Consider the following 57671-nt stretch of genomic DNA (forward strand, 5'->3'; position numbering starts at 1 on the left):
GCCAGCGCGCGGGAAATCCCGAGAAAATGATGCAATACGTTTTCAGCTGCAATGGGGACTCTTTGGCTCATGTGCTGCAATCCGTCAGAGGCACACCCGCTGGCGGCCCGATACCCGAGTATGACCCAAAGCAGCGTCCGGTCAGGGGCAATAACCCTGCACATTTACGCGTTTCTTTTGCGGGTTCCCGCAGGTTATTTGCGCGCAAAGGGTATCAAGTGTGCATCAACGCCCCAGACAGAGGCCCGTGGCCCGATCAGACTGAGGGTGTCAATTAGCCCACAAAAATAACAAGGGTCATGTCATGGAACGTCACACGCTGCGTTGCGCCTTATTGTCCACTGCCTTGCTGATTACCCCCTTCATGCACGCCCAGGCCGACACGGCCGACAAAACCATCGCGCTGTCCAATAACTATGCCGGTAACTCCTGGCGCCAGAGCATGCTCAACAGCTGGCAGCAGACTACTGATCAGGCGGTCAAGGCCGGGATCATTGCCGGTGCGGACTCCTTCACCACGGGTGAAAACCAGGCCACCGAGCAGGCGGCGCAGATCCAGAATCTGATCCTGCAGGGCTACAACGCCATCGTGATCAATGCGGCTTCGCCCACGGCACTCAACGGTGCGGTCAAACAGGCCTGCGATGCGGGAATTGTTGTGGTGTCTTTCGACGGCATCGTCACTGAACCCTGCGCCTACAGAATTTCCATGGATTTCAAAAAAAGCGGCATGGATGGCATGGACTACCTGGCCAAGCGCTTCCCCGACGGCGCCAATGTGCTTGAAGTGCGCGGCCTGGCCGGGGTCTCGGTTGACGAGATGATTCACTCCGGGGTCGTTGCCGGCGCGAGCAAGCACCCGCAGTTGAAGGTCGTGGGCTCGGTCAACGGCAACTGGTCGCAGACCGCGGCCCAAAAAGCGGTGGCAGGTATCCTGCCCAGCTTGCCGAAAATCGACGCGGTGGTGACCCAGGGGGATGACGGCTTCGGTGTGGCCCAGGCCTTCACTGCAGCGGGCCGGCCACTGCCTGTGATCATTTTCGGTAACCGCGAAGAAGAACTGGCGTGGTGGAAAAAGCAGACAGACGCCAACGGCTACGAGTCGTTCTCGATCTCCAGCGCGCCGAGCATCTCCAGCCTGTCGTTCTGGGTCGCCCAGCAATTGCTCGACGGCAAACAGTTGCCCCATGACCTGCTGTCGCCCGCGATCAGCGTCACCCAGGACACCCTCGAAAGCTCGCTCAAAGGCCTGGAGAAGGGTGGGATCGTCAGTCACGTCTACAGCGTCGACGACGTTGCGCAACTGAAGAGCCCTGCACCTCAATAAGCGTGGCCGGTCGAGGAGAGTGCAATGACTGTTACTCAAGCAGCGCTGGTTGACCTCAAGGGGGTCGGCAAGCGTTTTGGCGCCGTGCGCGCATTAAATGACGTAGATCTGATGTTTCACTCCGGCGAGTGTCTGGGGCTGATCGGCCACAACGGCGCGGGCAAGTCGACCCTGATGCATATTCTGGCGGGGACGCTGGGAGCCGATAGCGGCGCGGTGCTGATGGGCGGTGCGGATGTGCGCAGTGGCTACTCGGTACAGGTGGCCCGGCAACACGGGATTCGCTGCGTGTTTCAGGAACTGTCGCTGTGCCCCAACCTGACCGTGGCCGAAAATACCCGGTTGATGTGCCCCGGCCTGCGCGGCTTTGGCTGGCGGCGCAAGGCGGGGGCATTGATTGTGGCCACTCTGGACAGCATTTTTCCGGGCCACGGGATCAGCCCGGGCGATGTGGTGGCGGATTTGCCCATCGGTCAGCGGCAAATGGTCGAAATCGCCCGTGCTTTTACCTGTGTGGATGAGCATCTGGCGCTGGTGATTCTCGATGAACCCACCTCGTCGCTGGATGCGCGAGTCGCCGAACAATTGCTGCGCCACGTGCGGTGCTACGTCGAGAGTGGCGGCTGTGTGGTGCTGATCAGCCACATTCTGGGCGAGATGCTCGCCACCTGTGACCGCATTGCGGTTATGAGCGATGGCTGTGTGGTCGAGGTGCGGGCTGCCAGTGCTTTCACCCACGCCTCACTGGTGGAGTGCATGGGCACGGTGAGCAAACCCCAGGATCAGGCTCAGGCGTTTATTTCCAGGCGCAACGGGCAGGCACCGGTGGTCGAGCAGTTGCCGGCACGCCAGCAGAACGGGCAGACGGTGGCCGCCTGGCCCGGTGAGATCGTCGGTCTGGCCGGGCTTGCCGGCCAGGGCCAGAGCCAATTGCTGGTGCAGTTGCTGCGCGAGCGGGTTGCCAGCGGGCAGCGGGTGGCCATGGTGGCAGGCGACCGGCAGACCGACGGGGTGTTCAGTTTGTGGTCGATTGCCGAGAACATCACCATCAGCTCTCTGGCGGCGCTCAGGCGCGGGGTGTTGATCGACCCGCAGGCAGAACAGGCGATGGCGGCCAAGTGGCAGCAGCGGATGAACATCCGCACCCCGGACATGAACAATCCGATTCTGTCGCTCTCCGGCGGCAATCAGCAAAAGGCCCTGTTTGCCCGGGCACTGGCCAGTGACAGCGAGCTGATTCTGATGGACGACCCCATGCGCGGGGTCGATGTGGGCACCAAGCGCGAGGTCTACGCCATCATCAAGGAAGAGGCGGCCCGCGGGCGCACCTTCATCTGGTACTCCACCGAACTTGAAGAGCTCAACCACTGTGATCACATCTACGTGTTTCGCAACGGTCAGGCTGTGGCAGACATGCCGCGCAATGAACTGAGCGAAGCGCAAATCCTGCGCAGTTCCTTTCAGGAGGAGGTGGCATGAACGCGCCTCAACCCATGACGTTAAAAAAACCAGCTGCGCCCAATGTTTCGGGATCGGCAACCGGGGCGGTGAATCGCGCCCGCTGGTTGCGCAACGCCTTGCCCGCCATTTCTCTGGTGGTGCTGCTGGTGACGATTTTCATCATGCAGCCACGGGCCATGAGTTACATGGGCATGAACCTGATGCTCAACCTGGCAGTGCCGATTGCCCTGGCCACCATCGCGCAGATGTTGATCATCACGGTCAACGACCTTGATCTGTCGCTGGGCAGTTTCATCAGCTTTGTGGCCTGCGTGGCAGCTACCTTGCTCAACGATCACCCGCTGCTGGGATGCCTGGTGCTGCTGGGCTGCATCGGGGTTTACGCGTTGCTCGGGGCGCTGATTCACACTCGCCGGTTACCGGCCATTGTGGTGACCCTGGGCATGTCGTTCATCTGGGTCGGCGGCGCCGTGCTATTGCTGCCCGCACCCGGCGGCAGTGCGCCGCAATGGTTGCAGGCACTGGTCAAAATCAAGACCCCGGTACTGCCGTTCGCCATTGTGGTGTGCGTGGTACTGGCCGTGGCGGTACACCTGTTTTTGATGCGTTCCAGGTTTGGCGTGGTCTTGCGTGGCGCCGGCGGTAACCCGCTGGCGATGGCCAAGGCCGGCTGGTCGCTGTTGCGGATCAAGGTCACGCTGTATGCCCTGGCAGGAGGCTTCGGTGTGCTTTCCGGGTTGTTCCTGGTGGGCCTGACCACCTCGGCCGACGCCAACATGGCGTTGCGTTACACCTTGCTGTCGATCGCCGGAGTGATTCTGGGCGGTGGCGAATTTACCGGCGGCCGGGTATCCCCCGTCGGTGCCGTGCTGGGGGCGTTGACGCTGGTGCTGGCCGGGTCACTGCTGTCGTTTATACGCATATCCCCCGACTGGCAGATCGGTGCCCAGGGCGCGATTTTGATCCTGGTGCTGGCCCTGCGCACTGCCGTCAACCGTCTGGAGGTACGTCCGGTATGAACCTGCCCATTGCTTTGAACCGTATTCGCAGCAAACCCTGGTTGTGGTCGTTTCTGGCGGCCTTGCTGGTATGGCTGGCCACCCTGGCGTTTACCGCCGGTGAGGGCGCGGGTGCGCTGACCTCCAGTGCGCTGTCGTTCTCGGCATTTTTTGTCATCGTCGGCGTGGGGCAGATGTTTGTCATCACCACCGGCCCCGGCAATATCGACCTGTCGATTCCGGCCAATATCGCCCTCAGTGGTGCGGTCGGCATGAAGTTGATGGACAGCCAGAACGGCCTGATTGCCTTGGGTGTGGCCGGGGTGCTGGGGGTTGGCGTGCTGGTGGGGTGCGCCAACTACGCGCTGATTCGCCTGCTGCGTATCCCGCCGATCATCGCCACCCTGTCGGCAAGCTTTCTGTTGCAGTCCATGGCCATTGCCTACGGGCGCAGCGTGCGGATCGCGCCGCCGGAGCTGTTCTACCAGTTCTCTACCGGCAAGTGGCTGGGCATTCCTTATCTGGCGCTGGCCGTCGCCTTGCTTACGGTACTCGCCGGTTACCTGTTGACGCGCACCCGCTATGGACGCTGGACCCTGGCCATCGGCCAGAACATGCGTGCTGCCGAACTGGCCGGCGTACGAGTCGAACGGGTGCGCTGGGCCACCTATGTGCTGAGTGCGGTGTTTGCCAGTGTCTGCGGGGTGCTGCTGGCCGGGTTTTCCGGAGGCGCGTCCCTGAGCATGGGCGAGGAATACCTGCTGGCATCGATTGCGGTGGTGGTGATTGGCGGCACGTCGGTAGCGGGCGGGTTTTCCAACGTGCCGGGCCTGTGGGGCGCGGCACTGTTTCTTTACTTGCTGGTGAGCATGCTCAACACCTTTGGCGCCAGCGCCGGTGTGCGGCTGATCCTCACCGGCGTCATCATAATCGCGGTAATTGCCGCCGTCAGCGGGCGCAAGACGCTGCGCAGCCTTTGAGGACAGAACCATGAATGATGATATCTACGAGTTTCACGACAAGCGTTTTCGCAGCCTGACCCTGCCCAACACCCAGCTTGAGCGCCTCTACGATAAGTGCCGCTGGGCAGAAGGCCCGGTGTGGTTCAACGACGGCGGCTACCTGTTGTGGAGTGACATCCCCAACCAGCGCATCCTGCGCTGGACCCCGGAGCAGGGAGTTTCGGTGTTTCGTCCGGCGTCCAATTTCGCCAATGGCAACACCCGCGACCTGCAGGGGCGGCTGGTGACCTGCCAGCACGGTACGCGCAGCGTCACCCGCACCGAACCGGATGGCAGTATCACCACCCTGGCCGATCAATATGAAGGCAAACGCCTGAACTCGCCCAACGACGTGGTAGTCCATCGCGATGGCAGTATCTGGTTCACCGACCCCACCTACGGCATCCTCAGCGATTATGAGGGCTATCAGGCCGAGCCCGAGCAGAGCGGGCGCAACGTGTTTCGCATCGACCCCGATACGTTGCACATCACCTGCGTTGCCGACGACTTCGAACAACCCAATGGCCTGGCCTTTTCGCCGGACGGCAAAACCCTGTACATCGCCGACTCAGCCCGTTCCCACGACCCGGATGCAGCCCACCACATCCGCGCCATGAACGTTATCGACAACTGCCGGCTGGGGGAGTCGAGGGTGTTTACCCATATCGAACCGGGGATTCCTGACGGGCTTCGGGTTGATGTGCAGGGCAACATCTGGACCAGCGCGGGGGATGGCATTCAATGTTTTGATGCCAACGGGGTGATGTTGGGCAAGATCAAACTGCCGGAAACAGTGGCCAATCTGACCTTCGGAGGGCCACGGCGTAACCGGCTGTTCATTACGGCCAATACCTCGCTCTACATGATTCATGTGGCAGTGGCGGGGGCGCAGTTTCCCTGACGGAGTCAGCATCCTGGTGTTGGTGGTCAGGTGCAGTGCCTGTGTTGCAGGCGCTGCGGTTGTTGATGCCCCTGCGGGGTGTATTGCACCTCCAGTCTTGCCTCAGCACGGGTTCATAGCGATAGCTGTTTAGCCCTGCGGCCAGTTTGAGCGGGTCGGGGCTCAGGTAGCGCCCTGTGCTTGGGTTGTAGTAGCGATGGCGGTGGTAATGCAGCCCGCTTTCGTCGTCGTAATACTGGCCCTGAAAACGCAGGGGATTGCTGATGTCGGCGATGTCGAATGTGTGTACGTTGCCGTAAGCGCGGTAGCAGGCCGACCAGACGATTATTGCGCACGGGTCGGTCAGCTCCAGGGGCGTGCCGAAAGGGTCGAGCTGATAGTGGAAAATTGAGCCGCCCGGGCCTTCGCCCTGGAGCAGGGCCAGAGGTTTACAGGTGCCTGGTTCATAGAGATAACTGCGGTAACAGGTACTTGCTGGTAAATCTTTTTGGCTGCTGCTTTCGCTGAGCAGGCACTCGCCCAGCCAGACAAACCGGGTGCTCCGGTCATCGACCTGTTTGGCGATGCGCCGGCCCAAAGCGTCATAGAGGTACTGGATTTCGCTGCCTTCAGGCAGGGTGATAGCCGTCAGCTGGTGCTGGCAGTCATAGCGGTAATGGCGTACCAGACGCTGACCTGCGCCGCGTCGCTCCTGGATCAGGTTGCCGTAGGCGTCGTACACGAAATGGCAGTCGCCCTGTATGAGCAGACGGTTGCCTTTGACATTGGCCGGGCTGCTGCGCCCCCTGCCGCTGGCGCTCTGGCGCAACAGGTTACCGGCCGGGTCATGCTCGAAACACTCTTCAGCCTTGCCCCTGACTGCGATCAGCCGCCCCTGGGGGTCGTAGCTGTAACTTTGCTGGCCATGACGGCTATCGCCAAGCAAGCGCAGATTGCCGCTGGCGTCGTATTGGTAATGGCGGCTGTAGAGCGGCCGGGTACCGAAGCCATGGTCGGGGCTGCGGGAGGTGATGGCATGCTCTTGCAATCGTCCTTGCTGGTCGTAGCGGTACTGGCTGTGCAGGTTGCCTTGCTGGCGGGAAATTTCGCGGCCGGCTTCGAATTGGTGTTCGCTGAGGCGTTCGCCATTGAGGTCAATGGCGCACAGGCCAGCGCCTTTTTGATAGTGATAGACCAGTTGGTTGCCGTCTGGCAGGTGGCAGGCGCTTAGCTGGCCAAGAACATCATATTGATAGCGCAGGATGGCCGGGCCCTGATGCTCGGTGATCAGCCGGTCCTGCAGGTCGTATTCGTAAACCAGCGGCCATTTGCCGTCGGTAACCCGGGTCAGACGGCCCAGGTTGTCGTAGGTGCAGGCGATCGTGCTGGCGTCGGGCAGGGTTTTGAGGAGCAGGCGCCCGGCGCTGTCACGCTGATAAAGGGTGATCAGTGGTTGTTGGTCAGGGTAATCCGCATCCGGGTATTCGATTTGCTCCAGCAGGCGGCCGTTGAGGTCGTAGCTGTAGCCAGTTTTGGTTCCATCAAAGCCGACTTCCTGACGGACAAGGCCGCCGGGATGGTAGTCGAGCAGGTAGTGTTCGTTACGTTCGTTTTCGATGCTGGTGAGCAACAGCAGACAATTGTCATAGCGGTAATTGAGCTGGCTGCCATCGGGGTTGATGCGGCTGCTGAGCATGGGCAGGTTGTCGGCATATTCGTAGCGGGTAATCTGCCCGCGCTCGTCCCGTTGGGCGACCACCTTGCCATAGGCGTTGTAGCTCCAGGCGCGGGTTTTGCCGCCGGGCAGGATCATTTGGCTCAGGCGTCCAAGGGCGTCCCACTGGTAGCGGGTGATGGCGCCGTACTGATCCTGAGCGGTTGTTTTTCGACCCCGCAGGTCATAGCTGTAACGCTGTTGCGTGGCGTCGGGCAGGGTCTCGTCCAGTAGCTGGCCAAGGCGGTTCCAGGTGAGCCGGTGATAGCCACCGTCGGGTAGCACCCTGGCACTGATTTGCCCCCTGCAGGTGTAGCTCCAGGTCGTGACATTTCCGTCGGGGTCGATTTGCCGGGTGATGTCGCCCCGGGCGTTGTGCTCGTATATCCAGCAGGCCAGGCCGCGTTGCACCTTGTGCAGGTGACCGTTCAAGTAGCTGTAAAACGTGGGTTCGTCGAGGGCCGGGATGACCGCCGAGAGTTGCCCGGCTTCGTTGTAGCGGTATCGGGTGAGGGTGCCCGCAGGGTCCTTTTCAGCAATCAGCCGGCCTTCCTCATCATGGGAGTAATGGTGTTCGGCACCGCCCGGTCCTGTGTGGCTGACGAGGCGGGCGTTGGCGTCATGGACCCAGGTGTGCTGGCTGCCATCCTGATGCCTGACCGTGACGGCGCCCCGGTCATCCCATTGATAGTCCACATGCATCTGCCCGAAGTTGGTCGTGTGGTGGATGCAGCGCGAGTGTTTGCCTGCGTGTTGCCAGGTCCAGAAAGACACTGCTCCGCCGGCCAGTTGCCGCTCCTGAATCACGTGCCAGGCGTCGTAGCGATACTGCTCGGTTTCTTGCAGTGCATTGCTGGCGCCGGTCAGTTGCCCGGCGTCGTTGTAGCGGTAAGTGACGAGCGTGTGCAGGGTGCTCCAGCGATCGGCCCGGGGCTGACCCCGGGCATCGCCGGATTCATGATTGTCGTCATAGTGCTGATAGTCCACTGCGCACAGCAAACCTTGCTGGTAGCGCAGCAACAGGGCGCGCCCGGCGCCGTTGTCGATGCGCTGCAGGCGTCCGAGGTGCCAGTCAATGTTCAGGCGATTGCCGTAGGCATCGCTGATGGCGGACAGTTTGAGGTCCTGAAAGTGAAAGAAACGGCAGTGCTTTCCCGCCTGGGCGATGATCAGTTCACCATCGGTGTCGCCCAGGTAGATGGTAGCGTTGACCTGCGCGCAGGTGATTGCCGGACGTTGCGCGCCGGGCCACACGAAGCGGGTCTGGCGATTCTCGCTATCGATCCACAGCAGACCGTCGTCATCCCGTTGCAGGTGGTGGCACAGGCTGTGGCTCCAGCCAAAGCCCAGATCACTGGCCGTGTCTACGAAACGGGTGCAATACAGGCGCGTCCATTCAAACGGCAGGGGCCCGTCGAGTGTGCCATCGCTCAGCCTGAGCCGTACTTCGCCGGTCACCATTGATACCGAAGGCCAGTTGCTCGGCTCCTGCTCGATAGCACCGGGGGGGCGGTCAAAAGAAGGGGGTTGAGGAGCCATGCCAAAACCTTCAGGGCTCAGGTTGTAGCGAGGCTGGGGCAGTGAACGGTACATCCGCTTTTCCTTGCGCTGCGGTCGTCCTGACGCAATTGAGCATCAGGATTTTTCGGTTACGCAAGTGTGCAAGGCTGCGTTGAGTCTGGCTGCAGGCCGTGTCTCTGAGATTCTAGGAATTGAGCGAAAGTTATGTAGGTAATTGGTTCTTCAAGTGTGGGATGCCCAGCCCAGGGCCACTGCTGTCAGCACCAGATAACGGGCGCCTTTGGCCACTGTGACAATTAGCACGAAGCGCCATAGCGGTTCGCGCATGACGCCGGCGATCATGGTCAGTGGATCGCCAATGATCGGCACCCAGCTCAACAGCAATGACCAGCGGCCGTAGCGAAGATAGAACTGTTGGGCCCTGGCGAGCTTTTGTTCACTTACCGGGAACCAGCGTTTGTGCCGAAAGTGTTCAACCGAGCGCCCCAGCAGCCAGTTCAGTATCGAGCCCAGAACATTGCCCAGGGTGGCCACGATCAGCAGGGTGGTTACCGCGTACTTACCGGAAAGCAGCATGGCGACCAGTACCGCTTCAGATTGCATTGGCAGCAATGAAGCGGCACCGAAGGCGGCCAGAAACAGCCCTAGATAGCTGGTGATTTCAAACACTGGGGTGTCCACAGGTGATGGGGGTACACACACTTGTTGCAGGAGCTTTTGTGAGGCTGCTGCGCCGCAGGGGTTTTAACATCATCCCTGAAGAGATACCGGGGTTTGTAGTGGGGTAGCAATATCTTGCAGCACATATGAAGCGGAATACGCCGCAGTTTTTTAGGAAGGGGCCTACAGCCATTGCTTCATACCTCGACAGCGACGGCACACCGCCAGACGTAGCCTTCGGCAACTGCTACGCAAAGCGGGTATTCCTGTAGTCGCTGACGAGGAACGAGGCTGCGATGGACTGCGCAGCAGGCCCCGTAACTGAAGGCCCTGTGGCCCTTATCGCAGCCTCGTGCCTCGTCATCGACTACCCACCGCCAAGCGTCCCGTCGAAAAGCCGTAAACACCGAATTAATCATTGGGCTGCAACGTATAAGTTCGATTGAAGTGTATATATCGCAACCACTTTCATAAGACTTCGTGGATATATATAGGAAAAGTCTCAGGTGATTTAAGAGAATTCCTAAGATGCAAAATCTGAATGTATAAGTCCTCATGAAAATTTATTATTTATTATTTGTTTTTAACGATCTGGACTGATTAGAATCCCCTCCGAATTTTTGTCATGCAACAGGCCAATCGTTGTATTTCTCCTTAGCCATCGCGCTTGAGGCTAAAGCCGTGAGCGTGCGTGCGCCGGCCCCTATAGAGCTGCTACTCGAAGTTGCGCCGCCCCCGTTTTCCATACCCGCAATACCACAGTTAACCAACACAACTTCGTCATTACCTGAAGCAGGCTTTGGCAACTGAAGTTACAGGATTTATTAGTCGCCAAGGAGGCCTGAACATGTCTACTCAACTGCGCACTTTTTTTGACCACAGCCGCCATAAACTGTGGGTACGTAATGTTACTTCGCCGCTCGACGTCCTCGCCTTCGAGGGCCGCGAAGGCCTGAGCCAGGTGTTCAACTACCGAATTGAATTCACTTGCACCGACACTGATATCGCGGCCGAATCCATGCTCGGCAAAAACGCCAGTTTCAGCCTCTACGCCCCCCTTAAACCGCTGCCCTATCGGGGGTTTGTCCGGCCCGAGATCAAGCCCCTGCGGGCATTGAACGGGGTCGTCAGCGGCTTCAGGCGCCTGAGTCGGATTTTTCTTCAGTGCGATGGAATGCCAAGGGGTTTTCCATTGAGTGGTTTGACAATGTCGACGCCCGCGGGCGGCCGTTAAGTTCAACTGACTACGTATTACAGAACGGGACTTTCTCGCGGCATGAAGTTGTGAGCCAGCAAAGCCAGAACCCGTAGTTATCCGGTTTGTTTTTTTAGAAGGAATAAGACATGCAGGGCATCATTCGCAAGGACGACAAAACAACCGGTGGCGGCACCGTTCTCGCTGGGTCCAGCGCCATGAAGTTCGGCGGTATCGGAGTGGCCCGTGAGGGCGATCCGGTGTTCTGCCCTGTGCCGGGCCATGGCCGCACGGTGATTGCCGAGGGCCATCCGGTATTTCGTGACAATGGAGTTCGGGTCGCATTTCACGGGCATCGCTGCGCTTGCGGTTGCACGTTGATTTCCTCATTGCCTGCTGCGGGGGCGAGCTAGCCATGCCGGTCAGACTGGATCAAGTCCCGGCTCTGGCTCCACGCCCGGCACGGCCCAGAGGCTGGCTGTGGCTGGGTGTACTGCCACTGCTGCTGTTACTGGCGGGCGCTGCGTTTTTGTTCGGGACTCAAGCATGGCGTCAACAGCCGGTCAGTTTCTGGGGCCTGGCATTGGGTCTGCCGCTGCTGGTCTGGTGCCTGCTCGGTTTCGCGCGGGTTTTGTTGTACTTCGGTCAGCAGCAGGTCGCTGACGGCTGGGACAAGGCACGTGAAGAGGGCTTGATTAACAAGGTCAGACGAGGTCGCCGGGTTCAGCAGGTACTGGCTGTCAGTCTGCACACCGCTCTGCAAGAACCGGGAGGGGTGCCGGCAGTACAACGGGATGCATTGTTGAGCGGGACCAGCGCTCTGGTAGCTCAGCCGTCTGTGCCGGGTGGCGCAGCGCTGCGTCAAAGTCGCTTGTCAGGCGACACCGATGAAGGCCCTGAACACCTGTTGCTGCGAGTACTGACGCAGGTACTTGCCGACCTTGCGCAACCCCTGACTCAGCTACCTGACGATACACCGCTGGGCTTGTTGCTGGAGGTCGAGAGCGGCTTGGCGCAGAACCTGTTGCAGCGGGTATGGCGACAGGCCTGGAGCGAGTCCGGGATCCGCCAGTCGACCGTGCCGGTTGAAGGCGGCGGGCTGAAGGCGCTGGATCAGTGGCTCGACCACCGTATAGGTGATCAGGCGTTGCTGTTGGTGGTGGCGTTCCAGTTTATGCCGCAACAGCCTGAAGGGACGGCTGAAGCGATGGTGGGGCTGCTGCTTGGCAACCGCCTGACGCAATCCACCCTGCCATCTATAGCCTGCCTGCATCGCCCGGAGCAGGAGCGCCAACCCACTGCAGACGCCTTGCTCCATGCCGCACGCCAGTCTCTGGACTGGGTACCGCTGGACGCGCCATCCATCAAGCAGACGTGGCGGGTGGCGGTTGCTGCACAGCGTGATGCCGGCGTGTCCTCGGTCATGGCAGCTGTGCCGCTCCCGGCGAAGTACAGCGAAGGGGCTTGCAACCTGGATACGGTGCTGGGGCACCCGGGCAAAGCGTCGCCCTGGCTGGCGATCGCCGCTGCAACACAGTCCATTCAATGCGGCGCCGGGCCGCAGTTCATTTTCAGCGGGGGCAGCTGTGTTGATACAGGGCTCTGGAGCACGGTCGTGACGCCTGTGCCATCGCTTTCGAAATAGGAATTTCCCATGCAGTTTCGACGTGTTGTGTGGTTGGCAATCCTACTGATCGTGGTGTTGCTGATCGGTACGAGCCTTGGTGTATTGGTCTGGCATAACCCGCAAGTGGTGGGGTTCAAGTCTGGCAGTGAACGCCAGGCAATGGGGTTGTGGGTGATCGGCGCCACGACCTTGCTTCTGGTGATGTGCATCGCTGGCTACCATTTGTTGGGGCAGCAGTTGGGGCGCTCGGCTTACCGCGAAGTGGAGGCGGATAATGTGCCACCGCCTGCACCGGCTGGCGGGCCTGAATCTGAAGAAATGGGTTTGCTCAAGGCTCACCTGCGTGATCAATACGGCCTCTTCTGGCGCTATAAAGTCCGGCTGTTGCTGGTGGTGGGTGAGCCGGCAGAAATCGAAGCCGTGGCTCCGACCCTGGCCGCGCAGAAGTGGCTGGAGGGGCAGGGCACCGTGCTGTTGTGGGGTGGCAGCGCGCTGCTGGCGGCAGAGTCGTTCCAGCGCAATTGGGCCGGGCTCAGCCGCTGGCGTGCGCTGGACGGGGTGGTCTGGGCATTGACTGCAGCCCATTACGCCGATGACGGGGCAACGACCTCGGGTGCGCGGCAGTTGCAGAGCCTGGCCCGCAGCCTGCACTGGCAGTTGCCGTTGTACCTGTGGCAGGTCTGCGAGAGTGCCTGGCCGCAGCCCTCGCGCAAGCTGCAGGAGGTCGGTTGCCGGTTGCCTGCACGAGACAGCGCTGCGGCGCTGGAAACTGCGCTGAATACCTTGCTCGAGCCTCTGCGTCGTGAGGGGCTGGAGCAGATGAACACCGACAGGAGTCACGATTTTTTGCTGCGTCTGTCGCGGGATTTGCAGGTCGGGGGCATTGCCCGCTGGCGGTGTACCCTGGCGCGGCTGGCCGCCTGTTTCGGCCATGGCGTGCCGTTGCGCGGGTTGTGGTTCAGCCTGCCGCTGGCGGCCCCGAGCCATGAATCGAAACACGACTGGCTGGCGCCTGCGGCGTGGCACGGGGTGCTGGGCGACAAGTCCGGTCGCCGTCGATTGGGCTGGAGCGTTCCGCGGGTTGCTTATGGCCTGGCGCTGGGTCTGGCGTTGGTGTGGGGCGCGGGGTTGTTGCTGTCGTTTATCAGCAACCGGGTGCAGATCGCCCAGGTGCAAAGCGCCTTGGCGGCGTTGCAGCAGCCGGGCAATGCGGACGAGCAACTGAGGGCGTTCAACGATCTGGTGCGCGAGCTGGGACGCCTGGATTATCGCGCCGAACATGGCGAGCCCTGGTATCTGCGTTTTGGCCTGAGCCAGAACCAGCACCTGCTGGACGTCATGTGGCCGCGCTATGTCGAGGCCAACAATAGCGTGCTGCGTGACCTGACGACGGCCAGGTTGCAGCGCCAGCTCAATGCCTTGATCCGCTCGCCGGCGGGCAGCCCGCAACGGGCCGAACGGGCGCAAGGCGCCTATGCACAATTAAAGGCGTACCTGATGCTGGCGCGCCCGGAAAAAGCCGATGCGAGCTTTTTGGTCAAGGCGCTGGGCACCGCCGACCCGCTGCGCGAAGGGGTGTCGCCGGGGCTCTGGCAAGCGCTGTCGCCGAGCCTGTGGCAGTTCTACGGTGAGCATCTGGCGGCGAATCCGCAGTGGGCCATCAAGGCCGACCCGGGGCTGGTGGCGCAGGCGCGCCAGATCCTGCTCAGCCAGTTGGGCCAGCGCAATGCCGACACCCACTTGTACCGTCAGGTGCTCGACGCGGCGGCCCATCACTACCCCGATTTGAGCTTGCAGCAGATGGTGGCTGAAACCGACGCGGCGGCGCTGTTCTCCACGGCGGCGCGGGTGCCGGGGGTGTTCACCCGCCAGGCCTGGGAGGGTCAGGTGCGCCGGGGGATTGAACAGATCGCCGACGCCCGGCGCGAGGAAATCGACTGGGTGCTCAGCGACAATCAGGCCGAGATCGCCCAACAACTGACCCCTGACGAACTGCGTGAACGCCTCACCGAACGCTACTTTCAGGACTACGCCAACGCCTGGCTGGATTTTCTCAACAGCCTGCGCTGGCAGCAGGCCGCCAGCTTGCCGGGGGTGATCGATCAATTGACCCTGATGAGCGATGTGCGCCAGTCACCGCTGATTGCGCTGATGAACACCCTGGCCTATCAGGGCCAGGCCGGCACCCGCAGCCAGGCCCTGGCTGACTCGCTGATGAAGTCGGCGCAGCAGTTGATGAACCAGGACAAGGTCGAAGCGATCGACCAGCAAGTCCGGGGCCCGGGCAGCCCGCTGGACGCCACGTTCGGTCCGCTGCTGAGCCTGCTGGGCAAGGACCTGGCGGGCAATACCGAGACCGAGCGCTTGAGCCTGCAGGCCTACCTGACTCGGGTCACCCGGGTGCGCTTGAAACTGCAGCAAGTGAGCACCGCGCCCGACCCGCAGGCCATGACCCAGGCGCTGGCGCAAAGCGTGTTTCAGGGCAAGAGCATCGACCTCACGGACACCCGGTCCTACGCCAGCCTGGTGGCCGCCAGCCTGGGCGAACAGTGGAGCGGCGTCGGCCAGACCCTGTTCGTGCAGCCGCTGGAACAAGCCTGGCAACGGGTGCTGCAGCCCTCGGCGGCAGGGCTCAACAGCCAGTGGCAGCGGGCGATTGTCAGCGACTGGCAGGCGGCTTTTGTCGGGCGCTACCCGTTTGCCGACACCCGCAGCGATGCCTCGCTGGCGATGCTGGGGCAAATGATTCGGGCTGATTCGGGGCGCATCGAACGCTTTTTACAAAGCCAGCTGAGCGGGGTCTTGCGCAAGGAAGGCAGCCGCTGGGTGGCCGACCCTCAGCATGCGCAGGGCCTGCGTTTGAACCCGCAGTTTGTGGCGGCGATCAACCAGCTGAGCCACTTGGCGGATGTGCTCTACACCGACGGTGGCATGGGCCTGAGCTTTGAGTTGCAAGGCAAAGCGGTGCGCGATGTGGTGCAGACCACCTTCATTTTCAACGGGGCCAAACATGAGTACTTCAACCAGCGAGAGTTCTGGCAGCGCTTCAACTGGCCGGGCAGCAGCGACCATCCGGGGGCGAGCCTGAGCTGGATCAGCGTGCGCACCGGCGAACGTTTGTTTGGTGATTACCCGGGCACCTGGGGGTTGATCCGCCTGCTGGAACAAGCCCGGGTCACGCCGCTGAATGATGGAGAGAGCCGCTACCGGCTGGTGCTCGATGCCCCGGACGGGCTGGGTTTGACCTGGCACCTGCGCACCGAACTGGATGCCGGGCCGCTGGCCTTGCTCAAGTTGCGCAACTTCACGCTGCCGGGGCAGATATTCCTTGGCGAGAACGGCGCAAAAACCCTTTGAAACCCCTCGTAGCAGCTGACGAGTGAAACCGGAGCCATTGTGCACGCTGGATTACGGTCGCTGCGCGACCGGACGTAGCCTTCGGCGACTGCTACGAAAAGCGGAGTTGTAGTCGCTGACGAGGAACGAGGCTGCGATAAGGGCCGCAGGGCCTTCAATTGCGGGGCCTGCTGCGCAGTCCATCGCAGCCTCGTGCCTCGTCAGCGACTACAGGTGGGCGGCAATGAGCGTGATGGTCGCTGCGCGACCGGACGTAGCCTTCGGCGACTGCTACGAAAAGCGGAGTTGTAGTCGCTGACGAGGAACGAGGCTGCGATAAGGGCCGCAGGGCCTTCAATTGCGGGGCCTGCTGCGCAGTCCATCGCAGCCTCGTGCCTTGTCAGCGACTACAGGTGGGCGGCAATGAGCGTGATGGTCGCTGTGCGACCGGACGTAGCCTTCGGCAACTGCTACGAAAAGCGGAGTTGTAGTCGCTGACGAGGAACGAGGCTGCGATAAGGGCCGCAGGGCCTTCAATTGCGGGGCCTGCTGCGCAGTCCATCGCAGCCTCGTGCCTCGTCAGCGACTACAGGTGGGCGGCAATGAGCGTGATGGTCGCTGCGCGACCGGACGTAGCCTTCGGCGACTGCTACGAAAAGCGGAGTTGTAGTCGCTGACGAGGAACGAGGCTGCGATAAGGGCCGCAGGGCCTTCAATTGCGGGGCCTGCTGCGCAGTCCATCGCAGCCTCGTGCCTCGTCAGCGACTACAGGTGGGCGGCAATGAGCGTGATGGTCGCTGCGCGACCGGACGTAGCCTTCGGCGACTGCTACGAAAAGCGGATTAAGCATCCCTTCCTCAAGCTACAGGCTGGGAGCGGTGGGGCTACAGCGGGTATGACCAACTACAGGTCGGATTCACACAAAAAAGTCAGCTTTTTATCTGTTCGAATGATCCTCAACGACCCGCTTGACGGCGGCTTCGAAGTTCGATCACAGACCAGGGTAACTGACATGCAAATGCCGAAAACCATTGAGATCAAAAACGGTGAGAAAGTCACTGCAACGTTCTCTGCCCAGGAATATGCCAATCGCCAGGCCAAGCTGCGCGCGTATATGGCGCAGAACAATATTGATGCGGCGGTGTTTACCTCGTATCACAACATCAATTATTACAGCGATTTCCTGTACTGCTCTTTCGGGAGGCATTACGCGCTGGTCGTGACCCAGGATGGTGCGGTCACCATCAGTGCCAACATCGATGGCGGCCAGCCATGGCGCCGGACCATGGGTACCCACAATATTGTGTATACCGACTGGCAGCGCGATAACTACTTTGTCGCGATCCAGCAGGTACTACCGAGTGCAGGGCGCATCGGTATCGAGTTTGATCATTTGAACTTGCTCAATCGCGACAAGCTCGCCAGCCGTTACCCGCAGGCCGAACTGGTGGATATTGCCGCACCGTGCATGCGTATGCGCATGATCAAGTCAGCAGAAGAACACGCGATTATCCGTCATGGCGCACGAATTGCAGATATCGGCGGCGCTGCCGTTGTTGAAGCCTTGCGCGACCAGGTCCCGGAATACGAAGTGGCCCTGCATGCAACCCAGGCGATGGTGCGCGAAATTGCCCGCACCTTCCCGGACTCCGAGCTGATGGACACCTGGACCTGGTTCCAGTCGGGGATCAATACCGACGGCGCACACAACCCGGTGACCACGCGCAAGGTGAGCAAGGGCGACATTCTGAGCCTCAATTGCTTCCCGATGATTGCCGGTTATTACACGGCTCTGGAGCGCACGCTGTTTCTGGATCACTGCTCCGACGAGCATCTGCGCTTGTGGGAGGTCAACGTCAAGGTGCATGAAGCCGGGTTAAAGCTGATCAAGCCGGGCATGCGTTGCTCGGATATTGCGCTGCAACTCAACGAGATATTCCTGGAGCACGACCTGCTGCAGTACCGGACCTTCGGCTACGGCCACTCGTTTGGCACCCTGAGTCACTACTATGGCCGCGAGGCCGGGCTGGAGCTGCGTGAAGACATCGATACGGTGCTCGAACCGGGCATGGTGATCTCCATCGAGCCGATGATCATGATCCCTGAAGGGCGGCCGGGGGCGGGCGGCTATCGCGAGCACGATATTTTGATCGTCAATGAGCAGGGCGGGGAAAACATCACCCGTTTCCCATATGGCCCGGAGCACAACATCATCAAGAAATAGTTTTACGACGACTGCGTCGCCGATCGCAGCCTTCGGCAGCGCCTACAGATTGGCGCATGTGTAGGCGCTGACTCGCAGAGCGAGGCTGCGATCGATTGCGTAGCGATCGTAAAACCGGTCAATCGCTTTAACGGTCGTTGCCAAGAACCCGCGCATGCGTGCCCAGACGCGCAGCGCTTGCTGACCCATTACCCCTGCCAAGAACAACACAATGAGGGTATTTGTCATGTCCCATGTCCCGGCTTTGCTGTCCGTTTTCCACGCCGCCACCTCTTGTTCGGGAGGTGCCCGATGAGTACTCCAGGTGCAATCCTCACCCTGACTGCAGCACAAAACACCGAGCGTCTGAGCGAGCGCAAGGCCCTGCGCCGCGCCGCAGTAGCAAGCTTTATGGGCAACTTTGTAGAGTGGTTTGACTACGCAGCCTATGGCTACCTGGCGACAGTGATTGCGCTGACGTTCTTTCCCCAGACCGATGCGGCCACCGGTTTGCTGGCTACCTTCGCGGTGTTCGCCCTGTCGTTTATCGTGCGCCCGATCGGTGGCCTGGTCTGGGGGCATTTCGGCGACAAGTACGGGCGCCGCAGCGCCTTGTCGTGGTCGATTCTGATCATGACCGTCTCGACCTTTTGTATCGGTATTCTGCCGGGCTACAACCATATCGGTCTGTGGGCCCCGGCCTTGTTGCTGCTGATTCGTCTGGTCCAGGGTTTTTCGGCTTCCGGTGAATATGCCGGGGCCTCGGCGTTTCTGGCGGAATATGCCCCCGACGGCAAGCGCGGGTTTTATACCAGCATCGTGCCGGCGAGCACGGCTGCCGGCCTTCTGTTCGGCGCGGTGTTCGTTGCCGGCATGCACAGCCTGATGACCGTCGAGAACCTGCATGACTGGGGCTGGCGCCTGCCGTTTTTACTGGCCGCACCCTTTGGTCTGGTGGGGCGTTATATCCGCATGAGTTTGCAGGATTCACCCAAATTCCTGGAGATGGAGCAACGGCTGGAGGCCAAGGAGTGCGCGACCCATGCGCCGATTCGTGAGCTGCTGACGGTTCACCGCCGGGCTGTGATGATCGGAATTGGCGTGACCTGCCTCAATGCCGTGGCCTTTTACCTGTTGCTCAGTTACATGCCCACCTACTTGTCGACGGAAATGGGCATGAGTGAGAGCGATTCATTTATCGCCTCGACCGTATCCCTGGCGACCTATATCGGTCTGATCTTTTTGATGGGCAAGCTGTCCGACCGCTTTGGCCGCAAGACCATGCTGGTGACCGCATCGGTGCTGTTCCTGCTGCTGACGTTTCCGCTGTTCGGCATGCTCGGCAACCCGTCGCTGGTGGTGATTTTGATGATCCAGATTGCCTTCGGCGCCATCCTGGCGATGAACGACGGTACCTTGCCGTGCTTCCTGGCCGAGATATTCCCGACCCGGGTACGGTTCAGCGGTTTTGCCTTCAGTTTTAACGTGGCCAATGCCTTGTTTGGAGGCACCGCACCGTTTATTGCCACCTGGCTGATTCACCTGACCGGCAACAAGATGGCTCCGGCCTGGTATTTACTGGCGGCGGCCGGCGTGGCGCTGGTGGCGATGCTGGCCAGCCGGGAGACTGCGCACAAAGCCTTGCAGGACTGATACCCGGCTTCTACAGAAGCGGGCTTGCTGTCGTCAGCAAGCCCGCTTTGTGCTTAATGCACCGCAACCTGTTTGCGTTCGCCAATGGGTGAAACCCCGAACAGGCGGCTGTAGCACTTGGAAAAATGCGCGGCCGAGACAAACCCGCAGGCCAGGGCGATATCGCGGACCTGGGATTCGCTGCGCAGCAACAGGCTGCGGGCCCGGGCCAGGCGCAGTTCGAGGTAGTACTGGCTTGGCGTACGCTGCAAGTGCTTGTGAAACAGGCGCTCCAGTTGGCGCACCGACACTTCGTTCAAGCGCGCCAGATCCTCAAGGCTCACCGGTTCTTCAAGGTTGGCTTCCATGATGGCGACTACCTGGCTGAGCTTGGGCTGTGAGGTGCCAAGCTTTTGCCGCAGCGGCACGCGCTGTTGCTCCTGGGCACCACGGGCGCGATCGCATAGCAGCAGTTCGGCGGCATGGGCTGCAATCTCCCGGCCGCCCGGTTCGCGGGCAATCAATTGCAGGGTCATGTCCATCGACGCCACGCCGCCCGAGCAGGTGTAGCGATCACGATCCAGTTCGAACAGCTGGTTGGAGATGATGATGCCCGGGAAGTGGTCCTTGAGGGTTTCAATGTCTTCCCAGTGGATGGTGCAGCGATAACCCTTGAGCAGACCCGCACGGGCCAGCCAGTAACTGCCGGTGCAAATGCCGCCCAGTGCCACCTGCTCATGGGCCAGCTTGCGCAGCCAGTTGAGCACGGGCCGGCTGCTGAGGTGGGACACGATGGGGTTGGAACCGACCACCAGCAGAATATCCAGTTTCGGGGTGTCGCCAACGGCATGGTCGGGGAGGATGCGCATGCCGTTGCTGGCGATGACCGGGTCCATGTTCGGGGCAATGATCACACTGCGAAACATCTCGCGCCGCGCCGCCATATTGGCCATGCGCAGGGTCTCGATGGCCGAGGCAAAACCGATGGTGGTGAAGTTTGGTATCACCAAAAAGCCCACGGTTTTCACTGTGGGCTGATTGATGGTTGATGCTGTTACTGGTGTAGCCATCCTCAGGTTCCTCCTTATGCTCCGGGACGCGTCTGGCGTCGGGGTTCACACGGTTCATTACAGCCGGGGGGACGTTCAGCCCCGGGTATGAACCATGCTTTGCAAGCGAAGGAAGCATTTGTTATGCCAGTGATTAACCGCTGGTTATTCAGGCAGATATTTATCGCTGACATAGCCTGAATAGTCCGGCAATACGCTTTCGATCTTGCCTTGCTCCTTCAGGAACAGGGCCGTCTGGGCGATGTCTTTGGCGGTGCCACCGCCCAGCAGTTGCGGGGATTTTTGCTCTGCGGTTGAAGGAAAGTGCGCGCCATGGAGCAGTTCCGGGATGTCGGCGGCATTGGCACCGGTCAGTGCGGCGATTTTCCGTACCTGATCCGAATCTGCAGTCCAGGCGGCCTGGTTAGCGTTGTAGTCGGCAATGGCATCCAGGCTGACTTTGGCGAACTTCTCCACGATTTCCGGGTGCTTTTCGGCAAAGTCCTTGCGCGCTACCCATACTTCAAAGGTGGGTGCGCCCCATTCGCTGACCTGGCCCGCGTCGGTCAGTATTTTCCCGGTTTTGCGGATCTCCCCCAGTGCAGGTGACCAGGTGAAGGCGCCGTCAATATCGCCGCGTTTCCAGGCTGCGGTAATTTGCGCCGGGCTGAGGTTAACCACTTTCACCTGTTGCGGGCTCAGGCCCCAGTGTTTCAACGCCCCCAGCAGGCTGTAGTGGGAGGTGGAGACAAACGGCGTGGCAATGGTTTTGCCGATCAGGTCTTCGGGCTCCTTGATCCCGCTGCCATCGCGCACTACCAGGGCTTCTGAACCTTTGATTTGTGCAGTGACGATAAAGGTCACCAGCGGCACGTTGCGTGAGGCGCCAGCGGCCAGCGGGCTTGAGCCCAGATTACCGATTTGCAGGTCGCCGGAGGCCAGCGCGGCAACCACGGCTGGGCCCGAGTCGAAGCGTCGCCAGTCGATTTTCTGGCCAATGGCCTTGTCGTAGCGGCCTTCAGCCTGGGCCAGTTTGGTCGGGTCGATACCGGTGATATAGCCGATGGTCAGGTCGGCGGCTTGAGCGCCGAGGCTCAGGCCTGCGAGTGACAGGGCAACGAAAAGGGTGCGCAGGGACATGGGCCGGACCTTGTTGTAATGGACTGAAAGTGAGGTTCAAGTAAAGCGCCGGCGGTCCGGTGGGCTGAATCTAAGTGCTTTAAATAAAAGGGGAAAATACCGTTTTGGAACTAGCTTAGAGCGTTGGCTCACACGGCCTGAAGGCCTGTGGCTGAGCCGGGTGGAACACCGCTGGTTGAAAACCGGCTACAACTGAGTGTGAGGCGTTCGTCACAAAAAACAGCAGGGCCGAGGGGAGCTACCCAGGCCGTTGCCTTAAAGGAATAACGCATGGTTTTTACCCTTCCACGTATGGCGCTCGCCGGCCTGACACTGTTGTGCACGGTTCAGGCCCTGGCCATCGAGTCGCTAATGGCAGCTGACGCCGATCCGCTGCATGAAAATGCCTTGATCGAACGGGGTCTGTATGTGGCCCGGCTTGGCGACTGCATTGCCTGTCATACCGCCAAAGGCGGGGCTGTGCTGGCGGGCGGGCTGGAACTGAAAACCCCGATGGGCACGATTTACTCCAGCAACATCACCCCTGATCGCGGGACCGGGATTGGCCAGTACAGCTTCGACGAATTTGACCTTGTCATGCGTCAAGGCATGACCCCTGCCGGCAAGAGTCTTTACCCGGTCATGCCGTATCCGTCCTACGCAAAGATGAGCCAGGACGATATGCGTGCCCTGTACGCCTATCTGATGCGGGGTGTGACTGCTGTCAGGCAGGCGAACCTGGAGGCCGACATGCGTTTTCCGTTCAATCAGCGTTGGGGGCTGGCGCTGTGGAACCTGATGTTTGTCGATAGCCAGCCGTTCGTACCCGATCCCCAACGCAGCGTGCAGTTGAACCGCGGGGCCTATCTGGTACAGGGGCTGGGGCATTGTGGTTCGTGTCATACCCCGCGCGGGGCAGCTTTTCAGGAGAAGGCCATGAGCGATGCCGGCAGCAGCGGCAAATACTATCTGGCCGGGCAAACCGTTGAGGACTGGCGCGCCCTCAGCCTGCGCAACGTGTGGACCGTTGAAGACACCGTGCAATGGCTTAAAACCGGGAAAAACCGCTTTGCCACGGTATCGGGCAACATGGCCGAGGTGATTCATCCAAGTACCCGGCATTTCATTGACGCAGACCTCACGGCGATCGCCAGTTACCTGAAGTCACTGCCTGCGGGCAAGGACGACGTGCCAATGCGCGGCACGGTCGTTTCCGGCGCTCGATGAACGGCAGCCGTTGCCTGTGCCGCTACTGAGCCCAGTGATTTCCTGTAGGAGCGAGCTTGCTCGCGATCTGTTTAAAAGCTCGCGAGCAAGCTCGCTCCTACAGAGATCCGGGCGTACCGGTTCGAGAGATCATTCAGGCATGAACTCGATCACACATGCGGGTTTGGATGGGGCTTGACCTGCGGGCTGGCATATTGCGGTTTGAGCACACCCTGATTGTCGAGCAGCCAGGCGTCCATCACTTTGCGCACTACCGGGCCTGCTACACGGCCACCGGCCTCGCCGTTTTCGATCATTACCGAGATCACAATCTGCGGGTCTTCGGCCGGGGCGAAGCCGACAAACAAGGCGTTGTCGCGATTGCGTTCCGCAGTTTTCAGTCGGTTGTAGCGCTCGCCTTGCTTGATCGCCACCACTTGCGCGGTACCGCTTTTACCGGCAATCCGGTATTGCGCACCCTGGGCGGCCGCCCGGGCAATACCGCGCGGGTCGTGCATGACCAGCTGCATCGCATGGTTGACCTGGTCCCAGCCCCTGGGGTCATGCAGCACGATATTGGCGATCGGGTGCTCATCAACAGGCGGCGTACCGTCGATGGTTTTGGCCAGGTGCGGGCGGTTCCACACGCCTTTGTTGGCAATCAGCGCGGTGGCTTGTGCCAGTTGCAGGGGGGTGACCTGCATGTAGCCCTGGCCAATGCCCAGAATCACCGTTTCGCCGGGGAACCAGGCCTGGCGGCGGGTGCTGCGTTTCCATTCGCGGGACGGCATCAGGCCCGAGGATTCTTCAAACATGTCCAGTGAGACTTTCTGCCCCAGCCCGAACATCGCCATGTAGTCGTGCATGCGGTCGATGCCCAGTTTGGACGCCAGGTCATAAAAATAGGTGTCGTTGGAGCGCATGATCGCCGCGTTCAAATCCACCCAGCCGTCACCGCTGTGGTTCCAATTACGGTATTTGTGATCGACGTTGGGCAGCTGGAAATAACCGGGGTCGAATACCCGGGTAGAGGCCGAGATCACGCCACTGTCCAGACCTGCGATCGCGACTTCAGGTTTGATGGTCGAGCCCGGGGCATACAGGCCGCGCAAGGCACGATTGAACAGCGGCTTGTCGACTGAATCGCGCAACCCCGAGTAATCCTTTGAGCTGATGCCGGTGACGAAGAGGTTGGGGTCGAAGCTGGGTCTGCTGACCATCGCCAGCACTTCCCCGGTTTTCGGGTCCAGGGCGATGATTGAGCCGCGGCGGTCACCCAAGGCTTCCTCGGCGGCTTCCTGAAGTTTGATGTCCAGGCTCAGCACAATGTTTTTGCCGGCCACCGCATCGGTGTGGCGCAGCACCCGCATCACCCGGCCCTGAGCATTGGTCTCGACTTCTTCAAAGCCGACCTTGCCGTGCAGTTCAGGCTCGTAGAAGCGCTCGATGCCGGTTTTACCGATAGATTGCGTGCCGCGGTACTGGGTGGGATCGAGCTGTTTGGCTTCTTTCTCGTTGATTCGACCGACGTAGCCCACCGAGTGGGCAAAATGGTCGCCCTGGGGATAATGGCGCACGAACTGGGCTTCGACATCGATGCCCGGCAGGCGGAACTGATTGACCGCCAGCAGGGCGATCTGTTCTTCGCTCAATTCATACAGCAGGGTCGAAGGGTCGAACGGGTGGCGAGCCTGCTTCATTGATTTGGCGAAGACCGCGCGGTCTTCTTCCGGCAAATGCAGGATGCTCATGACCGAGTCCAGCACTTTGGCGGTATCGCCGGCACGTTCGCGGGTGATGGTCATGTTGAAGCTGGGCTGGTTGTCGGCCAGCAGCACGCCGTTGCGGTCGTAGATAAAGCCGCGTTCCGGGGGGATTGGCAGCACGTGCACCCGGTTGTTCTCGGACACCGTCGAGTTGTAGTCAAATTCGGTGACTTGCAAAAAGTACATTCGCCCAATCAGGGTGCAACTGACCGTCAGCACCAGCAGGGCGCAGGCGATCAGGCGTTTATTGACCAGACGCTTCTCGGTTTCGTGATCTTTAAGAGGGATCGGCTCGGGCATTTCTGGGGCGTCTCACGTCAGTAAACACAAAGCAGCGGCCAGCGGGTCGTTAGCTGGCTACGAAAGTCGGCGCACACCTTACCAAGAAGCCGGGTGTCGAGTCGGTTTATTGGTCGACTGGCATGCGAAAACCGACAGGCTGCTCGGGGAAGCAGGTGCTGTAAACTGGCTTCCTTTTGCATGGAATCTGCATTGATGCTGCCCTTGATTGACTGGCACCCCCGAGCCACGTTGCAGCCTGTGGACTTTGACTGGCTGCAGCGGGCCGGGGTCGAGGTGGCGGTGCTGCGTCTGGACCGGATTGATCCGCTGATCAGCGGCAACAAGTGGTTCAAACTCACCGGGTATCTGCAGGCGGCGCACTCTGCAGGGGCCCAAGGCCTGATCAGTCTGGGCGGTGCCCACTCCAACCATCTGCATGCCCTGGCGGCGGCAGGCAAGCGCTTTGGTTTCGCGACGGTGGGCCTGTTGCGCGGGCATCCCCAGCAAACCCCGACCACCCTCGATCTTGAGCGCTTTGGCATGCAGTTGCACTGGCTAGGGTTTGCCGGGTACCGGGCGCGGCATGCCCCGGGTTTCTGGGAGCCCTGGCAGGCGCAGTATCCGCTGCTGCATAAAGTGCCCGAAGGCGGCGGGGGACTGGCAGGTGCAGCGGGCTGCATGCCACTGGTGACGCAGGTGCGCGAGCAGTTAAATGCCCTGGGTTGGGACGATTATGACGGCTGGTGGCTGGCTGCCGGCACGGGCACTACGCTGGCCGGGCTGGTACTGGGCGAAGACCCGCAGCGAACGGTTTTTGGCGCACTGGCGGTGCCGGATGACCATGGAGTGGCACCGCAGGTAGAGCAGATTTTGTGGGCGGCCGGCCGGGTGCAGCGCAGTTTTGAACTGATAGATGCCAGTCGCGGTGGTTTTGCCAAAGTCGATGAGGGGTTGCTGAACTTTATCCGCGACAGCGAAGCGGCCAGCGACTTGCCGCTGGAGCCGTTGTACACCGGCAAGGCGTTGATGGCGCTCAAGCAGGCAGTGGAGGCGGGGCGTTTTACCCCAGGTCAGCGACTGGTGTTTGTGCACACCGGCGGCTTGCAAGGCCGCCGGGGGTTTGAAGCCCTGCAGTAGGAGCGCACACGTCTGGTGCCGGACCATTACTGTAGGAGCGAGCTCTTCAATGACGAAGAGCTCGCGAGGCAAGCTCGCTCCTACAGTTCACAGTTCACAGTTCACAGCTGGTTTAGCCGCGGCGGGGCAGCATGCGCAACAGGGTGTTGTCCTTGATCAGGTAGTGGTGCGCCAGGCCCGCCAAGGCGTGCAAACCTATCAGCCAGTAACCGATGGTGCCGCCCAGTTCATGCCACTCCTTGATTTGCTTGGCGAAGTCCACGTCTTTGGCGGTCAGCGGTGGCAGGTCGAAACCATAGAAAAACACCGATTTGCCGTTGTTGCTCAAAATCAGATAACCCAGCACCGGCATCGCGATCATGAACAGGTACAGCGCCCAGTGCATCAGGGTGGCGAGGGCTGTTTGCCAGGCCGGCGGCGTCGGGGTGATTTTCGGTGCAACCCCCAGGGTTCGGGCCAGCAACCGCAGCCACACCAGCACAAATACCGTGAGGCCGAGCATGAAGTGCGCGTCTTTCATCAGATTGCGGCCATCGCTGTCTTTGGGGAATATCCCGCGAAACTCGATGGCGGCATAAATCAGTACAAACAACAGCACCATGAGCCAGTGCAGGGCGATGGACATTCGACTGTAGTGATCGGCGGTGCTTTTCCAGGACATGGTGTTTCCTCACAGTTCAGGTCTTAAACCTCCGTTCTAGTTCGACGGAGTGGCTTTACTTTAAACGGGTTGTGCCAGCTTGCACTTGTGATGTGTCAGTTTTCCGGGGTTCCCGGCACATTTGGCCAAAGATCGGCCACCAGAAACAGCCGTTCGGCTTCTTCCCAGTCGCCCCGGGCGTTTTCTGTCAGGCGTACCATCAGTTGGGCAGGGGCTTGCGGGTGCAGTTCTTCAAGCCAGACCTGCAGCTGTTGCGCGCTCCATAACCTTTGCGGGTCATAGTGCGCCGGGGCAAGCCAGGCATGCCGGGGCAACGGTTGCCAGCAACCGGGTGCGCTTTGCCGGATAAAAGCAGGCCAGTCACTTTGATGCAGCCATCTGCCGCGCAAGTGCTGCGGGTTGGCGCCGGCCGGTGATTGCGACAGACCGGGCCATGGATAGAGCAGGTAACCGCCCAGCCACATGTGGGCGCTGAAGGTCTGTACGTCCAGCCCGGCGAGAATCTCGCGGCTTTCAGGGCGCTGCGACATGGGCAGCTGGTGCTGGCTGAAATGCTTGAGCTTGCGGTCCAGCCGGTCATTGCTGCCGGGGCCCAGCCACTGCGCAGGGTCTCTGCCATCACCTTGCTGCGGGCCCAGGTAGAGCTTGATCGCCAGCTCCAGGTGATGCACGCCCTCGCGATCACGCAGCACCATGTCCAGTTCGCCCAGGGTGTGCCCGCCCAGGCGGATCGGCAGGTTGGCGGCGATCAGTTCGACCCCGGGTGCATGCTCCACGGCAAACTGCCAGAGCCGTTCGTAATAACGGCCCAGGCGCCGGGTGGTAGCCAGGGCCAGCCACTGCTGCAAGGGTTCGCTGTTGCTGTCCAGTGCCCGCAGCCAGTGTTCCAGTTGTTCAGGGGCCTGGACCCAGTCACTGCCGGCAAGGGGATGACGCTGCGGCCAGGGTGTCTGTTCGAGCATGGGCGGGGCGAGAATCACCCACGCCAGATCACGCACCTCGGGGTGACGCAATTGGCGGGGCAGGTTGAGCAAGTCGGGGAAGAGGATCATTGTGCGAGCATAGCTGTTTGCACACTGACTGAAAGGGTTTTGTCTATCGTCCCGTTTCGCCCATAATCGCTGTTTTCGCACGCCTAGAACCTTGCAGGAGCCTCATGGAGCAATTTCGTAATATCGGCATCATTGGTCGTTTGGGCAGTTCACAGGTGCTCGATACGGTTCGCCGACTGAAAAAATTCCTGCTTGAGCGGCACATGCATGTGATCCTCGAAGACACCATTGGCGAGGTTTTACCTGGCCATGGCCTGCAAACCTCTTCGCGCAAGATGCTCGGTGAAGTCTGCGACATGGTGATTGTGGTCGGTGGCGATGGCAGTTTGCTGGGCGCGGCCCGGGCCCTGGCGCGGCACAATGTACCGGTGCTAGGGATCAACCGTGGCAGCCTGGGCTTCCTGACCGACATCCGTCCCGACGAGTTGGAAGTCAAGGTCGCCGAAGTGCTCGATGGCCACTATCTGGTGGAAAACCGTTTTCTGCTGCAGGCCGAAGTACGCCGCCACGGCGAAGCCATTGGCCAGGGCGATGCCCTGAACGACGTGGTGCTGCACCCCGGCAAGTCAACGCGCATGATCGAGTTCGAACTGCATATCGACGGTCAGTTCGTGTGCAGCCAGAAGGCCGACGGCCTGATTGTGGCCACTCCCACCGGCTCGACCGCTTACGCCATGTCGGCCGGCGGCCCGATCATGCATCCCAAGCTGGACGCCATCGTCATTGTGCCGATGTACCCGCACACCCTCAGCAGCCGCCCGATCGTGGTGGATGGCAACAGCGAACTGAAAATCGTGGTGGCCAAGGACATGCAGATCTACCCGCAAGTGTCTTGCGACGGTCAGAACCATTTCACCTGCGCGCCGGGTGACACCATTACCGTCAGTAAAAAAGCGCAGAAGCTGCGCCTGATCCATCCGCTGGACCACAACTACTACGAAGTGTGCAGGACCAAACTCGGCTGGGGCAGCCGTTTGGGCGGCAGGGCTGACTGATGCTAGATCCTGCGCGCAGTTACGATTTGATCGGTGACGTGCATGGCTGTGCTCATACCCTTGAGCACCTGCTGGAGCGTCTGGGCTATCGCAAACTCGCCGGTATCTGGCGACACCCGCAACGGATGGCGGTGTTTCTCGGTGACATCATTGACCGCGGCCCGCGCATTCGCGAGTCGCTGCATATTGTGTATGACATGGTCCGGGCCGGTCAGGCGCTGTGCCTGATGGGCAACCATGAATTCAACGCGCTGGGCTGGTGCACCCCGGCTCCTGCGGGCAGTGGCAAGCAGCATGTGCGTGAGCACACCCCGCGCCATGCCCGGTTGATCCACGAAACCCTCGAACAGTTTGCCCCGTATCCAGACGAATGGCGCGAGTTCGTGCAGTGGTTTTACGACATGCCGCTGTTTGTCGACGCCGGGCGCTTTCGGGTGGTGCATGCCTGTTGGGATGCGCAGGTAATCGCAACCTTGCGCGCACAATATCCCGATGGCTGCATTGACGAGCACTTCCTGCAGGCCGCAGCCATACCTGAAAGCTTCGCCAACATGAGCTTCAACCGATTGCTGCGCGGTACCGACATGCGTTTGCCGGACGGCATGACGCTGACGGGCGGCGATGGCCTGACGCGGGCGTTCTTTCGCACCAAATTCTGGGAAGACGACCCCAAGACCTACGGCGATATTGTGTTTCAACCTGACGCACTGCCCGAGGGCGTGGCGCAAAAGCCGCTGTCCAGCACTGAAAAGGGAACGTTGTTGCGTTACCCCGGCCATGAACCGCTGTTGTTTGTCGGTCATTACTGGCGCAGTGGCAAACCCGCTCCTATCCGCCCCAACCTGGCCTGCCTGGATTACAGCGCGGTGCTGTACGGCAAGCTGGTGGCTTATCGCCTTGACCAGGAAACCCGACTCGATCCGAACAAGTTCGTGTGGGTAGATGTAGAACGCCCGGAGGCGATTCAATGAGTGCTGTTGCTGTTTTACGTTTGCCGCTGTCCACCGACCTCAGCGGTTTTGTTCATTTGCTCAAACGCATGCAGGTGCCCCACCGGGTCAGCGAAGAGGCGGGCGAGCTGGTGCTGTGGGCGCCCGAAACCATTGCCGATGATGTGCGCAGCCTGTATCAGCGCTTTCCGGCGGGTGACCCCGAGCATGAACTGCCCATTGTCGAGCGCCCGCCCGCCATGGCCCGCCCGGGGTTCGTCCAGCAAGTACGCGACAGCCCGGCCACGGCCATCGTTCTATTGCTATGCCTGATCGTGGCCGCCGTGACGCAACTGGGGGACAACCTGTCGACCCTGAGCGCGCTGACTTTTGTCGATTTCAGCATTCACGGGCAGTACATTCGGTTCACACCATTGTCGGATAGCCTGGCAGCGGGGCAGTGGTGGAGATTGTTCACGCCGATGCTGATCCACTTCGGTTTCCTGCACATTGCCATGAACGGCATGTGGTACTGGGAGCTGGGACGACGGATTGAAATGCGTCAGGGCAGCATCAACCTGATCGGCCTGAGCCTGTTGTTCAGCCTGGTCTCCAACTTTGCCCAATACCTGTTTGGCGGCCCGAGCCTGTTTGGCGGGTTGTCCGGGGTACTGTACGGCCTGTTGGGGCATATCTGGATTTACCAGTTGATGGCGCCCAACCCGATGTACCACCTGCCGCGCGGAGTGCTGGTAATGATGCTGGTGTGGCTGGCGCTGTGCATGTCCGGGCTGGTGTCGATGATAGGTTTTGGCCAGATCGCCAACGCAGCCCATGTCGGCGGCCTGTTGATCGGCTGCCTGACCGGTTTGCTGGGCGGCCTCTGGGCCCGGCGCAAACCGGCAGCATAAAACACGGCAACCTTGTGGCAGCTGGCTTGCCAGCGAATGCATCACTGCGGTTTATCCGTACATCGGGCTGTCTGCATCGCCGGCAAGCCGGCTCCCACAATTGAATCCTGTTTGTCATATCAAATTTTAGAGCGGAAACAGAACTATGTCCTCCTTCAACGAAATGATTCAAAACATCACCCCCGAGATTTATCAGAGCCTGAAACTGGCCGTTGAAATCGGTAAATGGGCAGACGGCAACAAACTCACTGCCGAGCAGCGCGAGCTGTCGTTGCAGGCGATGATCGCCTGGGAAGTCAACAACCTGCCTGAAGACCAGCGCACCGGCTACATGGGCCCGCAAGAGTGCAGCTCGAAATCGGCACCGGTGCCCAACATCCTGTTCAAGTCGGATGCTATCCATTGATTGAGATTGGTCGCGGTGCAATCAGCAAAATGTCGGCACGCCTGGAGTCGCCGACCGTTCAATATGCGTTTCGTCTGGGCGATACCGAGCTGCCGGTCAATCCATTGATCGGTACCCGGCTGCGTCTGGAATACCTGGGTGAGATCAACTGCACTCACTGTGGACGCAAAACCAAGAAAAGCTTCAGTCAGGGCTACTGCTACCCGTGCATGACCAAGCTGGCGCAATGCGACATGTGCATCATGAGTCCGGAGCGTTGCCATTACGATGCAGGCACCTGCCGTGATCCGTCGTGGGGCGAGCAGTTCTGCATGACCGACCACGTGGTGTATCTGGCTAACTCCTCGGGGATCAAGGTCGGCATCACCCGTGCCACCCAGTTGCCGACCCGCTGGCTCGATCAGGGCGCCAGCCAGGCGCTGCCGATTGTGCGAGTGGCAACCCGTCAGCAATCGGGTTTTGTCGAGGACCTGTTTCGCTCGCAAGTGGGCGACCGTACCAACTGGCGTGCACTGCTCAAGGGCGATGCCGAGCCGGTTGATCTGCTGGCGGTGCGCGATCAACTGTTCGAGAGCTGTGCCGAGGGCATGAAAACTTTGCAGGAGCGTTTCGGGCTGCAAGCGGTCCAAGCCTTGCATAGCGTCGAGCCTGTCGAGATTCGTTACCCGGTTGAGCAGTACCCGAGCAAAATCGTGAGTTTCAACCTGGACAAAGATCCGATCGTTGAAGGCACGCTGATGGGGATCAAGGGGCAGTACCTGATCTTTGACACCGGCGTTATCAATATTCGCAAATACACGGCCTACCAGCTGGCCGTGCATCAGTAAAAGGACTCCAGCATGCGCACCGAACAACCGCAAATGATCTACCTGAAGGACTATCAGGCTCCCGAGTATCTGATCGACGAGACGCACCTGACCTTCGAGTTGTTCGAGGACCACACGCTGGTCCATGCGCAACTGGTGATGCGCCGCAACCCTGCACGTGGCGCGGGCTTCCCGGCACTGGAGCTGGACGGTCAGCAACTGGAGCTGTTGTCGGTCAAACTCGACGACGCCGAGTTGACCGAGGCTGATTACCAGCTCACTGACAGCCACCTGATTTTGCACCCGGCAACCGAACATTTCGTGGTTGATACCAGCGTCAGGATCCACCCCGAATCCAACACTGCGCTGGAAGGCCTGTACAAGTCCGGCACGATGTTCTGCACCCAATGCGAGGCCGAAGGCTTTCGCAAGATCACCTACTACCTCGACCGCCCGGACGTGATGAGCAAGTTCACCACCACCGTAGTGGCCGAGCAGCACAGCTATCCGGTCCTGCTGTCCAACGGCAACCCGATCGCCAGCGGCCCGGACGAAGACGGCCGGCACTGGGCGACCTGGGAAGATCCGTTCATGAAACCGGCCTACCTGTTTGCACTGGTGGCCGGAGATCTGTGGTGCGTTGAAGACAGCTTCACCACCATGACTGACCGTACTGTGGCACTGCGCATCTATGTCGAGCCGGAAAACATCGACAAGTGCCAGCACGCGATGACCAGTCTGAAAAAGTCCATGCTCTGGGACGAAAAAACCTACGGCCGCGAATACGATCTGGATATTTTCATGATCGTTGCCGTCAATGATTTCAACATGGGCGCCATGGAGAACAAGGGCCTCAACATCTTCAACTCCAGCGCCGTGCTGGCCCGTGCCGAAACCGCCACTGACGCCGCTCATCAGCGGGTCGAGGCGATTGTTGCCCACGAATACTTCCACAACTGGTCGGGTAACCGCGTGACGTGTCGCGACTGGTTCCAGCTGTCGCTCAAGGAAGGCTTCACGGTATTCCGTGATTCCGAGTTCTCGGCAGACATGAACTCGCGGGTGGTCAAACGCATTCAGGACGTGGCGTATCTGCGTACCCATCAGTTTGCCGAAGACGCCGGCCCGATGGCCCACGCCGTGCGCCCCGAGAGCTTTATCGAAATCTCCAACTTCTACACCCTGACCGTTTATGAGAAGGGGTCGGAAGTGGTGCGCATGATCCATACCCTGCTCGGCGAAGCGGGCTTTCGCAAAGGCAGCGACCTGTACTTCGAACGCCATGATGGCCAGGCCGTGACCTGCGATGACTTTATCAAGGCCATGGAAGACGCCAACGGCGCCGACCTGAGCCAGTTCAAGCGCTGGTACAGCCAGGCGGGCACTCCACGTCTGGCGGTCACTGAGCACTATGATGCAGCCCAGAAAACCTACAGCCTGAGCTTCGCCCAGAGCTGTCCGGCCACCCCGGACAAGGTCGAGAAACTGCCGTTTGTGATTCCGGTACAGTTGGGTCTGCTGGATGCGCGGGGCGCTGAAATCGCGCTGCAACTCAAGGGTGAGCCGGCGGCTTGCGGCACCAGCCGCGTGCTATGCGTGACTGAGGCTGAGCAAACCTTCACCTTCGTTGGCATCAATGAGCAGCCATTGCCTTCGCTGCTGCGCGAGTTTTCGGCGCCGGTCAAACTGCAATTTCCGTACAGCCGTGACCAGTTGATGTTCCTGATGCAACACGACAGTGATGGTTTCAATCGCTGGGATGCCGGCCAGCAATTGGCCGTGCAGGTGCTCCAGGAGCTGATTGGCCAACATCAGCGTGGCGAAGCACTGGTCATGGACCCGCGTCTGGTCGAAGCACTGCGCACTGTGCTGGGCAATCAGCAACTGGATCAGGCAATGATTGGCGAAATGCTGTCGTTGCCGGGTGAAGCCTATCTCACTGAAATCAGCGAAGTGGCTGACGTAGAAGCTATCCATGCGGCCCGCGAGTTCGCCCGCAAGCAGCTCGCCGATAGCCTGTATGACGGCCTGTGGGCGCGTTATCAGGCCAATCGCGAAGTGTCGAAAGTCACGCCGTATGTGGCCGAAGCCGAGCATTTTGCCCGTCGCGCCCTGCAAAACATCGCACTGTCGTACCTGATGCTCAGCGGTAAGCCGCAAGTGCTGGCGGCAGCGCAGGATCAGTTCGAACACAGCGACAACATGACCGAGCGCCTGACGGCTCTGGCGGTGCTGGTCAACTCGCCGTACGAGGCAGAAAAGGCGGCGGCGCTGGCCAGCTTTGCCGATCAGTTCAAAGACAATCCGCTGGTCATGGACCAATGGTTCAGCGTGCAGGCGGGCAGCGGTTTGCCAGGTGGTCTGCAGCGGGTTCAACAGTTGATGGAACACCCGGCCTTCAACATCAAGAACCCGAACAAGGTACGGGCGCTGGTCGGTGCCTTTGCCGGGCAGAACCTGATCAACTTCCATGCGGCCGATGGTTCGGGTTATCGCTTCCTGGCGGACCTGGTGATTCAGCTCAATGGCTTCAACCCGCAGATTGCTTCCCGGCAACTGGCGCCACTGACTCGCTGGCGCAAATACGACAGCGCCCGTCAGGCGCTGATGAAAGCAGAGCTGGAGCGCATCCGCAGCTCGGGCGAGCTTTCCAGCGACGTGTTTGAAGTGGTCAGCAAAAGCCTGGCCTGAACCGACCTTCTGTTGTAGGAGCGAGCTTGCTCGCGAGCTTTTTAAACAGCTCGCGAGCAAGCTCGCTCCTACAGGTTTACAGGTTCACGGATCTAAAGATGCTGTCCCAACACCACATCCAGCGCGGTGCGCGCATCGTCCAGCTGTACCAGGGTGGCATGCCGGGCGCCAAGGGCGTCGTGGTTTTCTATCGCGGTCAAAATCGCCTTGTGCCGGGGCAACGCCAGTTCGTGCAGGTTAGGCCGGCGATTGGAGTGCTTGAGTGCTTCGCGCAACGCTAGCGACAGCATGTTGCACAGGTTGGCCAGCAGGTCGTTGTGAGTTGCGTCGGCGATCCGGCTGTGAAAATCCAGGTCGGGCTGCAACAACGCTTCGGGCGTTTGTGCATGCTCCATGCGCTCATAGGCTTCGCGGATCGAGGCGACTTCATCATCGGTGGCATGCTGGGCAGCGAGAGCGGCTACAGCAGGCTCGATAATGCTGCGCACGCTGGTCAGCAATGCAAAGAACTCGTTTTGTGGCGAACTTTGCATCAGCCAGTGCAACACATCGGGGTCGAGCATGTGCCATTCACGGCGCGGCTTGACCACGGTGCCCACCCGCGGCCTGGAATACACCAGCCCCTTGGCCACCAGCACCCGCGTGGCTTCACGCAATACCGGGCGGCTGACGGCATATTCTTCGCACAACAAGGCTTCGGCAGGCAGCTTGTCATCGGGTTTAAAACGTCCGGAAACAATCTGCATGCCGAGTTCCTGAACGATGCGCGCGTGCATGCTTTTGCGCTCGGAAGGCTGACGGTAATCCATTGGGAGCGGGTCGGTCCTGTGGCTGGAAAGCGCCGATCATAGCAGGGAGGGGTTTTGTAAGTGGCACAAAACCTGTCGAACAAGCTGTAGGAGCGAGCTTGCTCGCGAGCTTTTCTCTGGCGCGTTGAAGAGCTTGCGAGCAAGCTCGCTCCTACAGGGCTTAGTGCGAGTGGCGCGGCACTTCTGAACCGCGGCAACCTACCAGGAAGTCAAAATCGCAGCCTTGATCGGCCTGCATGACGTGGTCGATATAGAGCTGGCGATAGCCACCAATCAGCAATTTTTGTGGCGGTGCAATATCGGCCAGGCGTGCCGCCAGTTCGGCATCGCTGATGTCCAGATGCAAGCGCCCGCTGGCGCAGTCGAGCTCGATCCAGTCGCCTTCCTGTACCGCCGCCAACGGTCCACCGGCTGCAGCTTCCGGGGCCACATGCAAGACCACGGTGCCATAAGCGGTGCCGCTCATGCGGGCATCGGAGATGCGCACCATGTCGGTCACGCCCTGGGCCAGCAGCTTGGCCGGCAAGCCCATATTGCCGACTTCGGCCATGCCCGGATAACCTTTGGGACCGCAGTTTTTCATCACCAGAATCGACTCGGCAGTCACCTGCAGATCCGGGTCGTTAATGCGCGCCTTGTACATGTCGAAGTTCTCGAACACCACGGCCTGGCCGCGATGCTTCATCAGCGCAGGGGTTGCCGCCGATGGCTTGAGTACGGCGCCCAGTGGCGCCAGATTGCCGCGCAGCACACAGATACCGCCGTCAGCCACCAGCGGGTTTTCAATGGCACGGATGACTTCGTCGTCGCCATAGATCGGCGAGTTTTTAACGTTTTCCCACAGGCTTTTGCCATTGACGGTCAGGGCATCGGGGTGCGGGATCAGGTTGTTTTCCCCCAGTCGACGCAGGACCGCAGGCAGGCCCCCCGCGTAGTAGAACTCTTCCATCAAAAACCGCCCGGAAGGCTGCAGGTCTACCAGGGTCGGGGTACCGCGGCCGATGCGGGTCCAGTCGTCCAGCTCCAGATCGACGCCAATGCGCCCGGCGATGGCTTTAAGGTGGATCACTGCGTTAGTCGAGCCACCAATGGCGGCGTTGACCCGAATCGCATTCTCAAAGGCTTCTTTGGTCAGCACTTTAGACAGGCGCAAGTCTTCGCGAACCATTTCGACGGCGCGCATGCCGGACATGTGCGCCAGTACATAGCGCCGTGAATCCACTGCCGGGATCGCGGCGTTGTGCGGCAACGACGTGCCCAGGGCTTCAGCCATGCAGGCCATGGTGGAGGCGGTGCCCATGGTGTTGCAGGTGCCTGCCGAGCGCGACATGCCGGCTTCCGCGGAAAGGAACTCGTCAAGGCTGATGTTGCCGGCCTTATAGGACTCGTGCATTTGCCAGACGATGGTGCCGGCGCCGATGTCTTTGCCCTTGTGCTTGCCATTGAGCATCGGCCCGCCGGTCACCACGATGGCCGGCACATCGCAACTGGCTGCGCCCATCAACAGGGCCGGGGTGGTTTTGTCGCACCCGGTCAGCAGCACCACGCCATCAATCGGATTACCGCGAATCGCTTCTTCCACGTCCATGCTGGCCAGGTTGCGGGTGAGCATGGCGGTAGGGCGCAGGTTCGACTCGCCGTTGGAAAACACCGGGAATTCAACCGGGAAGCCGCCAGCCTCGATCACGCCGCGTTTTACGTGTTCGGCAATAGTGCGGAAGTGGGCGTTGCACGGGGTCAGCTCTGACCAGGTATTGCAGATGCCGATGATGGGCTTGCCCTGAAACTGGTGGTCGGCGATGCCCTGATTCTTCATCCAGCTGCGGTACATGAAACCGTTTTTATCTGCGCTGCCAAACCATTGGGCGGAACGCAGTGGAGGGGTTTTGTCAGACATTGCGGTCTCTCTTATTGTATGACTAATTAGTTTTTGATGGTCTAAGTTATCCTCAAACTAGGCGCTTTGGAAGTGTTGTTGGGTAAATAGTATTACTATATAGTCCGCTTCAACTGAGAGCTGTTCCTGGCGTTCTTCCGCCTGAGGCCACTCCAGAGGTTCCATAACAAAAACAATGGGAGACCGTCATATGAGCCAGGAATCCGGGCTTATTCGTCGCATTACGCTGAAACTTATTCCGTTTCTGATCCTGCTGTACCTGATTGCCTATTTAGACCGCTCTGCCGTGGGCTTCGCCAAGTTGCATATGGGCGCAGACATCGGCATTGGCGATGCGGCCTACGGCCTGGGTGCGGGGCTGTTCTTTATCGGTTACTTCTTGATGGAGATCCCCAGCAACCTGATGCTGGAGCGTTTCGGCGCAAGGCGCTGGTTTGCCCGGATCATGCTGACCTGGGGCGCGATTACCATCGGCATGGCCTTTGTCCAGGGGCCGCACAGTTTCTACGTGATGCGCTTTTTGCTCGGCGTTGCAGAGGCGGGCTTCTTCCCGGGTGTCCTGTACTACATCACCCAATGGTTTCCAGTTCGCCACCGCGGCAAGATCCTGGGCCTGTTCATTCTCTCGCAACCCATCGCCATGATGATCACCGGCCCGGTGTCCGGCGGCCTGCTGGGCATGGACGGAGTGCTGGGGCTGTATGGCTGGCAGTGGCTGTTCATCGTTATCGGCCTGCCGGCAATCCTGCTGACCTGGCCGGTGCTGCGCTACTTGCCGGATGGCCCGCAACAGGTCAAATGGATGACCCGCGACGAGAAAGAGTGGCTGGCCGGCGAGCTGGAAAAAGACTTGCAGCAATACGGCCAGACCCGCCACGGCAATCCGCTGCATGCTTTGAAAGACAAGCGGGTGTTGCTGCTGGCGCTGTTCTATCTACCGGTCACCCTGAGCATCTACGGCCTGGGCCTGTGGCTGCCGACGCTGATCAAGCAGTTTGGTGGCAGCGATCTGACAACCGGCTTCGTGTCCTCGGTGCCCTACATCTTCGGCATCATCGGCCTGCTGATAATCCCCCGCAGTTCCGATCGCCTGAATGATCGTTATGGCCACCTGGGCGGCCTTTATGTACTGGGCGCGATCGGCCTGTTCCTGAGTGCATGGTTGACGGTGCCGGTGCTGCAACTGGGAGCCCTGTGCCTGGTGGCTTTCTCGTTATTCTCCTGCACGGCGATTTTCTGGACATTGCCCGGGCGCTTCTTTGCCGGTGCCAGTGCCGCCGCCGGGATTGCCCTGATCAACTCGGTGGGCAACCTGGGCGGCTATATCGGTCCGTTCGTGATCGGTGCGCTCAAGGAATACACCGGCAACCTGGCCTCGGGCCTGTACTTCCTGTCGGGGGTGATGGTGTTCGGGCTGTTTCTGACGGTGGTGGTGTATCGCACTCTGGAGCGCAAACATGCGCTTGAATCCGATGAATTTGCGACCTGTGCACGTCCTGTCACCGGTCATTAATCAGCCGGCAGAGTTATTCATCCGTGGGTTAGTGCGCAGGTTTGACCTATCATTACGCCTTTCAAACAGGTGAATGATTAATGAGCGATTCAAACCAGACCTTGCGTGCAGCCCTTGAAACCAGTGACATGCTGGAAATTGACGGGCTGCATGCCTGGGATTTTTCTCTGGACGATGTGCAGTTGCTCATCAAGTGCATGGATGGTCGTGCCGAAAAACGTTGGAGCTTCACCCTCGCACAGCTGGATGCAGCCGTGTTTGACGAAGCGTTGAAAAGCTGGACCCTTACCGGCGACTCGGGTGAGCACCGCCTGGTTTGCCTCAGCGCATTTAGCGCGAGCAATGACGACGATGACACTGAGGTGGTTGATGAAGTTTAAATGGTTACCCTTGTTGATGGCTTCAAGCATTGGCGCTATGTCGGCACAGGCGGCTTTCGGGTCTGAGGTCGAGTTGCTGGTGGGTTCCTATACCCAGGGCAAGAGCCAGGGCATTTACCGTTTACAGTTCGACAGTCAGAGCGGGCGGCTCACACCCGAGCCGTTGCAAGTGTTCAAGGCCGCCAACCCTTCGTGGCTGACCTTGTCCCGTGACCAGCGCCGCCTGTTTGTGGTCAATGAGAACGGACAGGGCCAGGCCGATGTGGTGGGGCGTGTCAGCAGCCTGTCGATCGACCCGAAAACCAACCAGTTGAGCCTGGTCAACCAGGTCAAAACCCTGGGCGAAGAGCCGACCCATTCCAGCCTTAGCGGCGACGAGCGCTACCTGTTTGTCGCCAACTATGGTGTGCACGCCGAACCGGGCGGCAGCCTGGCCGTGGTGCCGATAAACGCCCAGGGCGAGTTGCAACCTGTGACCCAGATGAGCAGCCACCCGTCCAGCCGGGTAAACCCTGAGCGCCAGATGTCGGCTCATGTGCATTCGGTGGTGTCTTCACCGGACGGCAAGTTTGTCTTCGCCAGTGACCTGGGGGCCGACAAGATTTTTGTCTATAAGTACGATCCGGCTGCCAACCCCGAGCATCCTTTGGTGGCTGCCGATCCGGCCTACGTCCAATTGCCAGCGGGCAGTGGTCCGCGTCACTTGTTGTTCTCCAAGGACGGCAAACACGCGTACCTGACCACTGAAATGAGTGCCCAGGTATTTGTGTTCGACTATGCCGACGGCCAGCTCAAGCAGCGCCAGGCGCTGGAACTGGCCTACGGCCAGCCAGCACAAAACCGTGCCGCAGGTGCTGTGCATGCTTCGCCCGATGGCAAGTTTCTTTACGTGAGCAATCGCGGCAAGGCCAATGAAATCCTGGTGTTTGCGATCAATCCGGCGAACGGTGAGTTGACCGAAATTCAACGTCGTTCGGTTGAGGGTGATCATCCTCGCGAGTTTGCCCTGAGCCCCAACGGCAAGTTCCTGTTGATCGCCAACCAGATGAGCAATGCCATCGTGGTGCTGGAGCGCGACCCGCAGACCGGCAAGCTGGGTAAAACCCTGCAAACCCTGGCCATGGATGCGCCTTCAGATCTGAAGTTCATCAATCGCCCGTAAACACAGGCTTGCAGCCCTCTATTAATCGCGCTGATAGAGGCTAGTGCTGCAATGAATTTCTGTGCGATGACCCTTGGCGTTAAGTTGGCTTCACGGCCTGAAAAGGCAAGCAAGCCAACTGAATCGTCGAGGGTTACCGCCATGAATTTCAATCTTTTCTCCGTGATTGCTGCTTCCGCCATCTCTGCCACCGTAGCCCTGCCTGCCAACGCCAGCGTGCTCATCAGCGACAAAAAATCCCCCAGCTATACCCAGAAATACCTGCAGCAAAGCGCCAACTTCTATGCCGCCCTGGACCATAAAACCCAATCCTGAAAAGACCTGCCCCCCTGTAGGAGCGAGCTTGCTCGCGAGCTCTTCAGCTTTGCCGGGAACAGCTCGCGAGCAAGCTCGCTCCTAAAGGTTGTGTCCTGTCTCTAGCAATTTTGCCGTTTGGCCGTCGACCGTACCGACCATGGCGTAGTTGTAGCCAGGGCCGGACCAGTATTGAGCCTCTAAATCTCCATCGCGCCGACTGCCCCGTGGCAGCAGGTTGTTGTGCGGGCCGGGCGGGCGGATGTAGAAGCTGATTTGTTGTCCCTGGCCGTTTTCGTACAGCACCATCGCGGCACCGCCCTGATCGGTGGTGAGCAACCGGCCGCTGACTGGCCTGAACCCCGAACCGGCTAAATCCGGCAAGCGTTGGGCCTGATTGAAATACCCGTCCAGCCAGCCCTGAATGTCATGGCTTTGTTGCACGTTGTAGTCGGCAGGCAGAAACCCCTGTTGCGCAAACATGCGGTGTGCCGCCAGTGCATCGGCCATGGGCAAGCTACTGGAAGGCTGAATGATTTGCCTGGCCTGCCAGCCGCCGAGACCACCGACGCTGACGGCGATCAACAGCACCGCAGCCGTGGCCCAGTGGCGACGTGACTGCTGGCGCCGACGCTGGCGTATGGCGCCGGGGTCGAGTGCCGGATTGTCCGGCTGCTGCAGGCTTTGCTGCAGGGCGGTACGCAGCGCCTGTGCATCGCGCTGCCAGGCTTGCACCCGGGCGGCGACTTCAGGGTTGGCCTGCAGGTACTGCTCAACTTGATGGCGTTCAGCCTCGCTGAGCGCGTAATCGACATAAGCGTGCAGGTCGCGCTCACTGGGCGGGGTGGTGATCATTTCAGTCTCCGCAGGGCAGGGCGGGTGATTTCGCCTTCGCTGAGTTGGCGCAAGGCCTGGCGTGCGCGTGACAGGCGCGACATCACGGTGCCAATCGGCACCTCAAGAATGTCGGCCACTTGCTGGTAACTCAACCCCTCGACCGAGACCCACAGCAGCAGGGCGCGTTGCTCGGTGCTCAGGCGTTCGAATGCCTGTAACGTCGACTGCGCGATGACCGTGCGTTCGGTAGAGGGCTGTGTGTCATCGCGCCCGGTAAAAAATTCGAGCATGCGGGCATAGCGCCGCGAACGCCGATGGCTGTCGACAAACTGGCGATACAAAATAGTGAACAGCCAGGCCCGCAAATCGCCGTCAGGACGTTTGCTGGCAACACTGCCCAGTGCCCGCTCCAGACAGATTTGCACCAGATCGTCGGCATTGCTGGAGTGGCGCGTCAGCGACAGTGCAAATCGCCTGAGGCGCGGGATGAGCTCGCGCAGTTGCTCGTCAAAGGGTGGCATGGGCACCTGCAAGGCGTTGGTCTGTTAGTCGGGGTTAGAGCCCAGTAGACGACTAGGATTGAGGGTTATTCCCGAGGCGCAAAAATAAATCCCTGAAAAATTATCCTCTACTGCGGGAATAAGCCTGTCCGGCCTTCGTCTCATAGGCAATGCACCTTGACGGCCCCGTGGCCCTGGAGTTTTTTATGGTAGATCAATTGCCGCCCGTGGGGCCTGGCAAACCACCGCTGCGCCCCGTCAGTGTGATGCTGCGCCTGGCGGGGATAGGTGTGGTGGTGGCCGTTATTGCCGGGGCGTTTTATTACGTCAACGGTACGCTGGATTCGCAACGTCTGCGCCCTAAAACCCTGGTGAAGGCCCTGGAGCACAATAATGGTGTGTTTGCAGGGTATCGACGCAACCATGCCAAGGGCATCTGTGTGGTGGGGTATTTCGAGAGCAGCGGCAACGCCCATGGCTTGTCCAGAGCCCAGGTTTTCGAGACGGGACGCACGCCGGTGGTGGGGCGCTTTGCCTTGCCCAGCGGCAACCCGTACGCCCCCGACAGCAGCGTGCCGATCCGCAGCCTGGCTTTGCGCTTCACTGAAGCCAACGGCCAGCAGTGGCGTACCGGCATGAACAGCATGCCGGTGTTTGCAGTGGGCACCCCCGAGGCGTTCTACCAGATGTTGCAAGCCGGCGCGCCGGATCCGGCAACGGGCAAGCCCAAGCCGGGTGCCATGCCTGGTTTTTTTGCGGCGCACCCTGAAACCGCACCGTTCCTGCAGTGGGTCAAAACCGCGAAGCCTTCTGCCAGCTTCGCCACTGAAAGCTACAACGGCATCAACGCCTTTTATTTGGTTAATGGGGCCGGGCAACGTCAGGCCGTGCGCTGGGGCGTGGTACCGCAAGGCCAGGACGCCCCGGGTGCCACTGCGCCCGATAATGCGGACTATCTGGAGCAGGACCTGACCCGGCGCCTGGCCGCAGGGCCGCTGAAATGGCAGTTCAACCTGACCCTGGCCGAGGCCGGAGACCCGGTCAATGACGCCAGCAAGGCCTGGCCTGCCGGGCGCAAAGTGATCAACGCCGGCACGCTGGTGTTGCTACAGGCCGAGCAACAGAACTCGGGTGAGTGCCGCGACATTAACTATGACCCGCTGATACTGCCCAGCGGGATTGAAGGCTCGGATGACCCGTTGCTGGCGGCGCGTTCGGCGGCCTATGCCAGTTCGTATCTGCGGCGCACCAGTGAAGTCGATCAGCTATCTCAGGAGAAACGGCCATGAGCGCCCCTACCTCACACTTCGCTCCCGTGGCGCGTTGGCTGCACTGGCTGATGGCGGTGATGATTATCGCCATGTTGTTTATCGGGGCGGGCATGGCGGCATCGGTGTCCGAGCGTCATGAGTGGCTGTTGAATCTGCACAAGCCTTTGGGCATTGCGATATTGCTGCTGGTGGTCGTGCGCCTGTTTGTGCGCTTTAGCACCCGTCAGCCAGCGTTACCGGCGGATTTGCCGGCGGTTCAGGTATTGGCGGCCAGGCTGTCCCATGTGCTGCTGTACGGATTGATGTTCTGCCTGCCGATTGTGGGCTGGGCAATGATTTCGGCAGCGGGCGATCCGGTGATGCTCAGCAGTTCATTGCAACTGCCTGGGATATTGCCGGCCAACCCCAGTACCTTTGCCTTTTTGCGCAAGGCCCATACCTACTTGGCGTATCTGTTGTTTTTTACCGTACTGCTGCATCTGGCAGCGGCGCTGTTCCATGGCTGGATACGCCGGGACGGGGTGCTGCAAAGCATGCTGCGCGCCAAGGACTGAGACACTGGGGCCCCCTGTAGGAGCGAGCTTGCCTCGCGAGCTTTTGATCCTGGAAAAGCTCGCGAGGCAAGCTCGCTCCTACAGGTTTGGGGTTCAGGATTTGGTCATGATTGATGTGAATAACTCGCTTGCCAAAAACCGCTCCAGCCAGGCTCTCAGGCGCGGGTAGGGAGCCTGCTCGAACCAGTCGCGGTCGACGTGGGCGAACTGGCGCACAAATGGCGCCAGGGCCACGTCCGCCAGGCTCAGGTTCGGCCCTGCCAGGTAGGGTGTCTGTTCCAGCACATCTTCCAGCCGCTGCAAGAACGTCTCCCCCATGGCCCGATAGTGCTCCATCGGGTACTCGGGATAACGGTTGGCGTATTTGTAGCGATCCAGACTGGCCTTGAAGCGGGTGTCGTTTTCTTCAATCAACGGCCCGCAGATCCCTTGCCGCCAATGGTCCGGGTCATGCTGATCCAGCGCCCAGTGCATGATGTCCAGGCTTTGTTCGATCACCCGGCCATCGCTACACACCAGCACTGGCACCGTGCCTTTTGGCGACGCTGCCAGCAACCCGGACGGTTTGGCCTTGAGGCTGACTTCCACAATCGAAACCGGCACGCCGCTGTAGTGCAATGCCATGCGCGCCCGCATGGCATAGGGGCAGCGGCGGAAGGAATAGAGCAGGGTCATTTGACCTCCACGGTGCTCAGGCCGTTGCCTTGACGACGTACCTGGATCTGTACCGGTATGCGCTCGTGCATTTCCTGGACATGGGAGATCACCCCGACTTTGCGGCCCTGGGCCTGCAGGCCATCCAGTGCATCCATCGCCAGTTGCAGTGACTCGGGGTCGAGGCTGCCGAAGCCTTCGTCGATAAACAGCGATTCGATTTTCAGCGTGCTGGAGGCCATCGACGCCAGACCCAATGCCAGGGCCAGCGATACGAGGAAGGTTTCACCGCCGGACAGGGAATGCACTGAGCGCAGTTCGTCGCCCATTTCGGTGTCCATCACCAACAGGCCGAGCATGCTGCCGCCGCGTTTGAGGCGATAACGGCGCACCAGTTGGCGCAGTTGCGCATTGGCGTGATGCACCAGCAGGTCGAGGTTGTAGGCCTGGGCGATTTTGCGGAAGGTGTCGCCGGTGGCTGAGCCGATCAGCGCATTGAGCCGCGCCCAGCGCTGCCATTCGTCGTAGGCCTGGCTGATACGTTGTGCCAGTGCCTGATTGGCTTCCTGGCGGCGTTGATCTTCGGCTTGCCGGGCGCGCAATTCGGCAGATTGCTGCTCGCTGGCGTTTATCAGGCTGTGCAGTTCATTCAAGGCGCTGTCCAGCGCCTGGGCGTCAAGGTTGCCATTGGCCTGGGCCTGATGCTGGTTCAGGCGTTGCTCGCGCTCCTGCAGCAGGACGCGGGCTTGCTCGACTGCTTTTTCGCTGTTTTGCAATTGCACGCGCAATTCGCGCAGTTGTGCTTGGTCAATGCTCAGCAACTGCTGCAAACGGCTGTCATCCAGTTCGCTGTGCTGCGCGCGCCATTGCGCAACCTGAGCGCTGAGGCTGGCGTGTTCCTGTTGCAGCCCGTGCTGGCGCTCCTGCTGTGCCTTGAGTTCGGCTGCCAGTTGCAGCAACTGGTTGGCACTGGCTTGCAAGGCCTGTTCGGCTTCGGTCTGGGCCACGCGGGCCTGTTCCACTGCCTGCTCCAGACTGTGCTGCCACCGTTGCGCGCTGGCGTAATCGCCGAGCAAGTCGGTGAGGGCCTGCTGGCCTGTCTGCTGTTGCGCGGTCAGTTCGAGCACGCTGCGTTGCAGGGTTTCGAGCTCTTTAGTGATGTTGGCTTGCTGATACTGCGCCCGCTCGATTTTGCTCGCCCGTTCAGTCTGTTCCGATTGTTCATCGCGCTGTTGATCCAGCTGCGCCAGGCGATCCGCCACTTGCTGGTCAAGCGCCATAAAACAGGCTGATGCGTTATCACGCAGCGCCGCGAGAGTCACCGCTGGCAGCAGGTTGGCGAATTGCGCCAGCTCATCTGCCAGCCGCTGGTTATCGGCATTAAGGTGCAGGCGTTGTTCGGCCAGTTGTTGCGCGGCAACCTGACTGGCTTCGTGACTGCGCTGCACCTGCCCCTGTAACTGCGCCGCTTCTTTTTGCAGGGCGAGCAGGGTGTTCTGGCGCTGTTGATCCTGATTGATGCTGTGTTGCAGCCCGCTCAGGCGCTGGCTCAGCCACTGTTCGCGCCTGGCCGGGTCTTGTGCCAGCCATTGTGGATACAGTGCATGGGCCTCAAGGCTCGGAGCCAGGCTCTGTTGTTCATCGAGAATTTGCTGGTGTTGCTGCACAAACTCGCGGTGCTGGGCATTGACCCCGCCCACTTTTTCACGCAACTGAATCAAGGTTTCCTTGAGGCCGTCGACCACCTTGCGGGCGTTGGCCTCTTCTTCCTCGTCAAAGCGCGAGAGGCTCTGCAACAGCGCTTCTGGCTGGTGATAGGGGTGCTCATGGCTGCCGCAGACCGGGCACGGCTGATCGTCTTGCAGCTGGGCGCGCAGCTCTTCGACGCTGGCGCTGCGGGCCAGTCGCTGACGTTCGAGCAGCTGTTGGGTGACCAGCAGGGCTTGCTCGGCAGACTCGAATTGTTTTTTGGTCGCGGTGCCTTGTGCGATCAACTGTTCGCGTTCGGTCAGCAGAGTCTGCAGCTTGAGTTGTACCGCCTGCAGGCGGGCATCCAGTGCGAGCTGGCTGCTGCACAGGCGCTGCAAGTCTTCAAACGCGCGCTGTTGCTGACGGTTATCAGTGAGCAGGCTACCCAGGGTCTGGATTTGCTCGTTGACCGCCTGTGGCTCTGCTTCGGCTTCCTGGAACAGTATTTCCAGGGTGTTGCGCAGCTCGTTCAGTTCCCGGGCAGCCCGTTCGGCCCTTTGTTCGAGGGCGGGTAGTTCCTTGTGTCCGGTGCTCAGGGTGTTGCTCAGTCGAACCAGTTGCTGCAACCGTGGGCGATAGGCGTCCCAGGCATTGGCCAGGGGGGCCTGGTCAGTGCTTTGCTCCAGTTGGCGGGCTATGTGCTCAAGGCGTTCGGCGCCTTGTTGCTGGCGCTCATTCATCTGGTTCAGGGCTTGCTGACCCTCGGCACAGGCCTGTTGAGCCTGCCGGGCCAGCGCTTGCTGGTCACTGAGGGTCTGGGTCAGGCGGTCCAGGTTGGCATGGGCCAGGTGCGCCTGCTGTACCAGTGGCGCGGATTCACGTTGCCCGGTCTGGGCTTGGGTGGCCGCCAGCCGGGCGGTTTGCAGGGCCTGCTGCAGCCGGGTTTGTTGTTCGCCGAGCACGCTTTGCTGGCGAAGGTGGGCACTGATCTGTTCGGCCAGCGGGCTTGACTGGGCATCCAGTTCGGCCAGCCGGGCAAATTGATGGCGTTGGGGCGCCAATTGCTCCAGCAGGTTGAGGCTGTGGCGCTGGTCGGCCTGGCTGTCCCACCGGGTTTGGGCGTGTTGCAGTTGCTCGGCGGCGCTGAGCTGTTGCTCTTGCAGCTCGCGCAGGGTTTTAAGCCAGGTGTGTTGTTGCTCCAGCTGTTTGAGCTGGATTTGGCGATTAGTCAGCTGTTGCCGGGCCTCGTTGTAGTGCTGGTCCAGCTCGGCGCGTTGTTGCGGCGCAAGCGGGGTAACGCCCACCGCCTGATCCTGCAGTTGCTTGTGGATGTCGCGGGCTTCTTTAGCCTTGTCGAAGGCGCGCTTGCCCAGGCGGGTATAGAGCGCGGTGTCGGTGAGTTTTTCCAGCAGCTCGCTGCGCTCGTTGTCGTCGGCTTTGAGAAAGGCACTGAATTCGCTCTGGGCCAGCATCACGGCGCGGGTGAACTGCTCGAAGTTGAGCCCCAGGCGCGCTTCCAGCTGCACTTTGTAATCGCCTTTCTGGCTGGCCAGCAATTGGTCGCTGTCCAGGTCGCGCAGGCTTTGGCGGCTGGCCTGCAGCTTGCCGGTGGCTTTCTCACGGGCGCGATTGGCTTCCCAGCGGGCCCGGTAACGGCGGCCGTCGATGCCGACAAAGTCAACTTCGGCATAGCCTTCGCCGGTACCCCGACGCAGCAGGGTACGAGGGTCGCCGGTGGCCACTTCGCCATCGGCATCCGGGACCTTGGCATCGCGCCCGGTGTTGCTCAGGCGCGGTACGGCACCAAACAGCGCCAGGCACAAGGCGTCGAGCAGGGTGCTTTTACCGGCTCCGGTGGGGCCGGTTATCGCAAACAGCCCGGCACTGGCCAGGGGCTCGGCGGTGAAGTCCAGTTCAAAAGGACCAGCCAGCGAGGCGAGGTTTTTCAGGCGGATGGCGAGGATTTTCATGGCTGTTCACCTTCCAGCTGTACTTCTTGCAGCAACTGCGCAAAGTCCTTGAGGGTTTGCTCGTCGGCTTCACTGGCGTAGGTCTCTTGCCAGGCACGGCTGAACAGTTCCTGGGGGGTCAGTTGATCGAGTTCGATCAGGCGCGCGCTGTCTTCATCTTCGCTGCGCTTGCCACTGCCGGCGTATTCGGCAGCGATGCGCACCAGGCGCACCGATTTGCCCTGTAGTGCGGTTTCAATCTGCTGGCGCAAGTCTGGCTGCGGCTCGTCGAGCGTTACCCGCACTTCGAGCCAGGGCTGGCGCAGGGCGTCGGCCAGCAAGTCGATGTCGGGAAGTTCGGCCAGCTGGCTGAGGATTTGTGCCAACGGTGCCGGGCCTACGCGTCGCAGGTTGACCGCGCGCGGGATCAGTAGCGGTTCAACGCTGACCAGGGTTTCGCCATCGAGCTGCACATCGAGGATCTGATGCTGGTAGCCGATTTCCGAGAACGACAGCGGGATCGGTGAACCGCAGTAACGAATGCGCTCTTCACTGTTGACGCGCTGTGGCTTGTGCAAATGCCCCAGCGCCACATAGCTGATGCTTGGACCAAACAGGCTGGCGGGCAGGGCTTCGGCGTTGCCGATGATCAGGCTGCGCTCGGAGTCTTCCGAGACTGAACCGCCGGCCATGTGCGCGTGGCTGATGGCGATCAGGGCCTGGCCGGGCTTGCGTCTGGCGTTGGCCGCAGCGATCAGCCATTCATGGACCTGGCCGATGCCGCGCAGGTAGTCGTCGCCCAACTGCGCGCCAGTGACTTCGGCGGGTCGCAGAAACGGCAGCGCCAGACACCAGGCGGCCACTTCACCAGACGCATCGGGCAGCGGGATCAGCAGGCGTTCTGCATCCAGCTGGCCGTCATCGAGCCACAGCACCCGGCCCAGCGCGTGGGTGCGCAGGCGGCGCATCAAGGGTGCCGGCAACTCGATCCGCGAACCGGAGTCGTGGTTGCCGGCAATCATGACGATCGTCAGCTTGGGCTGTTGCTCGTGGGCGCTGACGATAAAGTCGTAGAGCCGTTCCTGGGCTTTGACCGGCGGGTTGACGGTGTCGAAGATGTCACCGGCAATCAGCAGCACGTCCGGCTGCTGCTCACCCAGCCGGTCCAATAGCCAGCTCAGAAAGCAAGCGTGTTCGAAGTCGCGTTCCTGGCCGTGGAGGTTTTGCCCCAGGTGCCAGTCGGAAGTGTGAAACAGGCGCATGACAGAGTCCGTAAAAAATGGGCTTCGTCCGACATGGGCCGGACGCGACAGCAACCCGGGCGCACAGGTCGGCGCGGGGTTGCCTTGAAATTATTTGGGGTACAGCGGTGGCAGGCTGCTGGGTTCGCTGCCCGCATCTTGCTCGCGCTCGGCGGCAGGGATGCTGCGAATGGCTTTCCACAGCTCTTCGCCTTGCCAGTGCTGGCCGGTTTCGCTGTAGAGCGCGCCATTGAGGCCATCCAGGGCATCGGACAGCAATACAAAGCGCGCAGCCATCTCGGCCAGGGTTTCCGGTTGTTGCCGGGCCCAGGCATCCAGTGCCTGGCGGGTGGCCTGCGGGTCGTTGGCCAGGCAGGCACGCTTGAGATCATCGAGCAGGGTGCGGGGGCTGGGGCCGGTTTGCGCGGCCCGCAAAATGGCCGGCTGCCAGCGCGCGCGCCACCACAGGCCGAAACCGGCCAGGGTCGAGCAGGCGAGGATCAAGGTGCTCAGTTGCCACAGCCACAACGTCGAGTCGGTATTCAAAGTCGCGGGGATGTTACCCACGGGGGTGTCGACCGTCATGTTCGGGTTGGCGGCCACCTGCAGGGTGCGGGCCGGCAGGTAGCTGCGTTCCAGACGGTCTTCATGGGTGTTCCACCAGACCACTTCGACAGCAGGCAGTTCTACCTGGCCTACCCGGGCCGGAACCAGCGCCTCGCGTTCTTCGCGAGTACCCACCAGGCCGTTTTCGGTGATCTGGTTGCTCAGCTGCGGCAGGTCGGGGTAACGGCGCAATCCGCTGACGTCCGTGGCGGGCAGCGGGGGAATCTGGGCGCTGGACAGACCTTCAGCCTTGAGGGTGAGGGTGCGGGTCAGTGAGTCGCCGACCTGGCAGTGGTCCGGCTCGGGGTTCCAGGACTCGCTGACACTCAGGCTGCGCGCCGGGAGCCAGGGGGAGCTCACCGGGTAGTCGGCAGGCTTGGGTTTGACTGTCAGCGGGATGTCCGTGGACGTCACGTGTACCAGTTTTCCGGGCTTGGGGCCCAGCGGGGCAGGGGCCGTGGCTTGCTGGCTGTCCACCAGGGTGGCGCTGAAGGTCTGGGCCGGGATGACCAGCTCGCCGCTTTTTTGCGGGTAAATGCCGTAGCGCAGTTCAATCACGCCGTGGCGAACACCGTTGATCAACTTCTCGTAGGTCCGCGATTCGCCCAGTTGCTCGACAATGGCGTCAGTCAGGTGCAAGGGGGTCAGGCTGCTGTCGTCGTACAGCGCGACCGAGTGATAAATGCGCAAGGTCAATATCGCCTGGGCCTGTACGTAAACGTCTGGCTGGTCGAGGCTGGTTTCGATAAATACCGGGGCCAGTTCGTTGTCGCTGCTGGTGCTTTGCGTCACCGTCAGGCTGATGGGCAGGCTGTGATAGGCGCCGACTTGCAGGGGTGGAATGATCACGCTGCCGGTGCGTTTTGGCTGCAAGGTGATAATCCAGCGGGTGTTGGCCTTGTTCTCGTCGTTGAGGTTGGTGAACTGGTTGACCTGGCGCGTCCCCCGTACTTCGAACAGTGCCTGAAGCGGCGTCAGGTCCGGCTTGCCGAACAGGGTGGCGTCGTTTGACTCAAGCGTCAGCTCGACGGTTTCGCCGGAGTTGAGCTGATTGCGGTCAACACTGGCAACCAGCCCGAGCGCGTGGGCTGGCAAGGTCCAGCAGCAGAGCAAAAGAAGCAGGGCGCAAATGCGGTTCATTGAGGCGAGTCCTGATGTTGCTGCTGTTCGTACCAAAATTTTCTGCGCAACAATTCGCTGGGGTTATCGGGGATCTGTCTGAGCCATTGTTCCAGTGCCTGGCGATGCTCCTCGTCCAGATGATCTGAAGTCGGGGCTGGCGGCGGCGTGGTGGGGCCGTCCGCGGGTTCGTTGCCAGGTCGTGCATTATCGGCTGCGGGAGGCGGTTCGAGCGAGTCGTTATTGTTGCCCGCAGCCTCCGGCTCGGTGGCCGAGCTGTTTTCCTGTTGCTGCGCCGCATCGCCCGTGGCACTGCTGTTGCTGGAACTGACAGGGGGAGTGGGGGGCGGCTGCGATGCGGTCTCGGGTGTCTTGTCGTCCGGCGGCGTGGCTTCGGCGCGTTTTTGTTCAAGCACTTGCTCGACCAGGGTTTTGTTCTGTGCCGCCACCTGCAAGTCCGGCTGCAACTCCAGGGCTTGCTCGTAGGCGTCGATAGCCGCTTCCAGTTCACCGCTCATGGCCAGCGCGTTGCCGCGGTTAAAGTGGGCACTGGCGGTGTTGGCCTCGGCAAAGCGCCGCGCCGCAGCCGCGTAGTCTCCCGCCTGATACAACGCGTAGCCTTGCCACTGCGAGTCTTCGAAGTGTTCGACAGCTTGCAGCGGTTTTTTCTGCTCCAGCAAACGCTGGCCCTGCTGGTCCGGGCGCAGCCACAGGTCGGTAAAGCTCATGGCGTAGCCGGGCTGGGGCAACATGAAAAGCAGCGGTAAACACAGCAGCCAGCCACGACGGCCTGCACAGGCGGCCAGTAACAACAGTGGCAGCAACAGCCAGTAACCCTGATCGGCCCAGGTGTCCAGGCGCAGGGTCTGGCCGTTATTGCGCACATGCCGGGGGCCATCGAGCAGGCCCAGGCCACGCAGGTCGTTGTCATCCAGTCGTGCCTGGCGGTAGCTGCCGTCAACTTCGAGGGCGAATGCCCGCAAGCCCTGGCTGTCGAGACGCGGCATGAGGATGGCGCCCTGATCGTCCTTGAGGAACTGGCCGTTTTCGTCAACCACAGGCGCGCCATCACGGCTGCCGACACCGAGGATCAGCAACTGCGGTGTATGGCTGTTTAATCGCTGGGCAATCCCCAGCTGTTCTTGCTCGCTCAGTGAGGAGGTGATGAGCAGCAGACGGCCTTGCCCCAGAGACCCCTGATCCAGAAGCTTGAGGGCCTGGTCCACCGCCAGGTCGGCGCGATGGCCCGGTTGCGGCATGATTGAGGGCTTCAGCGCTTCGATCAGGTTGCGGCTGGTGGCCAGGTCGTCGGACAGCGGCACCAGGGTATGGGCGCTGCCGGCGTAGACAATGATTGCGGTTTGCGCATCGCTGCGGCTTTGCAGCAGGTCGTAGAGCTTGTGGCGTGCTTGCTCCAGCCGATTTGGTGATTTGTCGGTAGCGAGCATTTCGGGCGTCAGTTGCAGCATCACCACCAGCGGGTCGGCAGGTTTGCGGGTGGACTGTTCAACCCGCTCCCAGCTTGGACCGAGCAGTGCCAGCAGGGCCAGCAGCCATGCGAGGCCAAGGGCGACCCAGGGCAGCTTGCTGTTGCGGCCGTTGCCGCCGCTGAGCAGCACGCGATGGAAGGCCACTGGCAGGATCATCTGCCAGCGTCCGGCGCGCTTTTGCCGATGCCAGAGTTTCCACAGCAGCCAGCCGAGCAGTGGCAACAGCAGCAGCCATTCGGGACGGAACCAGTGGGGCCAGAGCGTACTCATCGGCGCCTCCGCAAGCGCAGGCGCTTGAGCCTTGAACGCCAGTCAGGATGCTGTAGCAGAAAGTGTTTTTTGCTCAGCCAGCGCTGCAGCGGATTGCCGGGCCACAGTTCATGGATCACTAGCAGCACGCTGAGCAAGAGGGCGCCAGCCAGTGGCCAGCTGTAAAGCGCGTGTGCCGGGCGGGCCTGGGTGGGTTGCTGGGCGACGGGTTCCAGCCGGTCAAGGGTGTCCTTGATCGCAGCCAGCTCCTTGCCGTCGCGGGCACGGAAGTACTGGCCTGCGGTGACTTTGGCGATTTCTTCCAGGGCGGGCTCGTCCAGGTCCACCCCGGGGTTGATGCTGAACATGCCTTTGGCGCTGCTTTCAGCCGGGTCGGCGCCTATCCCGATCGGGTAGATTCTGACGCCTTCCTCGGCGGCAAGGCGTGCGGCGGTCAGCGGGTCGATCTGGCCGCCGTTGTTGGCCCCGTCGGTGACCAGGATCAGCACTCGACTCTGTGCCGGGCGCTGGCGCAAGCGTTTCAGGGCAAGGCCAATGGCGTCGCCGATGGCGGTGTTTTTACCGGCGATGCCGATTCGCGCTTCATCGAGCCAGGTGCGAACGGTGTGGCGGTCGAAGGTCAATGGCGCTTGCAGATAGGCCTGACTGCCGAACAGAATCAGGCCGACCCGGTCGCCTTCGCGGTTTTCGAGAAAGTCGCCGAGCAGGCTTTTGACCAGGTCCAGGCGACTGATGTCTTCGTCGTGCCATTGCATGTCCGGGAAGTCCATCGACCCGGATACATCCACCGCCACCAGCAGATCCCGCCCGCTGGCAGCAATCGGCAGTGGCTCGCCCAGCCATTGCGGGCGTGCAGCTGCGGTCAGCAGCAACAGCCACAGGAGCACATAAGGAATTTGCTGGCGCCCTGACGGCATCGTCGCCCGGGCCTTGCGCCGGGCCAGTTCTTCCAGGTCCGCCAGAAAACTGACCTTGAGGGCGGCCTCGCCACTGTCGGCAGCGGGCAGCACAAGGCGCATCAGCCAGGGCAGCGGCAGCAAGACAAAGAGCCATGGCCAGGCGAACTCAAACATGTTTGCGAATCCAGGTTTCAACCGCTTGATTGAGGCCGGCAATCGCCTTGTCATCAAGCTTGCATTCGGGCTTGTAGGCCCCTTCAACCAATACCATCCAGCGGGTCAGGCCGGCAGCCGGGCAACGGTTGTCGAGGAACGCCAGCCATTTGCGGCCATTGAGGGTGTGGCTCTGGCTGTAGGGGTAGTGGTTGCGGCACAGGCGTTTGAGCAGGCCGTTGAGTTGTTGCAGCCAGGCCCCGGCGGGGGCGCCATCGTAGGGCTTGGGGAAAGCGGCAAGCTCTTCAAGCGCCGCCAGACGTACCGGGTCCAGAGGTTGCTCGGCCCTGCGGGGCAGGCGTTTGACCGGCAGATAACGGCGCAGCCACCACAGGCCCCAGCCCAGGGCCGCAAGCAGGATCAGCAACAGCCACCAGCCCGGCGCGGGCGGCCAAAAGCCGATCAGCGGTGGCGGGATCAAGGGCTGCAGCTGTTCAAGGTCTTTCATAACGGTTTGCCGGGGCGTTTGGCGTTCAGGTATTCACGCAGTTGCTCGATCATTTCACTTTGCGTGCTCAGCGGCATCAGCATCACGCGCAATTTTTGCGCCAGTAGCTCCCAGCGCGCAATGCGTGCTTCGCCCTGGGCACGATAGGCCTGACGCAAGTCGTAATTGAGGGTGTCCAGCTCCAGTTGTGCGCCGCGCTCGGCAAAGCGCAACAGCCCGGCAGCGGGCAGGGCGTGGTCCAGCGGGTCGGACAGCGGCAGCAGCATCAAGTCGCAATGACGCGCCAGCAGGCTCAGTTGTTGTTCGGCGGCGTCGGTGAGTGCGCGCTCATCGCAAATCACAATCACCAGACTGCCTGGGCGAAGGACCTCCCGTGCACGGATCAGCGCCATGCCCAGGGCGTCACGGTCAGACTGTACTTCGGTGTGCAGTGACTGGTTGACCCGTACCAGCCGGTTAAGCAGTTGCAGCAGGCTCTGTTTACTGCGCCGGGGTTTGATTTCGTAATGTTCGTGATCGCCGAACACCAGCCCGCCCACCCGGTCGTTGTGGCCCAGTGCAGCCCAGCCGATAAGGCTGGCGGCCTGGGCCGCAAGCACCGACTTGAACATCAGGCCCGAACCAAAGAACAGTCGACGGCTTTGTTCTGCGAGGATGAAAATCGGCCGTTCGCGCTCCTCATGGAACATTTTGGTGTGCGGCTCCTGGGTACGGGCCGTGACGCGCCAGTCGATGGTGCGCACATCGTCACCGGCCTGATACACCCGCACCTGGTCGAAATCCACCCCGCGCCCGCGCAATTTCGAGTGATGCAAGCCCGCCATCGGGCTGCGCTGGCCAGGGGAAGAGAACAGTTGCACTTCGCGCACCCGATGCCGCATCTCGATCAGTTCGGCAAGGGTGACGCGAATGCCGGGTTCGGCGGGCAGAGGGTTGTTCATCGTCAGGCAACGGCAACGACATCGAGGATGCGCTGCACTACGCGGTCCTGGTCGATGCCGGCGGCTTCAGCCTCGAACGACAGGATGATGCGATGGCGCAGTACGTCAAACAGCACCGCCTGAATGTCTTCAGGGCTGACAAAGTCGCGCCCGGCCAGCCAGGCGTGTGCCCGGGCACAACGGTCCAGGGCAATAGAACCGCGCGGGCTGGCACCATAGGCGATCCAGTCGGCCATTTCCGGGTCGAACTTGCCCGGCGTGCGGGTGGCCATGACCAGTTGCACCAGGTATTCCTCTACCGCATCGGCCATGTACAGGCCGAGTATTTCCTTGCGTGCCGCGAAAATGGCTTGCTGGCTGACCCGGCGCTCCGGTTTGGTTTCACCGTTGAGTGCTTCACCGCGGGCCTGTTGCAGGATGCGGCGTTCGACGGCCGCGTCGGGGAAGCCGATTTTGACATGCATCAGGAAGCGGTCGAGCTGGGCTTCGGGCAACGGATAGGTGCCTTCCTGCTCGATCGGGTTTTGCGTGGCCATCACCAGAAACAACGGCGACAGTTCGTATGTACTGCGCCCGACGCTGACCTGACGCTCAGCCATGGCTTCAAGCAAGGCCGACTGGACCTTGGCCGGGGCGCGGTTGATTTCGTCCGCCAGCACCAGGTTGTGAAAGATCGGACCTTGCTGAAATACGAAGCTGCCGGTTTCGGGACGATAGATCTCGGTGCCGGTGATATCGGCGGGCAGCAGGTCGGGGGTGAACTGAATTCGATGGAACTGCGCTTCAATGCCTTCAGCCAGCTCCTTGATGGCCTTGGTTTTTGCAAGGCCGGGCGCACCTTCGACCAGCATGTGGCCGTCAGCCAGCAACGCGATCAGCAGGCGGTCAATGAGTTTTTCCTGACCGAGGATCTGCGTTGAGAGAAAGGTTCGCAGCGCAAGCAGCGCTTCACGATGTTCCATCGTTGACTGTTCCTGAAAAGGACACCGACGGCGCAAGAGTTACGCCGGGGCTGGGGCCGTTACTTTAATCCATTGCAGGGGTCGGGGACTAATCGCAGGGGGAGCTTTTTAAGGAAAAATCTGAAAATTAAGAAAAAATCCGAAATCCGTCGGGTTGTTGAGAATGGTGCTCATCTGCGCGGGTTTATAAACATCCATTTCTACAGCTGGACCCTCATGAGTGCGCCTGGCCCCTGCAACAGACTCTGGAGGCGAATTCAAAGTCCTCTGCGCCTCGGGTTTACAGGCGCCTGGCCAGCGCCACCACGGCGACGCCAATCAAGGCGGTCAGGCCGCTCAACAACAGGATTACCGTCTGCGTGCCCAGCGGCGCTGCCAGCAGGGCAATCAGCAGTCCGGCTACCGGTTGGGACAGGTTGTTGAGCAGGCTCACCACGCCGACGGTTTTGCCAAAATCCTGTGGTGGAATGACCTTCTGACGAACGCTGCGAAAGTAGATATTGAACATCTTGTCGAAGCCGGTAATCAGCAAAAAGCCCAGGGTATACACCCAGATATTCGGGCTCAGGGCGGTGATCAGTGCGCCGCAGGCGATCATGCAGTAGGACAGGCTGCCCAGTACTTTTAGAGGCAGGGTCGAGCGCGCGAGATAAAACAAAATGGCAATGGTCACCAGTGCGCCTGCGGCCTGCAGCCCTGCATAGCTCTGCTTGCCGGCCGCATATTGGCCGATGACCATGGCCGCCGAGGTGGCCAGGGTGACGCCGATTATCAGGTTGACGCCGACTGCCAGAGCGATGATCTTTTTCAGCTCTGCCAATTGGCGGATATGCCTGAAGGCGATGCGCAGAGGCTTTAGCCAGACGTCCTGATGCTGTTCGAAGGTTGGCAGGTTGACGTTGGTATTGCGTTGCCAGAAGAGCATCGCCAGATCGGCCAGGACAAATAATCCGGCCACCGCGATGACTACCCAGTGCCATGCCCAGAACTCGAGCAGCAATGCCGCAACCAGTGGCCCCAGTACCAGGCCGCTCTGGTCGGCGATTTGTGAGTAGGACAGGGTTTTGCCGTAGGTGTAGTGCTTGAAGATATGCGGCATCAGAACCTCCCGGGCCATGACGCCCTGGGTGGTCAGTACCCCGCAAAGTGCTGAAAGGATGACTACCCAGTAAATCCCGTCGAACACAGTGTAAAGCGCTACGGCAATAACGCAGGCCACGGCGCGATAGATCTGGCTGATGTGCAGGATGCGGACCGGGGGGTATTTGTCACACAGTGCCCCGCACACCGGGAATGACAGATAGCGCGGCAACGACTCGACAAAAAACGCCAGCCCGGCCCACGACACGCTGTTGGTGGTCTGGAACACAATCAACGGCACGATAAATAACAGAATCTGGTCGGCAAG

46 protein-coding genes and 2 pseudogenes (2 of these 48 cut by a window edge) are annotated in these 57671 nt (G+C 60.7%); 25 read left to right on the plus strand and 23 right to left on the minus strand.

The genetic code is table 11. The annotated features are described in order from the left end of the window. Window positions 1–71: the 5' end (the start) of a GAF domain-containing sensor histidine kinase gene (locus AOC04_RS06940; RefSeq protein ID WP_060691833.1), read on the minus strand. 1168 nt of this gene lie to the left of the window's left edge; only the first 71 of its 1239 coding nucleotides appear in the window; the start codon lies at window positions 69–71; its stop codon lies off the left edge, out of view. Between the two features lie 233 nt (window positions 72–304). On the opposite strand from AOC04_RS06940, the gene AOC04_RS06945 reads away from it, so the two are divergent. The 5 genes from AOC04_RS06945 to AOC04_RS06965 are packed head-to-tail and all read left to right on the plus strand — an operon-like array spanning window position 305 to window position 5688. Further along, window positions 305–1327 carry an ABC transporter substrate-binding protein gene (locus AOC04_RS06945; protein ID WP_060691835.1) on the plus strand — a complete coding sequence of 341 codons (1023 nt, stop codon included), beginning with the start codon at window positions 305–307 and terminating at the stop codon, window positions 1325–1327. Between the two features lie 24 nt (window positions 1328–1351). Then, entirely contained in the window at window positions 1352–2806 is a 1455-nt protein-coding gene (locus tag AOC04_RS06950; protein WP_060691837.1) for a sugar ABC transporter ATP-binding protein, read from the plus strand. Continuing rightward, the gene (locus AOC04_RS06955) at window positions 2803–3807 is read left to right on the plus strand and encodes an ABC transporter permease (protein WP_060691839.1); all 1005 of its coding nucleotides are present in this window, start codon (window positions 2803–2805) and stop codon (window positions 3805–3807) included. The genes AOC04_RS06950 and AOC04_RS06955 overlap by 4 nt, the downstream gene beginning before the upstream one ends. Continuing rightward, the gene (locus AOC04_RS06960) at window positions 3804–4766 is read left to right on the plus strand and encodes an ABC transporter permease (RefSeq protein WP_060691841.1); all 963 of its coding nucleotides are present in this window, start codon (window positions 3804–3806) and stop codon (window positions 4764–4766) included. The genes AOC04_RS06955 and AOC04_RS06960 overlap by 4 nt, the downstream gene beginning before the upstream one ends. Before the next feature lie 10 nt (window positions 4767–4776). Further along, a complete protein-coding gene (locus AOC04_RS06965; protein ID WP_060691843.1) occupies window positions 4777–5688 on the plus strand; it encodes an SMP-30/gluconolactonase/LRE family protein in 912 nt (303 codons plus the stop codon). 109 nt (window positions 5689–5797) lie between these two features. Here AOC04_RS06965 and AOC04_RS06970 read toward each other — a convergent pair. Both AOC04_RS06970 and AOC04_RS06975 read right to left on the minus strand, forming a co-directional pair. After that, window positions 5798–8848: pseudogene (locus AOC04_RS06970) on the minus strand (RHS repeat-associated core domain-containing protein); the annotation flags it as partial. Window positions 8849–9124: 276 nt separating this feature from the next. Further along, complete coding sequence (locus tag AOC04_RS06975) at window positions 9125–9571, minus strand: YqaA family protein (protein ID WP_060691847.1); 447 nt, start codon at window positions 9569–9571, stop codon at window positions 9125–9127. A gap of 838 nt (window positions 9572–10409) precedes the next feature. On the opposite strand from AOC04_RS06975, the gene AOC04_RS06980 reads away from it, so the two are divergent. From AOC04_RS06980 to AOC04_RS07000, 5 genes are all read left to right on the plus strand, one after another. After that, window positions 10410–10796 (plus strand): hypothetical protein, encoded by a 387-nt coding sequence (locus AOC04_RS06980; protein ID WP_060691849.1) that lies wholly within the window; start codon window positions 10410–10412, stop codon window positions 10794–10796. A 110-nt stretch (window positions 10797–10906) separates the two neighbouring features. Then, complete coding sequence (locus AOC04_RS06985; protein WP_060691851.1) at window positions 10907–11170, plus strand: PAAR domain-containing protein; 264 nt, start codon at window positions 10907–10909, stop codon at window positions 11168–11170. A gap of 2 nt (window positions 11171–11172) precedes the next feature. After that, window positions 11173–12402: a hypothetical protein gene (locus AOC04_RS06990; RefSeq protein ID WP_060691853.1), complete on the plus strand. Its 1230-nt coding sequence runs from the start codon at window positions 11173–11175 to the stop codon at window positions 12400–12402. A gap of 9 nt (window positions 12403–12411) precedes the next feature. After that, complete coding sequence (locus AOC04_RS06995) at window positions 12412–15741, plus strand: ImcF-related family protein (protein WP_060691855.1); 3330 nt, start codon at window positions 12412–12414, stop codon at window positions 15739–15741. Window positions 15742–16732: 991 nt separating this feature from the next. Beyond that, window positions 16733–17944 carry a M24 family metallopeptidase gene (locus tag AOC04_RS07000; RefSeq protein WP_060696892.1) on the plus strand — a complete coding sequence of 404 codons (1212 nt, stop codon included), beginning with the start codon at window positions 16733–16735 and terminating at the stop codon, window positions 17942–17944. Window positions 17945–17986: 42 nt separating this feature from the next. Here the strand turns inward: AOC04_RS07000 and AOC04_RS07005 are convergent, their stop codons facing one another. After that, window positions 17987–18172 (minus strand): hypothetical protein, encoded by a 186-nt coding sequence (locus tag AOC04_RS07005; RefSeq protein ID WP_060691857.1) that lies wholly within the window; start codon window positions 18170–18172, stop codon window positions 17987–17989. A 63-nt stretch (window positions 18173–18235) separates the two neighbouring features. On the opposite strand from AOC04_RS07005, the gene AOC04_RS07010 reads away from it, so the two are divergent. Continuing rightward, window positions 18236–19576 (plus strand): MFS transporter, encoded by a 1341-nt coding sequence (locus tag AOC04_RS07010; RefSeq protein WP_060691859.1) that lies wholly within the window; start codon window positions 18236–18238, stop codon window positions 19574–19576. A 53-nt stretch (window positions 19577–19629) separates the two neighbouring features. On the opposite strand, the gene AOC04_RS07015 is transcribed toward AOC04_RS07010, so the two are convergent. Both AOC04_RS07015 and tauA read right to left on the minus strand, forming a co-directional pair. Further along, window positions 19630–20625 carry a GlxA family transcriptional regulator gene (locus AOC04_RS07015; RefSeq protein WP_060691861.1) on the minus strand — a complete coding sequence of 332 codons (996 nt, stop codon included), beginning with the start codon at window positions 20623–20625 and terminating at the stop codon, window positions 19630–19632. A 144-nt stretch (window positions 20626–20769) separates the two neighbouring features. Continuing rightward, window positions 20770–21744, minus strand: a complete 975-nt coding sequence (tauA, locus tag AOC04_RS07020; protein WP_060691863.1) for a taurine ABC transporter substrate-binding protein — start codon at window positions 21742–21744, stop codon at window positions 20770–20772. Between the two features lie 270 nt (window positions 21745–22014). Between tauA and AOC04_RS07025 the strand changes: the two are divergent. Next, window positions 22015–22920, plus strand: a pseudogene (locus tag AOC04_RS07025) (c-type cytochrome); the annotation flags it as partial. Window positions 22921–23099: 179 nt separating this feature from the next. Here AOC04_RS07025 and mrdA read toward each other — a convergent pair. Next, window positions 23100–24995 carry a penicillin-binding protein 2 gene (gene mrdA, locus AOC04_RS07030; protein ID WP_060691865.1) on the minus strand — a complete coding sequence of 632 codons (1896 nt, stop codon included), beginning with the start codon at window positions 24993–24995 and terminating at the stop codon, window positions 23100–23102. 195 nt (window positions 24996–25190) lie between these two features. Here mrdA and AOC04_RS07035 point away from each other — a divergent pair, with 195 nt between their 5' ends. Continuing rightward, the gene (locus AOC04_RS07035; protein WP_060691867.1) at window positions 25191–26114 is read left to right on the plus strand and encodes a 1-aminocyclopropane-1-carboxylate deaminase/D-cysteine desulfhydrase; all 924 of its coding nucleotides are present in this window, start codon (window positions 25191–25193) and stop codon (window positions 26112–26114) included. A gap of 112 nt (window positions 26115–26226) precedes the next feature. On the opposite strand, the gene AOC04_RS07040 is transcribed toward AOC04_RS07035, so the two are convergent. Continuing rightward, window positions 26227–26775, minus strand: coding sequence for a cytochrome b (locus AOC04_RS07040; protein ID WP_060691869.1), 549 nt, complete (start codon window positions 26773–26775; stop codon window positions 26227–26229). Window positions 26776–26870: 95 nt separating this feature from the next. Further along, the gene (locus tag AOC04_RS07045) at window positions 26871–27827 is read right to left on the minus strand and encodes a DUF1853 family protein (RefSeq protein ID WP_060691871.1); all 957 of its coding nucleotides are present in this window, start codon (window positions 27825–27827) and stop codon (window positions 26871–26873) included. Window positions 27828–27931: 104 nt separating this feature from the next. On the opposite strand from AOC04_RS07045, the gene AOC04_RS07050 reads away from it, so the two are divergent. From AOC04_RS07050 to pepN, 6 genes are all read left to right on the plus strand, one after another. Continuing rightward, window positions 27932–28822 carry an NAD(+) kinase gene (locus AOC04_RS07050; protein ID WP_060691873.1) on the plus strand — a complete coding sequence of 297 codons (891 nt, stop codon included), beginning with the start codon at window positions 27932–27934 and terminating at the stop codon, window positions 28820–28822. After that, a complete protein-coding gene (locus AOC04_RS07055; RefSeq protein WP_060691876.1) occupies window positions 28822–29793 on the plus strand; it encodes a metallophosphoesterase in 972 nt (323 codons plus the stop codon). The genes AOC04_RS07050 and AOC04_RS07055 overlap by 1 nt, the downstream gene beginning before the upstream one ends. Beyond that, on the plus strand, window positions 29790–30662 hold the full coding sequence (locus tag AOC04_RS07060) for a rhomboid family intramembrane serine protease (RefSeq protein ID WP_060691878.1): 873 nt from the start codon (window positions 29790–29792) through the stop codon (window positions 30660–30662). Before AOC04_RS07055 ends, AOC04_RS07060 begins: the two co-directional genes overlap by 4 nt. 145 nt (window positions 30663–30807) lie before the next feature. Beyond that, on the plus strand, window positions 30808–31068 hold the full coding sequence (locus AOC04_RS07065) for a YeaC family protein (RefSeq protein WP_048361615.1): 261 nt from the start codon (window positions 30808–30810) through the stop codon (window positions 31066–31068). Further along, window positions 31065–31895, plus strand: a complete 831-nt coding sequence (locus tag AOC04_RS07070; protein WP_060691880.1) for a DUF2797 domain-containing protein — start codon at window positions 31065–31067, stop codon at window positions 31893–31895. Before AOC04_RS07065 ends, AOC04_RS07070 begins: the two co-directional genes overlap by 4 nt. A 12-nt stretch (window positions 31896–31907) precedes the next feature. Further along, window positions 31908–34565, plus strand: a complete 2658-nt coding sequence (gene pepN, locus AOC04_RS07075) for an aminopeptidase N (protein WP_060691882.1) — start codon at window positions 31908–31910, stop codon at window positions 34563–34565. A 92-nt stretch (window positions 34566–34657) separates the two neighbouring features. On the opposite strand, the gene AOC04_RS07080 is transcribed toward pepN, so the two are convergent. Next, window positions 34658–35374 carry a FadR/GntR family transcriptional regulator gene (locus tag AOC04_RS07080; protein ID WP_060691884.1) on the minus strand — a complete coding sequence of 239 codons (717 nt, stop codon included), beginning with the start codon at window positions 35372–35374 and terminating at the stop codon, window positions 34658–34660. Between the two features lie 160 nt (window positions 35375–35534). Further along, entirely contained in the window at window positions 35535–37271 is a 1737-nt protein-coding gene (locus AOC04_RS07085) for an IlvD/Edd family dehydratase (RefSeq protein ID WP_060691886.1), read from the minus strand. Window positions 37272–37461: 190 nt separating this feature from the next. Here AOC04_RS07085 and AOC04_RS07090 point away from each other — a divergent pair, with 190 nt between their 5' ends. The 4 genes from AOC04_RS07090 to AOC04_RS23930 all read left to right on the plus strand — a co-directional run bounded on the left by AOC04_RS07090 (window position 37462) and on the right by AOC04_RS23930 (window position 40641). Continuing rightward, entirely contained in the window at window positions 37462–38784 is a 1323-nt protein-coding gene (locus tag AOC04_RS07090) for an MFS transporter (RefSeq protein WP_060691888.1), read from the plus strand. 80 nt (window positions 38785–38864) lie between these two features. Then, a complete protein-coding gene (locus AOC04_RS07095; RefSeq protein ID WP_003444766.1) occupies window positions 38865–39164 on the plus strand; it encodes a DUF5629 family protein in 300 nt (99 codons plus the stop codon). Beyond that, the gene (locus AOC04_RS07100) at window positions 39154–40326 is read left to right on the plus strand and encodes a lactonase family protein (RefSeq protein ID WP_060691890.1); all 1173 of its coding nucleotides are present in this window, start codon (window positions 39154–39156) and stop codon (window positions 40324–40326) included. The genes AOC04_RS07095 and AOC04_RS07100 overlap by 11 nt, the downstream gene beginning before the upstream one ends. 141 nt (window positions 40327–40467) lie before the next feature. Continuing rightward, window positions 40468–40641, plus strand: coding sequence for a hypothetical protein (locus tag AOC04_RS23930; protein ID WP_167344879.1), 174 nt, complete (start codon window positions 40468–40470; stop codon window positions 40639–40641). Window positions 40642–40722: 81 nt separating this feature from the next. Here the strand turns inward: AOC04_RS23930 and AOC04_RS07105 are convergent, their stop codons facing one another. Together AOC04_RS07105 and AOC04_RS07110 are read right to left on the minus strand one after the other, a co-directional pair. Beyond that, window positions 40723–41475, minus strand: a complete 753-nt coding sequence (locus tag AOC04_RS07105; protein ID WP_060691892.1) for an anti-sigma factor family protein — start codon at window positions 41473–41475, stop codon at window positions 40723–40725. Continuing rightward, a complete protein-coding gene (locus AOC04_RS07110; RefSeq protein WP_060691893.1) occupies window positions 41472–41978 on the minus strand; it encodes a sigma-70 family RNA polymerase sigma factor in 507 nt (168 codons plus the stop codon). The genes AOC04_RS07105 and AOC04_RS07110 overlap by 4 nt, the downstream gene beginning before the upstream one ends. A gap of 185 nt (window positions 41979–42163) precedes the next feature. Here AOC04_RS07110 and AOC04_RS07115 point away from each other — a divergent pair, with 185 nt between their 5' ends. Continuing rightward, window positions 42164–43246: a catalase family peroxidase gene (locus tag AOC04_RS07115; protein WP_060696893.1), complete on the plus strand. Its 1083-nt coding sequence runs from the start codon at window positions 42164–42166 to the stop codon at window positions 43244–43246. Next, complete coding sequence (locus AOC04_RS07120) at window positions 43243–43782, plus strand: cytochrome b (RefSeq protein ID WP_060691895.1); 540 nt, start codon at window positions 43243–43245, stop codon at window positions 43780–43782. The genes AOC04_RS07115 and AOC04_RS07120 overlap by 4 nt, the downstream gene beginning before the upstream one ends. A gap of 93 nt (window positions 43783–43875) precedes the next feature. On the opposite strand, the gene AOC04_RS07125 is transcribed toward AOC04_RS07120, so the two are convergent. From AOC04_RS07125 to AOC04_RS07170, 10 genes are all read right to left on the minus strand, one after another. Then, on the minus strand, window positions 43876–44457 hold the full coding sequence (locus AOC04_RS07125; RefSeq protein WP_060691897.1) for a glutathione S-transferase: 582 nt from the start codon (window positions 44455–44457) through the stop codon (window positions 43876–43878). Beyond that, entirely contained in the window at window positions 44454–48095 is a 3642-nt protein-coding gene (locus AOC04_RS07130; RefSeq protein ID WP_060691899.1) for an AAA family ATPase, read from the minus strand. Before AOC04_RS07130 ends, AOC04_RS07125 begins: the two co-directional genes overlap by 4 nt. Next, entirely contained in the window at window positions 48092–49336 is a 1245-nt protein-coding gene (locus tag AOC04_RS07135; RefSeq protein ID WP_060691902.1) for an exonuclease SbcCD subunit D C-terminal domain-containing protein, read from the minus strand. Before AOC04_RS07135 ends, AOC04_RS07130 begins: the two co-directional genes overlap by 4 nt. A gap of 90 nt (window positions 49337–49426) precedes the next feature. Next, window positions 49427–51061: a BatD family protein gene (locus AOC04_RS07140; protein WP_060691904.1), complete on the minus strand. Its 1635-nt coding sequence runs from the start codon at window positions 51059–51061 to the stop codon at window positions 49427–49429. Next, a complete protein-coding gene (locus AOC04_RS07145) occupies window positions 51058–52800 on the minus strand; it encodes a VWA domain-containing protein (RefSeq protein WP_060691905.1) in 1743 nt (580 codons plus the stop codon). Before AOC04_RS07145 ends, AOC04_RS07140 begins: the two co-directional genes overlap by 4 nt. Beyond that, window positions 52797–53873 carry a vWA domain-containing protein gene (locus tag AOC04_RS07150; RefSeq protein ID WP_060691907.1) on the minus strand — a complete coding sequence of 359 codons (1077 nt, stop codon included), beginning with the start codon at window positions 53871–53873 and terminating at the stop codon, window positions 52797–52799. The genes AOC04_RS07145 and AOC04_RS07150 overlap by 4 nt, the downstream gene beginning before the upstream one ends. Next, window positions 53866–54360 (minus strand): DUF4381 domain-containing protein, encoded by a 495-nt coding sequence (locus tag AOC04_RS07155; protein WP_060691909.1) that lies wholly within the window; start codon window positions 54358–54360, stop codon window positions 53866–53868. The genes AOC04_RS07150 and AOC04_RS07155 overlap by 8 nt, the downstream gene beginning before the upstream one ends. After that, window positions 54357–55301, minus strand: a complete 945-nt coding sequence (locus AOC04_RS07160) for a DUF58 domain-containing protein (RefSeq protein WP_060691911.1) — start codon at window positions 55299–55301, stop codon at window positions 54357–54359. Before AOC04_RS07160 ends, AOC04_RS07155 begins: the two co-directional genes overlap by 4 nt. Before the next feature lie 2 nt (window positions 55302–55303). Next, the gene (locus AOC04_RS07165) at window positions 55304–56263 is read right to left on the minus strand and encodes an AAA family ATPase (protein ID WP_003444726.1); all 960 of its coding nucleotides are present in this window, start codon (window positions 56261–56263) and stop codon (window positions 55304–55306) included. A gap of 280 nt (window positions 56264–56543) precedes the next feature. Next, window positions 56544–57671: the 3' portion of an MFS transporter gene (locus AOC04_RS07170; RefSeq protein WP_060691912.1), read on the minus strand. Its footprint extends 48 nt past the window's final position; 1128 of the gene's 1176 nt are visible here — the last part of the coding sequence; its start codon lies off the right edge, out of view; the stop codon is at window positions 56544–56546.

This window comes from Pseudomonas versuta (assembly GCF_001294575.1).
GTDB classification, from domain to species: Bacteria; Pseudomonadota; Gammaproteobacteria; order Pseudomonadales; family Pseudomonadaceae; genus Aquipseudomonas; species Aquipseudomonas versuta.

Coding starts and splice junctions, on each gene's coding strand:
- AOC04_RS06945 (WP_060691835.1), top strand. CDS start 305: ATGGAACGTCACACGCTGCGTTGCGCCTTATTGTCCACTGCCTTGCTG.
- AOC04_RS06950 (WP_060691837.1), top strand. CDS start 1,352: ATGACTGTTACTCAAGCAGCGCTGGTTGACCTCAAGGGGGTCGGCAAG.
- AOC04_RS06955 (WP_060691839.1), top strand. CDS start 2,803: ATGAACGCGCCTCAACCCATGACGTTAAAAAAACCAGCTGCGCCCAAT.
- AOC04_RS06960 (WP_060691841.1), top strand. CDS start 3,804: ATGAACCTGCCCATTGCTTTGAACCGTATTCGCAGCAAACCCTGGTTG.
- AOC04_RS06965 (WP_060691843.1), top strand. CDS start 4,777: ATGAATGATGATATCTACGAGTTTCACGACAAGCGTTTTCGCAGCCTG.
- AOC04_RS06980 (WP_060691849.1), top strand. CDS start 10,410: ATGTCTACTCAACTGCGCACTTTTTTTGACCACAGCCGCCATAAACTG.
- AOC04_RS06985 (WP_060691851.1), top strand. CDS start 10,907: ATGCAGGGCATCATTCGCAAGGACGACAAAACAACCGGTGGCGGCACC.
- AOC04_RS06990 (WP_060691853.1), top strand. CDS start 11,173: ATGCCGGTCAGACTGGATCAAGTCCCGGCTCTGGCTCCACGCCCGGCA.
- AOC04_RS06995 (WP_060691855.1), top strand. CDS start 12,412: ATGCAGTTTCGACGTGTTGTGTGGTTGGCAATCCTACTGATCGTGGTG.
- AOC04_RS07000 (WP_060696892.1), top strand. CDS start 16,733: ATGCAAATGCCGAAAACCATTGAGATCAAAAACGGTGAGAAAGTCACT.
- AOC04_RS07005 (WP_060691857.1), bottom strand. CDS start 18,172: ATGACAAATACCCTCATTGTGTTGTTCTTGGCAGGGGTAATGGGTCAG.
- AOC04_RS07010 (WP_060691859.1), top strand. CDS start 18,236: ATGAGTACTCCAGGTGCAATCCTCACCCTGACTGCAGCACAAAACACC.
- AOC04_RS07015 (WP_060691861.1), bottom strand. CDS start 20,625: ATGGCTACACCAGTAACAGCATCAACCATCAATCAGCCCACAGTGAAA.
- tauA (WP_060691863.1), bottom strand. CDS start 21,744: ATGTCCCTGCGCACCCTTTTCGTTGCCCTGTCACTCGCAGGCCTGAGC.
- mrdA (WP_060691865.1), bottom strand. CDS start 24,995: ATGCCCGAGCCGATCCCTCTTAAAGATCACGAAACCGAGAAGCGTCTG.
- AOC04_RS07035 (WP_060691867.1), top strand. CDS start 25,191: ATGCTGCCCTTGATTGACTGGCACCCCCGAGCCACGTTGCAGCCTGTG.
- AOC04_RS07040 (WP_060691869.1), bottom strand. CDS start 26,775: ATGTCCTGGAAAAGCACCGCCGATCACTACAGTCGAATGTCCATCGCC.
- AOC04_RS07045 (WP_060691871.1), bottom strand. CDS start 27,827: ATGATCCTCTTCCCCGACTTGCTCAACCTGCCCCGCCAATTGCGTCAC.
- AOC04_RS07050 (WP_060691873.1), top strand. CDS start 27,932: ATGGAGCAATTTCGTAATATCGGCATCATTGGTCGTTTGGGCAGTTCA.
- AOC04_RS07055 (WP_060691876.1), top strand. CDS start 28,822: ATGCTAGATCCTGCGCGCAGTTACGATTTGATCGGTGACGTGCATGGC.
- AOC04_RS07060 (WP_060691878.1), top strand. CDS start 29,790: ATGAGTGCTGTTGCTGTTTTACGTTTGCCGCTGTCCACCGACCTCAGC.
- AOC04_RS07065 (WP_048361615.1), top strand. CDS start 30,808: ATGTCCTCCTTCAACGAAATGATTCAAAACATCACCCCCGAGATTTAT.
- pepN (WP_060691882.1), top strand. CDS start 31,908: ATGCGCACCGAACAACCGCAAATGATCTACCTGAAGGACTATCAGGCT.
- AOC04_RS07080 (WP_060691884.1), bottom strand. CDS start 35,374: ATGGATTACCGTCAGCCTTCCGAGCGCAAAAGCATGCACGCGCGCATC.
- AOC04_RS07085 (WP_060691886.1), bottom strand. CDS start 37,271: ATGTCTGACAAAACCCCTCCACTGCGTTCCGCCCAATGGTTTGGCAGC.
- AOC04_RS07090 (WP_060691888.1), top strand. CDS start 37,462: ATGAGCCAGGAATCCGGGCTTATTCGTCGCATTACGCTGAAACTTATT.
- AOC04_RS07095 (WP_003444766.1), top strand. CDS start 38,865: ATGAGCGATTCAAACCAGACCTTGCGTGCAGCCCTTGAAACCAGTGAC.
- AOC04_RS07100 (WP_060691890.1), top strand. CDS start 39,154: ATGAAGTTTAAATGGTTACCCTTGTTGATGGCTTCAAGCATTGGCGCT.
- AOC04_RS23930 (WP_167344879.1), top strand. CDS start 40,468: ATGAATTTCAATCTTTTCTCCGTGATTGCTGCTTCCGCCATCTCTGCC.
- AOC04_RS07105 (WP_060691892.1), bottom strand. CDS start 41,475: ATGATCACCACCCCGCCCAGTGAGCGCGACCTGCACGCTTATGTCGAT.
- AOC04_RS07110 (WP_060691893.1), bottom strand. CDS start 41,978: ATGCCACCCTTTGACGAGCAACTGCGCGAGCTCATCCCGCGCCTCAGG.
- AOC04_RS07115 (WP_060696893.1), top strand. CDS start 42,164: ATGGTAGATCAATTGCCGCCCGTGGGGCCTGGCAAACCACCGCTGCGC.
- AOC04_RS07120 (WP_060691895.1), top strand. CDS start 43,243: ATGAGCGCCCCTACCTCACACTTCGCTCCCGTGGCGCGTTGGCTGCAC.
- AOC04_RS07125 (WP_060691897.1), bottom strand. CDS start 44,457: ATGACCCTGCTCTATTCCTTCCGCCGCTGCCCCTATGCCATGCGGGCG.
- AOC04_RS07130 (WP_060691899.1), bottom strand. CDS start 48,095: ATGAAAATCCTCGCCATCCGCCTGAAAAACCTCGCCTCGCTGGCTGGT.
- AOC04_RS07135 (WP_060691902.1), bottom strand. CDS start 49,336: ATGCGCCTGTTTCACACTTCCGACTGGCACCTGGGGCAAAACCTCCAC.
- AOC04_RS07140 (WP_060691904.1), bottom strand. CDS start 51,061: ATGAACCGCATTTGCGCCCTGCTTCTTTTGCTCTGCTGCTGGACCTTG.
- AOC04_RS07145 (WP_060691905.1), bottom strand. CDS start 52,800: ATGAGTACGCTCTGGCCCCACTGGTTCCGTCCCGAATGGCTGCTGCTG.
- AOC04_RS07150 (WP_060691907.1), bottom strand. CDS start 53,873: ATGTTTGAGTTCGCCTGGCCATGGCTCTTTGTCTTGCTGCCGCTGCCC.
- AOC04_RS07155 (WP_060691909.1), bottom strand. CDS start 54,360: ATGAAAGACCTTGAACAGCTGCAGCCCTTGATCCCGCCACCGCTGATC.
- AOC04_RS07160 (WP_060691911.1), bottom strand. CDS start 55,301: ATGAACAACCCTCTGCCCGCCGAACCCGGCATTCGCGTCACCCTTGCC.
- AOC04_RS07165 (WP_003444726.1), bottom strand. CDS start 56,263: ATGGAACATCGTGAAGCGCTGCTTGCGCTGCGAACCTTTCTCTCAACG.